Here is a 57,671-nt window from a genome sequence, read left to right as displayed (position 1 = left end):
TTCTTATTGCTAGGGTATAATTTCCTTTTTGCTTGTAAGCATTTACTCTAAATCTATTTCCGTCTTCTAAAGATGCAGAGAAGTCTAACTCTCCTATTTGGTCTAGTAGTTTAAATCTTTCCTCTCCTGCTATTTCAAGTACTATTGGTTTTGTGTGTTCATTAGTTAGGATTGTATCTGATAGTTTTATAAATCTATCCTTTACTCTTGCCATAGGATTTGTACCTACTGTTATATGTATATCTGATGCTCCTAGATTGACACCTTTATTTAGCCATTCATATATATCCACTTTATATGTCTCCTCTTTTTCTAATATTTTACATTATAAACCCAATTTATAGATATTATAATATATCTATTGTTATTTATCTATATTGTAAAATTAATATATATTCATACTAATAGCAGTATTTATTTTTTATTATTCCAATCATTTATATTTAAATATTTTTAACTAAATATAAATATTTTTTATGACGAGGACTATATTAATTATTTATATATAAGCATTCTCAATCAATGATTCCCCTGTGAGTCGTATCAATTATGAAGCTATTAACTTATATAAACTCAATAAAAATTATCAACATGCAAAAAGTGGAGATAAATATCTCCACTTCTAATATATATTAATCTTTAATTAAAGGTACTTTTATGGTTGCTGTCGATCCGTTATTAGGAGTACTTTCTTTTGTAACACCAAGATCTGAAGCTAATTTATCTATTGAAGCATTACTCATATATGATCCTTTTATATCTATTACTAAAGTAACACCTTTAGTTGCTTGTGTTGATCCTGCCGCTAGTGTGTATGTAACTTTATTCGGAACATCTGGATTAGAATCTAAGTATCCACCTACCAATAAATCTGTTGTTGCTGTTCCGCCAGAAGCTGCTGCTATGCTTGTTGGTACCACATCATTGTCTGAATAGAAAACAGTTGTTGCTGATTTTATAGAAGCTACAGTAGCAGATATATCTGCTCCTTTAGACTTATCTATTTGCTTAAATAATGCGGGTACTGCTACTATTGCTAATATACCTATAATTGCTATTACTACTAATAGTTCTACTAATGTAAAACCTTTGTTGTTTTTCTTTTTCTTTAACATAAAAGTTCCCCCTCAATTTTCATTACTATAGACATAAAAAAAGGCCTCAAATATATATAGAAAATCTATATAATTTAGATAGCCGGTTGCACCACTTACTCCATATGTCTCAGGTGCCCATGTACAAGACATACTTCTTAGTATCTATAGTATTTTTATATACTAATTATAGCATGTTTTATCTCTACACGCATTACTTTTATTACATTTTTTACCATATTATTATTTTATAGTATTACTACTTTAGTATATATTCTTTTACTACTTACATTTAATAAATCAATAAAATTAGAAGCTATTTTTATAGCTTCTGATTTTATTATTAAAATAATTCTGGCATCTCTTCACTAATATTTAAAATTGTCGGAATATCCCTATCCATATTAGCTATAGATGAATATTGCCCGTTATCCTGTAGTAATAATGAATAGGCCAATACATAGCTTGTTTTTTTGTTATTAAATCTATTTAAACCCTTAACATCAATAGTTCTTCCTGTAATATATTGTGAACCAATTTTTATTTTTGAATTAGGGTCAACTGTCATATCTTCATTATACCTATATAGATATATGCTATCTTCATCTAGCATGGCATTTTCCGGTATTACTACTTTGAAATTCCCATTATCTTTATTTATATCTACTTTAACTCCCAAGGTATAATATACATTTTTTACACCATTTATAGTACCTTCTTGGACTTTATAATTATTTTTATCAGTAAGTAGTAGTCCATGTGACACTATTTTATTTATACCTTGAAGAATAAAACTACTTTCAGGTAAATTTTGTTCTTTAATTATTTGCTTATTATTCAAAGATACATCATTATAAATAATTTTACCATCTGATTCACTAAATATCACTTTTCCAAGATTCTCACTGCTTATTTCTAGTCTTATCTTCACAGGTTCTGAATAATAAAAATAACCTTCTTTGGCATCTGCTTGAGTGTTTAGTTTATAATTAACAACGCCTTCAATTACACCATTTAATTTATTTGTACTCCCACTATTATAGGCATAGTTGAATGTATGTGTTGATGATCCTATCTGAGATTTTACATCAAATCCATTCGGTAAAATATCTGTTAATTGAATATTGTTTACATATAAACTTTGCACTAACTGAGCATTGTTAAGATCCTGTTTTGTTCGATAAAAATCTGTTACAGGTATATTGTTTGGTGTTAATGTATATTCTAGTACAAAATTATTATTGTAATAGTTTGTTATACTTCTTTGTAGTGTAAATCTTGTATCAACAATAAATGGACCATATTTACCTTGCTTTGTCATTTTAAAATTATCACCTGTTTTCATTCCAGACTCATATAATATATAATATTTGCCTGGTTCTTCAGGTATCTTAACACCACTTTCACCTGTAAATCCACCATCTGATGTTTCACCCGGGGCTTTACTTTTAGAAGGATAAAACCATTCTTTAGGTATATTTTTATAGTCTCGCTCATTTCCACTTTTTGTAGTTGTAGTATACTTAAGATTAAATGCAGCTTCAGCTCCACAGTTAAAATACTCTATAAATATAGGATAGTACTTATTTTTATCTAAGTTAATTTTATTTTGTGGGTTATCCCATTTTGGGCCATGAACTGTAAAATTTTCTACAAGAACTATATTTTCGCCATCTACATTTATAGTTACTTTTATTCCATCGTCTGATTTTGTACCAAATCTATACTCTCCACTTTCAGGTACCTTTATATATCCCCATGTTTTACTTGCTTCTTTATATGTCCCACCTACATTGGAGTACTGAGTAAATACATTTTGTGGTACCCATCTACTTTCTTCTCTTTGAGTTATAGGATTATAATATTTTTCTTCTCTTACATAATCACTCGGATTATTGGTAGTTGTTGTAGACGCAGGTTTATAGCTTGCACCATCTGAGTAAGGATACTTGTATAAATCCTCTCTTTTCTCCCATTGACTTGTTAACCAACCTATGTTTGTACTATCTATACCATATTGCGGAAGAGCTGATACATCATAAGATTGTTGAGTCAAATATCCATTTTTAGATAAATCTATATCCCCATTTATATTTCCATTGTTGCTTGATCCTTCTATAATACTCCAGTTACTATCTATTTCCTCTTGAGTAGTATCTTCCTTTATTACTTGATACTTTAAATGATTTATATCATCACCTTCAAATTTAATATCTGCATAGGATTCTCCAAATAGCTTGTAATCTTGCTTAAATTCATTTTGGATCAATTTAATGTAGTTCATTTGCGCATTGTCACTAGAATCATATCTATCTTTAATTGGTCCTGATGAATCTCTAACATCTATAGTTACCTTTGAATTAAGACCTATATTCAAGGATAATTCTGGTATTTTAACTTCCTGCTTATTTCCAAATATATCGTTATATTCAAATTTACTACCTGGGTTTACTATATTTATATATCCATTTTTATTGCATTTTATTTTGAATATTATTTGTACTGGTTCTGCTCTATACCATCCATTTTCTTCTCTTTTATAAACTATATCTTCATATAAAATATCACTTGCCATAACAACAGTAGGATCTAACTTTAAATCTAGATTTTGATTTTCTATTTTATATTGAGCTATTATGTCATCTGCTATCTTATCAAATATTTTGTCAATAGAATCACTTGTCTTATGGAAGTTATCACTTGTGCCACCCATAGTAGTATGAATATTATTCATTATACGATTACCACTATCTTTTAGACCATATCCAACTGTAAATATATTTGCCTTTCCAAGTTCTCTTTTTATTACTTTGGCTATTTCTATTGCATATTTTTCTCCTCTCGTATAATCATTTCCATTATTTGTATTTGGAGTTTTATTATCTAGTTCAGTATAGTAATCCCACGATCCCCACCATTCCTCAGTATATGTATAGAATGTAGGTTCTCCATCTGACATAAATACTATCGATTTATTAGCACTTGAATTTCCCATATTTTTTAGTATATGACCAGCTTTTCTTAATCCGTCCCCTGTATTTGTTCCTCCGCCAGTTTTAATATTATTTATTGTATTTATTAGGCTATTCTTACCAGTTTTGACATCTGTCAATTCTTTAGCTATATCTGCACTGCTTGAGTATGTTACTATTCCTATTTTTAAATTTTCAATTTCACTCATTTTATTTATAAATGATATACTAGCTTCTTTTAATTGAGTTATCTTCTTTTTATTTGAACCAGTAATTTTATCATTCATACTACCTGAACGATCTAGCACTAACACGATTTCTTTAGGTGTTGATACATTATGTTGAAATGGTTGTGGGTATAGGGTATAAGTAATTTCAACATCTTCTCCTACCTTTGGATTTTCTGGTGATATCTCAGGTGGGTTTCCTACTATTATCGCTGGTTTTGGTGGTGGATTTAATTGACCATTAGCAAAATATACTCCACCTGCTACAATAAACAAGCTAATGATTATACTACTCATTTTCTTTATTTTTTTATCAAACTTCATCCTCTCATCTCCACTATTTACATTAAGCAATGCATTAATAAAAATTATATAAGCCTTACTTGATGTAAAATTATTTATTCCTAAATGTTATTAATGTTGATATTTCATAATTAACTTCACTAAACCCTTTTCTTTTACCTAGCTCAAAATACACATCTACTGTCTTTGACTTAAGTAATATTTCATCACCTGTACCTGATGAATATACTGATTCTATCTTAAAACTATATACATTTTGGGATAAAGTGCTTGTTTGTACTATATTTTCTTCTTCCCCATTCTTATCAATCTTATATAATATAAGACTCTTATTATCATCGCTACTATCTAAAGAATCTTCAACCGAAAATCTATATATATAATCTAACTGATTTTCCTTAAATTTCAAATCAATACTTTTCACTTCATAGTATCCACTAAAGTCTGTGTCATCTATTATTTCAGATGCTACTATATCAGCTATACCGCTTGATTGCATTCCTATATTAGTAAGAGTATTTTGTACATACTGGGCATCAGTTTGTATCATAGCTTTTAGCTCATTCTTTGATATTGTTTTTGTATTAGAAAAATATAATCCATAAATAATACCCATTACCACTGTCATTACTGCCATAGCTATCAGCACTTCTGCAACGGTCATTCCTTTATTGTTCTTTTTCAAAGAATCACCTCTTTATCTTACTATCTTCCAGTCTTTGGACTGTATATATTTTTTAATATCGTATTGATGAGAATATACAGGTATAGTATTTATTGTTTGCTGTAAACTATCTCCTGATTTTGTGTTGAATATATCTTTTAAATACTTTGAGTATTTCGATATTAAGCTATTTATCACTTTTTCATCATACTTCATTGTGATTTTTCCAGTACCTCTAATATCGATATTTTTTGTAGATACTATTGTTCCGTTATATTCGATATTTTCTTTTGCAATAATCTTTACATCTCCATTTGTTAGTATCATCATATTTTTTGTGTCTTTTGCATTAATTACTATATTATTGCTTCTCACTTTGCTATCAATTGCCTCTGGATTATCAGTTACATATATAGTCTTTGATGGATTGTAATTTAATACAAAATCACTTGTTACTTTACCTTCTAATTCTTCTTTTCCTGTAAATCCAAGTATTTCATCTACAGTTTTTTGGTATCCTCCAAGGCGATTATATATCGATTCGTAGTCTTGTGTGTCATCTAATGTTCCCATACAATACACATTTTCCGTATAATCTCTTCTTTTGTCATATATTGGGCTGTTACTATCTAGTGTATAAGTATTTCTTTCAGCTTTTATTCCTTTTTTATCTTTATATAGTATTGCACCTACAGCTTTTGTGTTTTTAGGAAGTATTACCCCACCATCACTTATATTCTCCGTTCTATTTGAGCTATTTACGAACTCCTTAAAATACATACTTTTTTGATCTATATTCAAATTTTGGTCGTCTATACTATCTATTAATTGTAATGGACCATATAAATCAAAATCGTAACTTTCAAAATCATATCCATTGATGCTATCTTGTTTTTTTGTATATGCTATATAGTTTCCTTTTACCGCTAGCGATTCTCCTGTTTTATAGCTTTCTCCATTTTTTTGTGCATCAATATATGCAGTTCCCATTATATATGCACTATTTTTTATATTGATACTTCCGCTACCACCATTGACAATAATACTACTAGACACTCTTTTTTCAGCTTCAAATCTATTGTCATTTTGTGAATAGTCGTATTCATATGTTTTATCATTTATTCCATAAAAATCAGTAATATTTAAATGTGTTCTATTACCTTTCATTGCCAAGTCGTTATCCACTACTACTTCACCATTTATCGTAGTTATATTGTTTTGTGAATATGATCCATCTTTACTTCCTACATATACGTTTCCTGCGTATAAATTTCCATTTATAGTAGTGTTAATTTCACCTGTCTTGTTCCCTATATTAAAGGTTTTTGGTGTCATAACATTTCCTTTTAATGCTAATGTTGTATTCTCATTACTCTTATTATTTAAAGTTATTCCTCCGCTATATTTATCATATATTTTAGAGTTATAACCTGGGTCGGCTTCTTTTTCACCTTTTACAAATACATCACCTTCGATATTAAAATTAATACCGCCAGACACATTCATATTTCCATCTATACCTATGATTTTGTCTACCAATTCTTTTACATTGCTTATTTTGCTATCCATATCTACTTCTACAGCATTTTCATAATCCGGAACTTTTAGTTCATATACTACTTGTACTAGTCTAATATTTTTACCTGTTGATGATTTATTTTCATCACTTTCAAATTCTGATAATACAGTCACTGTATATTTATCATCGTTTTCATTTACATTACATATTAATTTTGGATATTCTTCATTGCTACTATTAAATTCTACTACCTGATATCTTTTATTTTCATCATTTTCTTTATAATTTTTAATATACTTATTACTTTCAATAGATTTTATTATTTCATCTGTTGTTACTACTTCAGTAAATCCTTTTTTAAATTCTTTATTTATTATGTTGGCTTTATCTTTTGTTGTTTCTGCATCTTCAAGTTTTGTAGGGTCAATGGAACCTACACTATCGCTCCCTGACTTTATACCAGCTTCAAAAGTTTTGACAAGTATATTATATGCCACATCCAGTCCTGCATCTGATTCGTATAAGTTTTGTAATCTTTTTCCTTCTTTTACTCTTACTTTGTAGTTTGCATTTATTATCGTAAGCGCTGCACCACCTACGGTTAATAATACTGCAAATAATACAATAGCTAAAATTAGACTGGATCCTTTATTATTATTTTTTTTCATATATCCGCCCCCAAGCACTAATCTTTATATTTTATGTTTTTACTTCCATTGCCTTCAAACAGTATATCGCCTTCTTTACTTACAATGACTGATATACTATATAAATTTCCTATGCTTTTGTCTGAGAGTTCTTTATTATCTCTTATATTATGTATCTTTATATTTGGTTCCTTTTCAACATATATTTTTTCTTCACATTCAAATGATTTTTGTATATAAAATTCTATTTCATCACTTGAGCTACTATTTATACTGATAGTAACACCTTCATTTCGACTATAGTTATTAGTAAAACCAAATAAAATTTGATTATATAAACTATCTATAGAATTATATTCTATACTATTATTTTCACTACCTGTTATCTTTAGCTTATTCCCATCGTATATATAAATATCTAATTTGGGCTCTTTGTTGTCTATCTTTAATTGACTCCATATGCTTTGATAACCTATCCTTACGTAGTCTGATTGTGCATCCGATTCTATCATAAATATATTCTGTGTATTTGGATTGACATTGGTCTCACCAGGATTATCATTGTTGTTATTGCCAGAATCATATTCTATATTTTCATTTTTAGATAGTTTTATCTCTATATCATATTTGTCATTACCATTTATGAAGTCATTTAGGTTATATACAGATTCTTCTTTTTCATTATTGCTTGCACCTACAAAATATTTATCCTGTGATAAAGTTATACTATCACCATTTACTTCTTCTAATATATCTATTTCTTCTAGTACTTGCTGACCTAAAAGTACCGCTTGTTGTCTAACTTCTGATTTTTTGTTCATTTTGATAACAGTATTTACTACCATAGTAATAGGTATTATCATTAATGAAACTATAGCTAAGCTTACTAGTATTTCAACTAATGATATCCCTGTATTGTCTCTAATCTTTTTTTTCAAACACTCCCACCTACTTTTTTGTTACAGTTACTTTACTACTATCCCCTGTTATAGATACTCTTGGATTTGTTTTGTCGTCACCTTTAATTTGAACTTCTACTATTTTATCTGTATTATTAACTACATTTAACTGTAATCCAGATTTATCATCTACATTAATTCGCCCTTCACTACTTATATCTATAATTATACGATCTGATTTTGGTAAATATTCTATTCCTAATCCAGTATAATCACTAGGATAGTGTTTTGACGTATTGTTATACTTATAATAATATTTACCATTTTTCTTTGTAAGTTCAATTTGAGCTTCTTCTACATTGTTATTCACTACACTAATATAAGTATCCTTCGTATTATCATTTGATTTTCCTATCATTACTGTAGGCAAGTCTGATGTAATAGATCTTACTTGCACCGCAAAATCTATATTTGACTGTGTAGTATCTGTTACTCCACTTTCATTAGAGTCTGAATCTGAGCTTCCATTTGAGCTATTGCTACTTGGTGGTTGTACTGTTACTTGTGGATTTTGGATTAAGAATGGTACTTCTTTACCATATGAGCCATCTAGCGTCCACTGCAGGTATTCACTATCTCTTTCCGTAATCTTTGGTATAGCATAAAACTCTAAACTCATAGTTCCAGATAGTTCTCCTCCATATCCTACAGATGTAGTAAGATCTGTAATTACTATTTCTCTGTTACTTGTTTCTATCTTTGATATAAAGCTTTTGATTACATCAAATTTACCTTTAAAGTTTATATTTACTTTCATTATTTCTACTGTTGCATCAGAGTTCTTAACCTCTGTAGACGGTTGTGATACTTGTTCTTGATTTTGTTGGTCATTACCAGCGCTTGTGCCATTATACTCATTAACGATATCTTTAAATGATGTATCTCCCATTTGATTTTTATTTCTTTGTAACAATTCAACTGATGATACAGCTATTTCACTAAATCCAATATCTCCTTTTAGGTTACTTTCTTTTAGAAATGTGTCTATCTCTAATATAAGTTTTTCTTGTATTAATGTTGGATAGAAAGTCTTTGCTTTAAGATTAATTGATGATGTTATAAATCCTATTTCTTCTTGCTTTTCTTCTAGTTTTGCTAGCATTTCTTTAACTTCTTCATATCTAGTTTGTAAATTATTTCTTTTTTCTTCTAATATACTTATTTTATCAATTTGTTTTGTATATGATAATTGATAATAGGAAACACTTACTAATATCGAACCTAATAATACTAATAATATTTTTTCTTTACTACTTAGTTTCATATTATTGGGCACCTCCTCTTAAATAACATTTAACATTAAATGAGTATTCTCCCTGTACAGATTCACTCCCTGATATGCTATCAATATATACATCTTCTATTTGTGGTAAAGTTTTTAAGTTATGTTGTAACTCTGCTATGTACATTCTATTTGTAGTTACTGCTTGTATATTTATTGTGTCATATTTTATATTCATGCTTTTAAAGTCTACATTAGTTGGTACTGTAGAGCTTATTAAGTCTAATAGCGAGTTTGTTACTACATTTCTATCTTCTACTGCTTCTACAACAGAATCTAAGTCTATTTTGTATCTTGTTAGTGAGTCTAGCTGTCTTTTTACTGTTTCTGCTACCTCTATTTTTTCTTTTATATCTTCCCTATTTAATTGTTTTTCATAATTTTCTATTTCTTTATTTAATATAATTATTTTACTTAAATTTATTGAATATGATCCCACAATGATTAGCCCAAGTAACAATCCTGTTATTTGATAATAGTATTTAGTCTCTCCAGATTTATTTTTACTCTTGTAGGGTTTAAAAAAGTTTATATCTCTCATCATAGTGTATCCCCCCTTTTTACAACCTGACTATCGTGCCTATTGCATTTATATATTTGTAAATATCTTTACTTAAATCTTCTTTAGATGAATATTTTATAAATCCTATTTCATTTATTACTTCTGTGTTTATACCTAGTCTTTCTTTCATATATTTATCTATATGCTTTAGCCTAGATCCTTCACCTATCAGATATATATTTTTTATGATACTACCTCTATTTTTATTTTTATAGAATTGGAATATTCTATCTATTTCTTCAATTAGATAGTTAACTCCACTTGTATCTTTATCGTCTAATGAGTATGATTGTACATTTCTATATCCTATTTTTATTATTCTTGTGAAGTCTATTTTACCTTCTTTGTAAATATTGATATCTGTAGATAAACATCCAATATCTATAAACGCATTGATACTATGAATTTCATAGTCTTTCATATTAATATCTTGAGAATAGTTAATTATTTTACTTAAAGAATTAAATTTAACATCTAATGAGTATGGCTTTAAGTTCAATTTTTCTAATATATAAAAGTAACTTCTAGCTAACTTTTCTGGATAACATATAGTATGTAATTTTAATTTTGATACACCATTAATCTCTATTTCATCAAGAACCAAAGTTTGAATAATATAATCATTTAAATTTATAGGAAGATACTGTGATATCTCGTATTCTATAACAGTATCCATCTCATCTTCTTCTACTACTGGTATTATCATTTCTCTATTAATTATTAAAGATGAATTTGTAGTAAAGCTAGCATATTTTGTTTTTATATTATTGGCTTTCAATATACTCTTCAACTCATTTACTATAGCTTCTTCATTTATTATCTTTCCATCTTTAACTGCATTTTGCGGAGTCATAGTCTGTATACACTTACTTATTATTAGTGTTTCTTTATAGTATTTTCCAACTACTACTTCTATAAAATCTTCATCTATATCAAAGCTTACTATCTGTTTGTTTATCTGCTTGTTTTTAGTTTTATTATTCTTACTTTTTTTATTCAATTTCATATGCTTGGTGTCTATACTAATTAAATCTTTTATATCCTTACTCATTAGTTCTTTTAGCTTATTTTTCTTTATTGACTTTTCTTCTTCCATCTCAATCACCTCTCCCAAAGTTTCTTTTAGATACTATCATACATACTAGTCATCGGTAACATGATTGCTAGTACAATAAATCCTATTACCGCACCCATTACCACTACCAATAGTGGCTCTATCATTGCAGCAGTTATTTGTATTTGACTTTCCAATTCGTCATCATAGAAATCAGCAGTTTTGTATAATATATCGTCTAAAGATCCACTTTCTTCCCCTATTTTTATCATAGTTCCTAGCATTTCAGGGAATATATCACTGTTAATTGCAGTCTTATATAGACCTTCCCCTCTAATTACATGGTCTTTCATTGATATTATTTCTATTTCTGCTAGCTTATTTCCTACTATCTCCGATACAAGCTCTAAAGCTTTTATCATTGGGATACCACTAGATAATAGTACCGATAAGGTTCTAGTAAATCGTGAAACGATAATCTTTTGATTAAGTTTATCTATTATTGGTATTTTTAGTTTTAGTACACTTAAAGAATATGTGCCATGTTCTGTTTTAAAATAAAATTTAATTCCAATTATCACCATAATAACTAGTGACCAGATTGCAATTACGTTTTTAGCTATAAATTCACTGGATGATATTAAAATTTTGGTTACTATTGGCAAATTCGTTCCTAAACTATTAAATAAATCCAAAAACTTAGGCATAACAAAAGTCATAAGCACTGCTACTACTAGTACCGCTACTACAGCTAATACCGATGGATAAGTCATAGCAACTTTGACTTTATTATTTATTTTATTTTCTTTTTCGTATTGTTCTGCCATTCTAAGCATAATGCCATCTAAATTACCTGTAACTTCTCCTACTTCTACCATACTAACTAATAGTTTAGGGAATATTCCATCTTGTTTTCTCATAGCTTCAGATAACATTTCTCCTTTGGCTACATCTTCATCGATATGCTTTATAGCCTCTTTCAACTTTTTATTTGTTGTTTGATTAGCTAGTATCGTTAGTGATCTATTAATAGTTACTCCTGCATCTATCATAGTGTAAAATTGTCTACAAAACATACTTATATCTTTTAATGTTACTTTTGAGAATAAATCCATTTTTATTTCTTTACTCTGAACTATCTCCTCTATTTTTAAAGGATAGTAACCATTTACTCTTAACATTGATATTACATCACTTCTTGACTCTGCTTCACACTCTGCTTGCATTCGTTCTCCTGACTGATTCATTGCTCTGTACTTAAATTTTGCCAAGTGATTCACCCCCATCTATTTATTACATATATATCGAAATAAATTCATTTATTGTTGTTATTCCATCTAAAACTAAATTTTTACATTCTTGTGCTAATGTTGTCATTCCTTTTTCTATAGCTATGTCTCTTAGCACATTCGAATCCTTATTTGCACTTATTATATCTTTATGTTCCCTTTCTATCTCCATTATTTCATATACACCGATTCTATCTTGATATCCAGTATCATTACAATATCCACAACCTTTACCTTTAAATAGGATTACTTCTTTATCTAAGCTTTCTCCTAAAATACCTTTTTCATATATATCTGCCTTGTATGATTCTTTACAATTATTACATATTTTTCTAACTAGTCTTTGAGCTATTACTCCTGTTATTGCTGTAGATACTAAGTATGGTTCAACACCCATATCTATTAGTCTTGTTATTGTAGATGGTGCATCATTTGTATGCAGTGTACTCAATACTAAATGACCTGTAATAGCAGCTTTTACCGCTACTTTTGCTGTTTCTTCGTCTCTAATTTCACCTATCATTAGTATATCAGGGTCCTGTCTCAAAATACTTCTTAGTCCACTAGCAAAAGAAACTCCGTTTTTTGCGTTTACATTAACCTGATTTATTCCATTCATAGTGTATTCTACAGGGTCTTCTATTGTAATTATATTAGTTTCTTCTGAATCTAGCTGTTTTAGTATTGTGTATAATGTTGTAGACTTACCACTACCTGTTGGGCCTGTTACTAGGACTATACCCGTTGGTTTTGATATTATTTTATATAACTTCTTTAAAGATTCATCACTCATTGCTAATACTTCTATGCCCATTTTAAATGTACTTCTGTTAAGTATTCTTATAACGATCTTCTCACCACTAACAACTGGAATTATAGATACCCTTAAATCAACATCTTGATTGTTTATCTTTGTTAGTATTCTTCCATCTTGAGGCACCCTTTTTTCTGTTATATTAAGTCCTGACAATATCTTGATTCTTGTAACTAAGGGGCCTAGGCTTTCTTTTTGTAATGTATTTACTATTTGAAGTTTTCCATCTATTCTATATCTTATCCTAACTTCGTCTTCAAAGGGTTCTATATGTATATCCGAAGCTCTCATTTCCACTGAATTTCTAAATAGATATTCGACCATTTTGACAACAGGTGCATTTTTTACATCATCTATTTCATCAGCTTCAATTTCCATAGCCTTATATTCAAGACTCTCTTTAGATAATTCTTCAGCTGCTTTACTCATCTGCTCACTACTATAATATCTCTGTATAAATTTATTAATATCATTTCTATTAGTAATATATGATTCCACTTCAAAACCTGTAGATATAGCCAGATCATCTATAGCATATATATTAAGTGGATCTGATAAAGCAACTTTTAGTTTATTTTCAATTATTCCAAATGGAATCAGTGTATATTTTTCGCATAGACTCTGAGGTACTAACTTTATTACTCTTCTATCAAAAATAGTCTCATTAAGATTTATTTTTTTGATACCAGTTTGCTGTTCTACAGCATCTATAATCTCATCTTCGGTTAAAATATTTAACTCTACTAATACTTCTCCTATTTTTTTACCTAATATTTTTTGTGATTGCAGCGCTTGATTTAGTTGATAATTTGTTAACTTGCCAGCTTCAACTAGTATATCACCCAATCTTTTTTTATTTAAAATGTTCATATTTAATCAAATCCTTCTTTTTGTATTATTCTATGACTTAAATAATGTAATTTTCATTTATTACATAAAAAAGGCTATGTTCTGTAAACACTCATAAATATACAAGCGTTTATAAAATATAGCCGGTTGCACCACTAACTTCATATACTCCAGGTGCCCAAATGCAGAGCATATTTCACAGTTTCAAAATATTATTTATAATAATTATACCATAATATATATCCATTTTTTGTAAATAATATCACTTTTTGATATTATCCATCGATAAAACCACATAAAAAAGACCTAGCACAAAGTGCTAGGTCCTAACCTACTCCCTCAAACCACTAATAATTTAGTAGAGCGCGTTGAAATTTGGGGCGAGGAGAGCAATACACTATTGAACCCATTCGCAAGCCCGAACTTGGCTTGCATGGGTCAATAGTGTATTGCCGACGACCCCCATATTTCAACGATAGCCCACTAAACCTACTAGAATAATATACTTACTGATTCGTTAGAGAATATCTTCTTTATAGCATCCCCAAATAAAGGAGCCACAGTCTTAATTTGTATCTTATCTATCTTCTTATCTTCAGGAAGTTGTATAGTATCAAGTACTATTAACTCAGTTATAGCAGACTCTTCTATTCTGTCTATAGCTGGGCCTGATAACACACCATGTGTACAACAAGCATAAACATCCTTAGCACCAAACTCTCTTAATGCATTAGCTGCGTTACATATTGTACCAGCTGTATCTATCATATCATCTAATAATATAACATTCTTACCTTTAACGTCTCCTATTATATTCATTATTTCAGATACGTTAGCCTTAGGTCTTCTCTTGTCTATTATAGCTAGAGGAACGTCACCTTCTAAAGTATTAGCAAATGCTCTAGATCTTGTAACACTTCCTAAGTCTGGAGATACTACAACTAAATCTTCTATGTTCTTGCTGTTGAAGTAATTAGCTAATATCTTTCCACCTTGTAAGTGGTCTAATGGTATATCGAAGTATCCTTGGATTTGAGTTGCATGTAAATCCATTGTTAATACTCTATCTGCTCCAGCAGCTGTTATTAAGTTAGCAACTAACTTAGCTGTGATTGGATCTCTTGCCTTAGCTTTTCTGTCTTGTCTTGCATATCCGTAGTAAGGAATAACTGCTGTTATTCTACCTGCAGATGCTCTTCTAAGTGCATCTATCATTATTAATAACTCCATTAAGTTATCATTAACTGGACTATTAGTAGATTGAACTACGAAAACATCACAACCTCTTACTGTCTCATTGATGTTAACATTTATTTCACCATCACTAAATGTTCCCACTTGGCAATCAGCTAAAGGTACACCTATGTAATCAGCTATCTTTCCAGCCAATTCTTTTGAAGCATTACCTGCTAGTATTTTAATTTCACTTCCGCTAGTATTCATTTTATCCTCCCGAAATTTAAAACTATGATACATATTATATTAATCATCTTAAGCTAATTTTTAGCTTAAAAGAATCATCAAATTAAGATTATTTGTTACCTTTTTGATTTTTCTTTTCTACCCAACCTTCTTTGTTTACCTGTCTCGCTCTTGCTACTGCTAAAGCTCCTTCAGGTACACTGTCAGTTATAGTAGACCCTGTTGCTACATATCCTTTTTCTTCTACTGTTACAGGAGCAACTAAGTTTGAGTTAGATCCTATAAAAGCATTATCTTTTACTATTGATTTAAATTTATTTTTACCGTCGTAGTTTACAAATACTACTCCGCATCCTATGTTTACATTTTTACCTACGTGAGCATCTCCAATGTATGATAAGTGTGATGCCTTAGAATTATCTTCTATAGTAGCATTTTTAACTTCTACGAAGTCTCCTATTTTTACATTGTTTCCTATATTACTCTTAGGTCTTAAGTATGCATATGGTCCAACATTAGTGTTTTCTCCAACCTTACTATCTACCACTGTAGAATTTATCACCTCTGTACCATTGCCAATTATTGAGTTTGTTATACTAGAATTCATACCTATTATACATTCTGAACCTATTTCAGTATTTCCACTTAACATAACTCCTGGATATATTACAGTGTCATTACCTATTTTTACGTCAGCTTCTATATAAGTAGAATTTGTATCTATTATAGTAACTCCATTTACCATATGAGATTCATTTATTCTTCTTCTCATTATTTCTTCAGCTTTAGATAACTCTACTCTAGAGTTTACTCCCATAAGTTCTTCTATTGTAGAACCTTCATAAGCTCCAACTTTTTGACCTTTATCTCTCATTATTTTAATTGTATCTGTTAAGTAGTACTCACCTTGAGCATTATTATTATCTAATAAGTCTAGTGATTCTCTTAAACTCTTTCCATTAAAACAATAGATTCCTGAGTTTATCTCTTTTGCTTTCTTTTCTTCTTCGCTAGCATCTTTTTGCTCTACTATCTTTAATAAGTCATTATTTGTATCTCTTATTATTCTTCCGTATCCTGTTGGATTTTCTACAACTGTAGTAAGAACCGTGGCATGATAGTTGTTTTCTATATGATAGTCAAATAGTCTCTTAAGAGTTTCTTCCTTTACTAAAGGAGTATCTCCACATAAAACTACTATTGTGTCATTGTCATTTATGTATTCCTTTGCCATCATAACAGCATGTCCAGTACCTAATTGTTCTGTTTGCATTGCTATCATGCTACCTTCAGGTAATCTATCTTTTACAACTTCTGATTCGTGACCAAGTATTACGACTATATCGTTAACACCTGAATTTTTAGAAACACCGATTACGTGGTTAACCATTTCTTTACCACATACTTTGTGTATTACTTTTGGATATTTAGACTTCATTCTTGTTCCTTTGCCAGCGGCAAGGATTATAGCTTTAAAATTCATCTTTGCACTCCATTCAAATAAATTTGTTATTATATATATTATTGTTTATATTTTTATGTATTATGTAAAATATTCGTTTTGTATACAATTCTTTCATTTCCATAAATAAATATAGCACTTTTTGACGAAAAAGTATACAACAAAACGAAATTTTCCATGCAAAAAAGAGTCGAATAGTTCGACTCCAAGCAAAATCTCTTTTATATTCAAAATTATTCAGCCGCAACTTCTAATTGAGCCACTGCTTCTTGATAAGCCTTTAACACAGACTCTTCTAATACTTGTCTCATTTCTGCATTTATTGGATGAGCTATGTCTCTAAAATTGCCTTCCCCTACTTTTCTAGATGGCATAGCTATAAATAATCCATTGTGCCCTTCTATTACTTTTATATCGTGTACAACAAATAGATTATCGAAAGTTAATGAAACTATACATTTCATTTTTCCCTCATCTGTTATTTTTCTTACTCTTACGTCAGTTATCTTCATAACTTAATATCCCCCTTTTGATTTTGACTGTTTTAATAAGTGTAAATATATTTATCTAAATAATTAATTCTATGGAGTTAGAGAATATCCTTTATTATTTTTATTTTTTTTACCATTTCTTGTGAATATTTCTACTCTTCCTCGTCAATTATCTCATTTATCTCATAAACCTCATCAAATTCTTCATTTCTGTACTCGTCTATGAATGTTTTTAAATTTGGCTCAACTGATATTTGTCCCCCATTAACATCAAGTTGTATTAAAGAAATATAATCTTCTACCATTTTCTCTTCTGGTGTAATAGTAGAAATAAATACTCCTGTTCCTATTACTTCTGCTCCAAATTCAGTCATAAGGTCTACCATCCCTTTGATAGTACCTCCGCCTCTCATGAAGTCATCTATTAGTATAACTTTACTATTTGGCTTTATTGCTTTTCTTGGTAAACTCATACTTTCTACTTTAGAGTTGTTTCCACTTACATATGTCATGCTAAGTGTAGGTCCCTCTGATACTTTTATATCTTTTCTTATTATAACTAGTGGAAGATTCATGGCCTTTGCTGTCATAAGTGCCATTGGTATACCTTTAGTTTCCATAGTTACTACACAATCTGCGTCTGTGTAATCTATATTTGATGCAAATATCTTTCCTATCTTAGAGGCGATACTTGGATTGTATATTAAATCTATTAAATATAAAAATCCACCTGACAGTATTCTTGAAGGATCGCTTATTTTTTCACATAATTCTTTTAAGAATTCTTCATTTTCTGCCTTAGATGTTTTTGGTATGTACTTAACCCCACCAGCTGCACCTGAGATTGTGATTACTCTGCCTAATTCCAGTTTCTCAAATACATTTTTCACTACCAATAAATCCTCACTTATTGTAGATTTTGCTGCATTAAATTGGTTAGTGAAATAGCTTAATGTGAATATCTTATTTGGGTTGTCCGATAATATTTTAACTATCGCACCAATTCTTTCCGTTCTTTTAAACTTCATTAAAATCCCTCCTACAATTGCGATTGTTTAACTTCAAACTAAATAATGCATAACACACGGTGTTATGATATAATATTGGTTATGTTTTATTATAATTTCAAATATATTATATATATAGTCTAGTATATGTATATTAAGCATAAAATATTGAACATTGTACTATTATACCACAAAGATAGTTCATATTGTAGGACTTAATTAAAAAGAAAGGTGGTTTTGTTATGAATATACATTTTATAGGAGTTGGCGGTATAAGCATGAGCGCCTTAGCTGAAATATGCCTAAACAAAGGATACAAAGTTTCTGGTTCTGATGCTAACGAATCTTATCTATTAGATAAGCTTAGATCACAAGGTGCCAACATATTCCTTGGACATAAAAAAGAAAACATATCTGACGATGTTGATATGGTAGTTTACACTGCTGCTGTTCATGATGACAATGCTGAACTTGTAGCTGCTAAAGAAAAAAATAAACTTATAATGAATAGAGCTGCTTTCTTAGGGCAAATAATGAGAGAATACAAAAACTCAATAGCAGTTTCTGGAACTCACGGAAAAACATCTACAACTTCTATGTTATCAACAATATTTGAGTACGCTCATTTAGATCCAACTATACTTGTTGGTGGTAACTTAAGTGTTATAGGTGGGAATGTTAAAATAGGTAATTCTGATCATTTCATAACTGAAGCTTGTGAATATGTTGATAGTTTCCTAAACTTTAACCCTAAAATATCTATAGTATTAAATGTAGAAGAAGATCACCTTGATTATTTCTCTGGTCTAGATGAGATAAAAGCATCTTTCAACAAGTTTGGTAAATTACTTCCTAAAGATGGATACTTTATTATAAACGGTGACGATCAAAACACTGATGACATATTACATGAAGTAAAAGCTTCTATAATAAAATACGGTAGAGAAGAATTCAACAATGCAATAATAAAGAATATAGACTTCTCTAGTGAAGGCTACGGATTATTCGAAATAGAATACAACAAGGAAAGCTTAGGAGTATTTGAACTTTCTGTTCCAGGACTACACAACATATACAATGCAACTGCAGCAATACTTACTGCATTTGTTTCAGGTATAGACTTAGAAACAATAAGAGAAAACATAAAAGCTTACAAAGGTGTTGGTAGAAGATTCGAAGTTAAAGGTACTTACAACGGTGCTTTAGTAGTGGATGACTATGCTCACCATCCAACTGAGTTAAAGGCAACTTTATCTGCAGCAAAGAAGATGAAAAAATCTACTTTATGGTGCATATTCCAACCACACACTTACACTAGAACAAAATCTCTTTTAAATGAATTCTCTGAAGCCTTCTATTCAGCTGATAAAGTTATAATAACTGATATCTACGCTGCAAGGGAAGACGACCCAGGCGATATACATTCAAGAAACTTAGTTGAAAAACTATACCAAAATCATGTTGATGCAGTGTATATCAGCAAATTCGAAGATATAACAGATTATCTTCGTGACCATGTAAAAGACAATGATTTAGTTATAACAGCTGGAGCTGGACCTATATATAAGGTTGCCGAAGCTTTGATAGAACAGTAAAATTTAAACAGTTGGTTTCTATAATTTATGGAAATCAGCTGTTTTTTACATTTTGCCTCTAATTTCAAACTTATCTTAACAATTTCGACTTTTATTTCATAGTATATTCTATAAAAGAATTTTAATGTCTTTTTATAAATTATGTAGATATGGAGGTTTTTTTATGCAGTCCAGAAGTTCATCTAACTATAAAGGCATAGATGTAAGCCATTGGGATGGAGTTATAGATTTTGATAAAGTAAAAGATGATGGCATAAAAATTGTTTATATTAAAGCGACGCAAGGAGAATTCTTCGTTGACCCACATTTTGTAACAAATGCTAAAAACGCTAAAAAAAGCGGTCTATTAACAGGATACTATCATTATTTTACTGCTGTATCGGAAGATGGAGCAATTAATGAAGCTATTCACTTCGTAAACACAATTAATCACTACCCTTGGGATTGTCGACTTGCTATAGATATTGAGGAAAGTAACAATCTAGATGGCTATACTTTGAGTAATCTTTGTAGAATTTTCTTAGAAAAAGTTAAATCCCTTACTAAATCAGATGTGGTAATCTACACTTACACATCCTTTATATCAAACTATTTAAAAAATTATTTAGATATATATCCTCTATGGGTAGCAGAATACGGAGTTGATACTCCTCGATCTAATGATATTTGGAATACCTGGATAGGCTTACAATATTCTAGCACTGGTCATATATCTGGCGTAAATTCAGATGTTGACCTAGACGAATTTACTAAAGAAATACTTCTAAATGCTGAGCTAAAAGATAAAACTCATACAATCACTTCTGATAAGCACCATTCTGAACACAAAGATATCCATAGCAATACAAATAAAGATACATCTAAAAATAAATCCATAGGCAAAGCAAAGGCTAGAGATAAAGATAGACCTAAGCCTAAAGCTAAATCCAAAAACAAACACGACGACAACACATGCATAAGATACAAGGTCAAGCCTGGTGATAATCTGACTTATCTTGCTGAAAAATTCGAAACTACAGTTAGTAGTATTGTTAGAACTAACCATATAAAAAATCCTAATATAATTTATGTTGGTCAAGTATTAAAGATTTGTAAATATGATTACACTACCCATGACCACATTGAAAAAGAGAAAATTGTAAAATATCGAGTAAGACCAGGAGATACATTGTCTTATCTTGCTGAAAAATTCAACACAACCGTTGAACATATTGTTGAACTAAATCATATAAGAAATCCTAACATAATTTATGTTGGGCAAATATTGAAAATCTAGTTATTTCATACTTTTAACTATATATCCTAGTTTCATATAAAAAATAACCCTATTTTTAAATAAGCATATATACCTTTAAAAATAGGGTTATTAAAATCTTTTTATTATTCTTTTATTTTAAATACTTCATCTTTTAAATAATCAAATAAACCTGTATGAACTTCATAGTAAGACACTTCCCCTTTAGAAGTTATCTTCACATAATCTTTCCCCATAGTTTCTAGTCTAACTTCATAGCTTTTACCTTTTATATCTATAGCGAAATTATAATCACTTCTTTCCTTGCTCTTTTCTGGTTGAACCTTACCAACCATTCTTTTTGAAGCCATCTTATAAGAAAGGTCATCATACTTCCACTTATGAATTACCTTTGTATCTCCTGTACTACTAGTTATAGTTACCTTATCGTATGTCTTATATTGTTTTACAAAATCAAAAGATGTATATATACTTTTCTTTATGATATTTTCAAACTCTTTCTTAACACCTACAGGAACTTTATAATATTCTTCTTTATTTACAGAATAAACTCTGAAATAGTTTAAATCTGTTGAGAATCTTAAACCATCATCAGAATTTCCTACATATAATGCAGAATAACCCTCTGGTGTTCTTATCTCACTAAATTCTGAGAAGAAATACTTTATTTCCTTCCAATATTCTTCATCTATCTTTATACTAGATAATTCACTATCTGATTCATCGCTTATATATATTTTTTGCTTACCTTTTATTTGAGTTATTAAAGGTCTTGTGTCTTCTGCCTGCTCTTCGTTTTTAGTTTTATTTTTTTCTTCTGGTTTGTCCATATTTTTAAATACTGTAAAAGATATAAAATAAACTACAAAAAATGCTATGATTCCAATTGTTAAAGCAGCACTTTTTTTCATTTTTCTTTTCTTTGCCATTCTATCACCCCTTATTTGCTATAGTCATATAACAATTATATTACTTTTTATGACATTTTTTAAGACATATTTACTTAAAACTATATTTCCAGGGAAATTATTCCAACATCGCACTAAAATATTGCATAATGAATATACTAAAATTATATTTACACATTAATTATAAGTAAATACCTTCATTATATCACCAAAATGATGTATCATTATATAATATTATTTAATATAGGAGAATTAAAATGATTAAAAAAATATTTTCAAACATCATACTTAGTGCATTGTCACTATACTTAGTATCAATAGCAGTAGATAGCATGACTATATTTTCTTTAACTTCATTAATAGAGCTATCTATAGTGTTAGGATTATTAAACGTAACTATAAAACCAATACTAAAGTTTTTCTCGTTTCCAATAACATTCCTTACACTAGGTTTATTTTCACTTATCATAAACGCAGTTGTACTAAAGTTTGCATTTTCAATAGTACCAGGAGTTTACCTACAAGGCTTCACACCAGCGATAGGAGCCTCAGTACTATTATCAATAGTAAACTGGATATTATACAAAATATTCGATGTAGAAAAATAATTGACCAAACTAAAAAAATTGTAATGGGGATTTAGCGTAGGGTAGGATTAATTCGTTTAAATGTCATTCGCAGACCCGCCTTTGGTCTGCATGACATAAAACGAACTAATCTTATCCGGAGCGTCAATCCCTATTACAATTTTCCGTTTGCAAATTTATACTATTATGCTTCTTTGATTATTTCAGTTACCATTATTCCTGAGTTCATTAAGTCTTCTATAGCTATATACTCTTCTAATGTATGAGCATTCTTCATACCTATACCTAAGTTTATAGCTTTTATTCCATTCTTAACTAATATGTTAGTGTCACTTCCTCCACCAGTTGAACCTGGCTTACCTTCTATGTTCATGTTTGCAAATGCTTTCATAGCTAATTTAACTATTTCATCATCTTCACATACATTAAGCGGAGTGTACGCTCTATCAGTTACTATTTCTATTTCAGCTCCAAACTCTTTCGCAGCATTCTTGAAAGTTTCTACCATATGGTTAGTTTGAGCATTTAATTTTTCTTCATTTAAACTTCTAGCTTCTGCTATTATTTCTAGCTCTGGCATAACTATGTTAGTAGCTACTCCACCTTTAACTATACCTATATTAGCAGTAGTTTCTTCATCTATTCTTAATAACTTCATGTTTTCTATTGCTCTAGAAGCTACCATTATAGCACTTATACCGTTTTCCGGTTGAAGTCCTGCATGAGCTGGTCTTCCTGTTATTGTAACTTTTATTGAATCTTGAGCAGGTGCTTTTACTATTATTTCTCCTGGAGATCCACCACTATCTAATACAAATGCGTACTCAGCATCTATCTTAGAGTAATCTAAGTTTTTAGCTCCACGAAGTCCGCCTTCTTCCCATATAGAGAATACTACTTGTATATCACCGTGATCTACATTATTTTCTTTTATTGCTCTTATTCCTTCTAGTATAGCAGCTATACCAGCTTTATCATCAGAACCTAATACTGTAGTTCCATCACTTTTGATTATTCCATTAGCTTCATCTACTATTGGCTTAACACCTATACTTGGGCTAACAGTGTCCATGTGTGAACTGAATAATATTTTCTTTCCTGGTCTAGTTCCTTTTAATGTTGCTATTACATTTCCAGTTTCTGCTCCAGTTAATTCCCCTGCATTGTCTATTACTACTTCACAACCTAAATCTTCAAGCTTCTTAACTAAAACTTTAGCTATAGCCCCTTCCTTTGATGTAGGGCTATCTATTTGTACTAACTCAAGAAATTCATCCATAAGTCTTTGCTTATTTATCATAAGTTGCCTCCAAAATTTTCTATATTTACTTCTTATTTTAGTTGAATTGTAAGATATTATCAATATTATTTTATAATTCTTCTTGATCTAGGATCTATAAAACATAACCAATATCCTAGACTATCATTCCTAGTATCGCAAGCCTGATACACACTAAATCCTGTGTGTCCTCTGTCTGGCTGCTCATCCCTTCTTCCTGGTACTGCATAAATATAATTTTTTCTCTTATTATACTCATCATATTGTACACCAAATAAGTAGTGTCTATACTTATAAGAGTTCATAATAGCATCACTATACATAGTGAAGTTTAATGTATTTACATACCCTAAATAAGGCATTGTATATCCGCATAATGTTGCTGGACTTATTTCTATTTTCCACCATCTTGTGTCTTCTAAGTAATCACAAACAAAAGGTTTAACTTCTCTAAAATATTTTAGTCCTTTTTTTATTTGTCTTGGCATAAGAAGTGTGCCTGATTGCTTATTACTTTGTTCTGGCTCAGGTTGTGCATATGCTTGTTTTTGTGGTTGAGGTCTTGTTGTATGTTGTTTTTGAGTTGGCTGTTTTGGCACTTGCGGTCTTTGATACTTAGATTTTTTAGGTTCTACGTAGTTTCTAGGTCTAGGAGTAAGATATTCTTCATAGTTGTTTATTTCTTCGTATTCCTCATCCTCTTCTTCATATTCATCTTCATCATCAATCTCAATATACTCTATTTCCTCATATTCATACTCATCATCGTTATTGCTATTTTCATATTCGTCATTGTCATTATAATCATATCCGTCATCTAAATCTTCATCATCAACTTCTATATACTCTATTTCTTCATATTCATATTCTTCTCCGTCATCATCTACTTCTATATATTCGTACTCGTCGTCTTCATCCACTTCTACATATTCGTACTCGTCGCCATCATCCACTTCTACATACTCATATTCTTCATCGTCGTCCCCAGTAAATAATATCTCTTCATAGTTATCAATCTTCGCCCCTTTAAATCCTATTAAAGGAACTATTCTCTCATATAATATTGCAATACCTTTTATCTCTACTTCATCATTAACTAAATCTAATACAAATTCTCCCTTACCTTGCTCGCTAACTACTATCTTTCCTAAATCAACAGTTTCATAGTCACTTTGTATGGCAACTACTCTGTAACCATCTTTCATATATTTAATATTTTCTACATACAATGCTACTACCGATTTTTCTTCATTTACTTCAACTTTTGCGAAGGCTTTAGGAAGTACACGTTCTTTATATCTGAAATTGGTATCTTTAGCTTCAAGGATGATGTAATCTCGTTTAAATTTTCTTTTACTAGCCACTCTAATCCCCCCTTAACATAAGTTCTCTAGATAGTATATGACTATCATTTTAAAAAAAGTACAGCATTTTATGTTAAGGATATTAGTTTTCATATTGATTTTATTAACGTAAGTTTGAATAAGCAACCTATTTTCGTAGGAACATATATAAGTTTACCTTTATATAACTCTGCTGTTCTCTTACATATAGCTAGCCCTAAACCTGATTTACCATTATTACCTTTAACAAATGGTTTAAATATATCTTCACTATTTATAATAGACATAGCTTCTCCATCATTAAAGAATAAGATATTTATCTTATCTTCTTCTTGTATTGCTCTTATTATTATCTTTTCCTTAGCATATCTAAGCTGATTGTCTATCATATTTTCAAACATTACATCTACTTCTTCACTATTTCCTAATACCTGAATACTAGGATTAATATTTACAATAATCTCAACATCTTCTCTAAGCTTTTTAACAAACTTAAAATTCTTTATAGTCCTATCTACTGATGTCCTTAAATTAAAAGGATCTAACTCCTTATTACTTCTCTCTTTACTTAGCTTTGAAATAAATAATAAATCTTCCACCTTATTTTGCATTCTATTAGTTTGCTCCACTATTATATCTAGACTCGAATCTAGATCACCTTCTGGATACATATCATCTCTTATGGCTTCAGTATAGCTACTAATAATCATTATTGGTGTTTTTAATTCATGAGATATATATTCAATCATAGATTGCTTAATATTATCTCTTTCTTTTAACTTTTCTCTCATATGTTCAACTGAATCTACCAAACTTATTAATTCTTCACTACTTGTTGATACATCTATTGGCTCATCCCAATCTTTATACGCAATTTTATTTGTGTGATCACTTATTTTGTTTATATCCTTTACCAAGTGTTTGCATATAATCCTAACTATGAAAATAGCAATAACTATTACTATAACCGCAAATATAACTATGCTTATAACTATATTAGGAAGTATTTCTTTGTATATATTTCTAATAACAGAGTATGTATATATTTTTTCTCCATTTTCTTCTGAGATACTAATTCTATACATAAGCTCTTTACCATCAATTTCTTCCTGATACATTTGACTGCTATCTTTTTGCATTTTAGCTGTTTCAAATAAATGTTTGGCTATATTTTCTCCATGGATAGCTTCTACTAAAGTTATACTTTGTGCATTTACGCCAATAATCCATTCGTCTTTGAATTCAAGACCTTGACCTTCATCCATTTTCATTTCTAATATCTTATCCTCAAAATGGTTATCAAAGTTATAATAAAATCCAAAATATATTATTCCTATTATGACTAAACATATAGATATAATTAAAGTTGAAAAATATACACACAGCTTCAAATATAACGATTTCCCATTAAGCTTTTTTATCATATATTACACCTGTATCCATAACCATAAATTGTTTCTATGTTTAGCAAAGGCATCTTTTTTCTTATTTTTTTTATATAACTATCAACTACTCTATCACTTCCAAAATACCCATCTTCCCATATTATATCTATTATATTTTCTCTAGATAAAGCTATAGAGCTATTTTTTATAAAGTATATAACTAGGTCATATTCTCTTGCTGTTAAATTTATTATATTAGTACCTACTGATATTGTTCTTTTCTTAGTATCAATTGCATAATCGTGTATCTTTATAATATTTTTATTAGTGTTATCTTGGTTTATAACTCCTAATAGCTTATTGACTCTAAATACAAGTTCTTTAGGTAAAAATGGTTTGGCTATATAATCATCACATCCCATTTCAAAACCTATTACTCTATCAATACTTTCTCCTCTTGCAGATATTAAAATTATAGGTACATTTTTATCTTTTTCTTTTATTTCCTTTAGTATCTCAAATCCATTTCCATCAGGTAGCATTATATCAATTACCCAAATATCTATATTTTCATTATTTGAATACTTGAATTGAGCTGTATTTTCATAAGATAAAACATTTAATCCCTCTTTTGATAAGTACATCTCTAGTATATTATTTAATGCCTTTTCATCTTCTACTAATCCCACAGTATACATGACTTCCCCCACCTATCATATATTGATTTTACTTATATTGTATAACTTGAGTTACTTAATTTTATAATATTTCCATATTTTTGTACACATTTTGTCATAATTAATACACATTTATTCTTTTAATTATCATAGTACTTCCACATTTAATTAGTAAAATTAAAAAAAAGTCAAATGGAGGAAATATTATGAATGCAGAAGTTAGTGATCAAGAAACAAAACAAACAACTAAAAAATCAAAGTTTGAAATGCCTTCAGCCTTTACTACATTGTTGATACTTACGTGTATAGTGGCAATACTTACACACCTTATTCCAGCTGGTCAGTATCAATATTTAGATGGTGTTCCAATAGAAGGTACTTATACTCCTGTTGATGCAAACCCTCAAGGTTTGTGGGATGTTATGGCTGCACCAATCAAAGGATTTGATAGCGCTTTAGAAGTTGCTTTATTTGTATTAGTTCTTGGTGGATGTTTAGGTATTATCTTTAAAACGCAAGCAATAGATGCTGCTTTAGGAAAAATAGCCACTAACCTTAAAGGTCGAGAAAAGCTAATGATTCCTATATTGATGACAGTTTGTGCCATAGGTGGTGCAAGTTATGGTATGGCAGAGGAAACGATAGCCTTCTATCCTATTGTAATACCAATTTTATTAAGTGCTGGCTATGATGTTGTTACTGGTATTATGGCAATATTTTTAGGTGCTGGTGTAGGTATATTAGGTGGTATCGTAAATCCATTCTCTACTGGAATTGCATCTAGCCTTGCTGGTATTTCTTTAGCAGATGGTATGGTTTATAGATTAGCGCTTCTTATATTATCATTGTTATTTGCCATTACATTTGTTATGAGATACGCAGAAAAAGTAAGAAAAGATCCTAGTAAATCTATAGTTTTTGATATGAAAGATGATGTAGAATCAGTATTCAAAAAAAATGTGGAAGCTTCATTAGAATTAACTAGAGAAAGAAGAAACGTACTTATTGTGTTTGGTTTAACCTTCGTAATAATGATATTAGGTATTATCCCTTGGGAAGCAAAGTTTGGCATAGATATTTTTGCTAACCTAGATGCTTTTATAAAATCCATACCATTTATTGGTCCATTTATTGGTAATATACTGCCCCTGGGAGACTGGTATTTCCAAGATATGACTATATTATTCTTCATATCTAGTATCATAATTGCTAAAGTTTATAAGTTTAAGGAAAAAGAAATTGTAAGTCTATTTGTAGATGGTGCAAGAGACTTATTAGGAGTCGCTCTAATACTTGGTGTTGCTAAAGGTATATCTATCATTATGAATGACGGTATGATAATCGGAACTATATTAAACTTTGGAGAAAACTTGTTATCTAATTTAAGTTCTACAGTGTTTGCAATAGTTGCATATATCATGTATATACCTATGAGTTTCTTTATTCCATCTTCTTCAGGTTTAGCTACTGCTTCTATACCGATAGTTGCACCACTAGCTGATTTTGCAGGTGTTGGAAGAGAGTTAATAGTATTAGCATTCCAAGCTGGAGCAGAAACAATGAACTTATTCTCTCCAACTCAGGTTGTTTTAATAGGTGCTCTTACACTAGCTAACGTTCCGTATACTCGTTGGTTAAAACACATAATACCTTTTGTTTTAGGAATCATGGGGATTACTATAAGTGTTTTAGCTATTGGAGTAATGATGTCATAAATCACTATAAGTTGATTAATATATATTTTGGGGAGGATTTAAATATGAAAAAAGTTAGTATAATAGGTGCTGGTAATGGTGGTTTAACAGCTGCATACCATTTAAGTAAGATAGGAAATTCTGTATGTATATATGATTCACCTGTATTTGATGCACAAATAAAAGCTATAAATGAAAAAGGCGGTATAGAAGCTGTAGAAAAACTATATGATTGCGATATGTCATTTTCTGGATTCGAAAAAATAACAAAAGCAACTACAGATATAAAAGAAGCTGTTGATTTTTCTGATTTACTTATTATGATATGTCCATCTTTTGCACAGGAAATATTATTTAATCAAATGTTACCTCATCTTAGAGATAATCAAACAATAGTTTTACTACCTGGTAATTATGGAGGCTTAGTATTAAATAGAATAAAAAATGAAAGTGATAAAAAAGATTTGGATATAACTTTTGTTGATGCTATAAGTATACCTTGGGCTTGTAGAATTGTAGAACCTGGTACTGTAGCAATTATGGGATTAAAAGACTTTTTACCTATGAGTATTTTCCCATACTCAAAAAAAGATATAGTTAGTGAACAATTAGATAATGTTTTACCTTTAAGAGTTGAATTTTTACCAAATCCAATGGTAGCTGGATTAGAAAACATAAACTTTGGTGGCCATCCTTTATTAACTACTTTAAATATGGGATTATTAGAAAACTTCAATGGTGAATTTAATTATTATAGAGACTGCTGTAGTCCTGCAACTGCAAATGCTGCTGCTAAGATGGACTTAGAACGTTTAGCTGTTGGAGATGCATTTGGATTTAACCTAAAGACTGAATTAGATGCAATGAATGAACTGTATTCTTGTAATTATGAAACTGTTTATGAATTCAATAGAGCATCTTCTACTCATGCTAAAATCAATAGTTCTCCAAATAGTTCTAAGGCTAGATATATAACAGAAGATGTTCCATATTTATTAGTACCTTGCTTTGAGCTTGCAAAACTAGCTGGTTTAAATGTACCTATAGTTGAGTCTTGTATACATATAGCATCTTCATACAATGATGCTGATTACTTTGCAACTGGAAGAACTTTAGAAAAAATGGGGCTAGCTGATATGAGTATCAAAGAAATAGTTTCATATTTAAACCAAGGAGAAGTAGTTTCTGCTCACTAATGTAATTTAACTTTAAACTTTTATATTTTAATATATCTAAGATACATGTAGCAAGTATATTTTGAGTAAAATAGAGGAGCATATCAATTTTTATATAGCTCCTCTATTATTATATAAACTTTATTTATTTCTTTTACAAACAGCGTTAGATAAAGTAGCAAACTCTTCTATTGAAAGAGTTTCTCCTCTTCTTTTTTCATCTATGTTAGCTTCTTGTAAAACTTCTTTTATCTCTTCTTTGGATAAGAATCCTAAAGTACTTAATGCATTAAGAAGAGTTTTTCTTCTTTGACCGAAAGCAGCTTTTACTGTTTTGAAGAATATTTCTTCATTATCTACAGGATATTTTCTTTCTTCTCTTACGTGAAGTCCTATTACTGTAGAATCTACATTTGGTTGTGGTACAAACATATGTCTAGGAGCTTTTGCTACTATTTCAGTGTCACAGTAGTATTGAACCGCTACTGATAATGCACCGTAATCCTTAGTGCTAGGCACTGCATTCATTCTGTCTGCAACTTCTTTTTGAACCATAACAACTATATCTGTTACTGGTATATCTTCTTCTAAGAATTTCATAACTATTGGTGTAGTTATGTAGTATGGAAGGTTAGCTACTAGCTTAACTGGACCTCCATTTAATTTTTCTTTTACTATTTCTTGAACATCTACCTTTAAGATATCTTTGTTTATTACTTCTACATTTTCAAGATCTGATAATGTTTCTTGTAATATAGGTATTAATGTTTTATCTATTTCTATAGCAACAACTTTATCAGCTACCTTACCCATTTCACGAGTAAGTGTACCTATACCAGGTCCAACCTCTATTATGTGGTCTCCTTCTGATAATCTAGCACCAGCTAATATACTATCTATTACATTGTCGTCTATTAAGAAGTTTTGTCCTAATGACTTTGAAAACTTAAAATTATGTTTTGCAACTACTTCTTTGGTCGCTCTGTGTGAAGAAAGTCTGTCCATTTTGTCTCTCCTTTTGTATGTATTTTATATACTTTCTATAGCTTTTTCGAACTCTTCTCTTGAAACTCCATAGTTATTTAATCTATTTAGGAATTGTTTTGCATTTCCGTATCCTATCCCCAATATCTTGCCTACTTCATCTCTTCTTGTTGAAGCGTCTTCGTTTCCTATTAATCCGTTTCTTATTAAATCTACTTGCTTAAATTCTTCTCTTTTTTCTATACTTTCAGTTCTTACTTTTTCAAGAGCTGCTAATATACTTTTAGGCGTTGCATTTTCTATACCTATATCACCATCTTTTTTAGCTTCTTCTCTTGGTAAAAAGGCATGCTTACATCCTGGAACTTCTGCAGCTATTTTTTTCCTTATTTTTTCACCAGCAAAGTCTGGGTCTGTAAATATTATTACTCCACGTCTTTCCTGTGCAGATTTTATACGCTCCATAACTCCCTTTGGAAATCCAAAACCACCTGTAGTGATAAGTTCACAATCCAGTGCTCTTTTTACAGCTGTTACATCGTCTCTTCCTTCTACTACTATTATTTCCTTTATCATTATAAAATCACCTTTTAATTCATTTTAAAAAACTCATATCCTTATATTTTACGTTTTTTACCCAATTTAATCAAGAGAAAAGAAAGCTTTTAAAATTTTAGTCTTAGCGTAATACACCGCTACGGCATAAAAGCCAAGTTCCACTCCATGTAGGCGATAAAGCTGCCTGAAAATGTCGTTCGAACTTGGCTTTCATACCTTCGTTAGTTTTTTCGCTAACTAATATTTAAAACAGCCCGTAGGGCAAAATATATATGAAGAAGGTGACGATAAAGATAAAATATATAAAAAGATATTTTATATAGAATGAACTTCTAATGCTCCTTCTTTTATTATTTCCTTTATTGGTTTTTTAGTTATTTTTTCTGAGATTTTTTCTCTTGAAATTGGTTTATTGTCTTCATAGATTATTTTGTATGTTATTTCTTTTTCTCCATTTTCTCCTTCTCTATCTACTTCTTTTTTGCCTTGGATAAGTGTTTTATCTTTAATAGTTTCAGTAGTATATGGTATTTCTTCTGTGTCTACTACTAGTTCTTCTTTTACTCTAGTTATCTTTATTATTTCATCTTTTTGCACTTTATCTTTTAGGTCTTTGTTTACTATGTCCATGTCTCCAAGAACTATGTTACAACTTTCTAATACTTCTTCCACTGTATCTTGATTAGTTATGTACTCAGCTTGATTTCCGCCATCATCTATATTTATTTTAAATTGATTCACTATTTTAATTTCCATATTATTTTTTATTCTACTATCTAAAGATGGCTCTAATCTGCTTCCTTCTTTTAGATTTATTTTTTTACTACTTAACACTTCTTCAACTGTTCTTGATATTGTATCTATCTTTGAAGTTTGTCCATCAATGTTTATAATGATTTCTTTATTCCAACTAGAATATGTGGCTAGTATTATAGCTGTAATAGATACCATTATAACGGCTGCTCCTTTATAATTATCTTTAAACTTCATTTTAATCCCCCTTCTTTTGAATAGTTATATTTTTTCATTAGTGTATTTACATTTATATATATGTTAGGGGTTGTCTATTTATTACTTTATTAAGCAAAAAAACTACCTTATTTCTAAGGCAGTCTCTTATATTAATTAAAGTTGTATTGTGTAACTATTGGTTCTCTTCCTGTTGATTTATCATTGAAGTATTCGTATAAGCATATTCCTAAGTATCCACCAGCTACGTTGTATACTTCTTCAAATCCATTTTGTTGTAAAACTAATGATGCATTATAGCTTCTTTGTGCACTTCTACAGTGTACATATATTTTTTTATCCTTTGGTATTTCATCCATTCTATCTCTTAATTGACTTAAAGGTATGTTTACTGCACCTTTTATATTTCCATTTTCAAACTCATTTGGTTCTCTAACATCTAGTATATATTCTTCTCTTTCTACTAAATCTCTAACCTCGCCTACATACACTTGTTTAAACGTTCCTTGTAGTAAGTTACTTCCTACATATGCTGCATGATTAACTACATCTTTAGCTGTTGAGAATGATGGTGCATAGCATAATTCTAAATCTTTTAAGTCTTCTAAAGTTCCACCGAATTTTATCATTGTGGCTATTACATCGACTCTCTTATCTGCACTTCCTTTACCTATAGCTTGAGCTCCTAATATCTTTCCTGTTGGAACTTCATATATAAGCTTAAAGTGCATTGGAGATGCATCTGGCATAATTCCTACTCTGTCAGAAGGTATTACTCTTGCTACATCATATTGTATCTTTAACCCAAGAGCCTTTATTAATCCTTCATTTAATCCTGTAGATGCTGCATTGTAATCAAATACCTTTATTACTGATGATCCTATAACTCCAGAATTCTTTACAGGTATTCCATTTATATGATCTGCAACTGCTCTGGCTTGTTTTTGTGCAGGTCCTGCTAAAGCAAGCTTTGTCATAGAGTTTGTAAGTGCGTGGTATACCTCTATAGCATCACCTACTGCATATATATCCTTATCATTTGTCATGTAATTTTGATCTACTTTTATTCCACCTAATGCTCCGATTTCTAATCCACTGTCTTTTGCAAGTGTAGTTTCAGGTGCAACACCTATAGCCATCACTACTGTATCAGCTTCTACTTTTTTTCCAGAACCTAACACTACAGTATTTTCTTCAAAGCTATCTACCTTGTCTCCTACTATTAACTCTACACCATTGTCATCTAATACTTTGTGTAGTATTTGAACCATATCGTAGTCAAAAGGTCTCATTATTTGTTGAGCCGCTTCTATTAGAGTTACATTATACCCTGCTTCTCTTAAGTTTTCAGCTACCTCAACTCCTATGAATCCTCCACCGATTACAGATATATTTTTGCTATCAGACTCTTTTACAAAGTATCCTAGCTTAGCTATATCTACAACATTTCTTACTGTAAACGTGTTTACTTTCTCTATTCCTTTTATTGGAGGAACTATTGGTTTTGCTCCCGGAGATAATATTAATTTATCATAAGTTTCTTTATATTCTTTTCCTGTTATTACATCTAATACTGTTACTTCTTTGTTCGCTCTATCTATAGCCACAACTTCATTGTGAACTCTTGCATCTATTCTATATTGCTTAAAGAACTTCTCTGGGTGCATAAGAACTAAGTCCTCATGATTTTCTATTGCTCCACTTAAGTGGTATGGTAGACAGCAGTTAGAGAAAGAAACGTGCGGCCCCTTTTCAAACATTATTATTCTATCATGTTCACCTAATCTTCTTAATCTTGCAGCTGCTGACGCCCCTCCAGCAACTCCCCCAACTATTAATATCTTTTTGCTCATTATTTTTCTCCTTAAAATCATCTATATTATAATTTTTGTTTCTTCCTTACTTAACTTCTAAATTTATTTTACTATATATATAGTAGCCTGACTAATAAGGAGTTCTTATACTAAGATATTGTTTTCTTATACCCTATATTTCCCCAATAATTTGACTGATTTCTTAAAGTAAAATATAATATCTTTAGATATAATATTTTATTTAGGATGTGGTTACATGAACCTTGATCACCTACGCTCTTTTTATGCTACAGCAAAATACAAAAGCATATCAAAAGCAGCTAAAGAGCTACACTTAACTCAACCAGGACTTAGTATGCAAATACAAAGTATTGAAAATGAAATGGGTGTTAGTCTATTAAAAAGAAGTTATAAAGGAGTCGAACTTACAGAAGAAGGGAAGCTAGTTTTTGAATGCGCCGAGCAAATGTTATCCTTAGAAGATAACCTTTACGCAAACCTTATAAATCTACAAAGGAAAAATCACCCTCTTTTAATAGGTTCTTGTAAAAGTATTGGAGAATATGCATTACCATGCAGTATTTACACCTTTAAAGAAATTCACAACAACATAGAAATTTCCCTAGACTTAGACAACTCAGCTAATATAATGAAAAAACTTGAAAGCGGAGAAGTCAACATAGGAATAATCCAAGAATCAACTGCTAGCGACGACATAGTAACTATACCTATATTAGTAGACAAACTAGTACTAGTGGGTGGATATAATCAGCCAATAAACAATATAAATATTAACGAACTTAAAAACATACAACTAATATTAAGAGAAATCGGCTCTGCCACAAGAAACATACTAGAAAACCACTTAAAATCTAATAAACTAAATATTAAGGATTTTAATATCATATATTCTCTTAATTCTCAAGAGGCTATAAAAAACTCAATATCGTCTCAAAAATGTTTCTCATTCTTACCAGAAGTATCAATCAGGCAAGAAATAAGAAACCTATCACTAAAACAAATACCTGTAACAGGTTTAGATATTGAATTCAAATACTATATAGCCTACAGAAAAAATTATAAATTAAGCAAATACGAACAACTTTTTATAGACTTCATGTCTTCAAAGAAAAGATGCTTCTGTTATTAAATAATAAAGCTATTGACCATAATCAAAAGATTATAGCCAATAGCTATTTTTATATTTCTTACATTTTGTCTTTTCTTTTTATCTTTTATTTTCACTCTCCACATAGAGTTATTGTAGTAAAAAATTTTTAGGTAGATTTAGCGTAGGGTTAGATATAATAGTTCAGATGCCATTTGCAGACACGCTCTTAGTCTGCATGGCATAGAACTATTATATCTAATCCGGAGCGATAATCTCACCTAAAAATTTCCCCCCACTACAAAACCTCAACCAACTCCACCCCTTTGGGAAGTAGCTTTGTTCCACCTCTACCTTTCGATATATATATCAATCCTATACTCTCCAACTTTATAAGTATAGTTCTAACCTCCTGCTCAGATAAATTAAGACCATACTCCTCAGATTTCTCTGAAATTACCTTTCTCCCAATCCCTTTGTTTTGCACTTGGAATTCATAAATAGTCTTTAACACAAATTTAAATATCTCTATCCTATTCCCAGCTATAGCCTTAAGCTCATCATCGTAATTAGTTTGAATCTTACTAACAACAATTTCCTTCTCTAACTCTTCATATGTCTCTTCCTTAAATGAAGATGGTAAATCTTCTTTAGTAATAACCTCATCACCTATATAACTTAAATACTCTACATAGTTTTTCAGCTCTCTAATATTACCATCCCATCTATGCATCTTAAATAACTCAACAACCTCACTTGATAATCTAAACTCTCCACCAAACTCTTTTTTTGCATGTTCCACAAGGAGCAATATATCATCTCCTCTATTTCTAAGTGGAGGTAGCTCTAGTGGAAGAGTACACAATCTATAATACAAGTCTTTTCTAAACTCACCTTTAGATACCAGCTCCATTATTCTCTCATTAGTTGCTGCTATTATTCTAACATCTACCTTTATTAGTTTATCTCCACCAAGTCGCATAACTTCTCTTTCCTGAAGTACACGAAGTAACTTTATTTGAAGCATAGGAGTCATAGCTTCTATTTCATCTAAAAATAAAGTTCCCTTATGAGCAAACTCAAATAACCCTATCTTTCCACCTTTTTTAGCACCTGTAAAAGCTCCTTCTTCATATCCAAATAGCTCACTTTCCAATAAGTTATCTGGTATTGCGCCACAGTTTACCGCTACAAAAGGATTTTCACATCTTAAAGATTCATTATGAATTGCACTTGCAAAAAGCTCTTTTCCTGTACCACTTTCACCAGTTATTATTATTGAAGCATTAGACGTTGCCATCTTTTTTGCAAGAGATTTAGTTCTTTCAATTATTGGAGATTGTCCCAAAATATCATCAAAAGTATATTTTGCATAATGACCTCTCTTCAATAATTGCTCTCTCATTTTATGTTGTTTGTTTTCTACTTCTGAGAATCTTTGTAATGTGGCAAATGCCCCCATATATACTCCCATTCTTATTACAGGTCTTACTGATACTTCTATATCTACATTATTTATTTTTACTAGTTTATTATTTATTTCTTCTAAGGTTTCTCTACATTCTTCAAATGGTATCTCTAAAAAATACTCCTTTGCATATTTACCCATAACCATTTTACTCTCTTTACCTGTTATAGACTGTGCTTTTTTGTTATGTGCATATATTTTATTATTTTTATCGACACCTATTATTCCCATCTCCAGTATCTCAAGTAAAATTGAGAAATTACTTTCCAATGATATTGATTTATTAAAAAGATGATCTAAGCTATAACTTGTTCTAGGTAAGGTTTTCAGATAGTTTTTAAAGTTATCCTTTTCTAGATAATCTCCTAACCCAAGCTTTAGGGCTATCTCAACTATTGTGTTTTTTGATAAAACCCTGCTTCCTATATCTATTACTTCTTTATTTAAACAGTTTGTACATCTAGTCTCTCCTGGAGTTATTACAATATCATAATTTGGCATATACTCAATATTTTCTGGATCATATGGTATGAACTTAATCTGATTTATACCTAAGTTAGCTAAATGAGCAATCGTCTCAATAGCCATCCTTTGTGTTATATTAACAACTAGCGCAGTAGTTCCTGGTTCTATAGATTTTAATTTATCTAAACTATCATTAGATATTGTTCTTTCGATTATTACTACATCTTCTTCCTCTAAAAATCTTGCTTTTTTAAGAGTATCTCCTCCAAAAGAACAAGTGGTAACTATATATAAATCTGCTCCTGTTTTTTCAAAGCATTGTTTTTCTCCGACCCATCTTGTTTCTATATCTATAACCTCTCCAAACAGATTATTAATAATCTGAGCATAAAACATAGAGGCTTCTCTATCATAAGTTACTATACACGCTTTTTTCTTCATAAGATGTCCCCTAACTTTAAAAAGATTACTTTATTATAGCATAAAAAACCTAAGCATGAGGATTGCCCCTACTTAGGTTTATTTTATATGGTTTTATTTACAATTATTCATATTTAACCAATGAGGTGTAAGTGGAGTTAACACTTCGCACCCATCTTTAGTAACTAAAATCATATCCTCTATATTAAATCCACCAAATCCAGATATATAGCATGGAGTTTCTATACAGATTATCATACCTTCTTCTAGCGGTCTCTTTTCACTTAAAGAAACAAATGGCGCATCTGCTGTTTGAGGTCCCATACTTATACTATGACCTAAGTGACCTCTTTCATAGAATTTGAATTCAGCTTTTACATGGTTATATCCTATTTTAAATAATTCATCAAATGTTAGACCTGGCTTTATAGCTTCTATCATCAGTTTTTGAGCTTCACAAAGTCTTTCTTTTAGCTCAAATAATACTGGATGAGCTTCTCCTACTATCCAGCTTCTAGAGAAGTCTGTTGTGTAGAAGTTGGTATCTCCATTTACTCCACCATCAAATTTTACTACATCCCCATTTTTTATCTTTCTGTCTGTTGATCTACACAGTCTTCCTGAGTTTTCGCCTGCACAGAAAGATGACCATCCACTTGGGAAACATATATTAGACTCCATTACTTTATTGCAGTATATATCAAATAATTCTCTTTCTGTTATACCTTCTTTTACAAATTGACTAGTATAATTTAGTGCTTCATCTGCTACTCTAGCAAGTTGTCTGAAATAATCTATTTCATCATCTTCTTTTATAGCTCTAGATTCTAAGAATACTGGAGATATATTTACAAATTTAACTTCTGGTAATTCTTTCCTAAATACTTCATAACAATTAAATGGTAAAAAATCTAACTCTAATCCGATTGTCTTATTTTCTAGCCCTAATTCTTTTACTGTCTCTACTATAACTTCAATAGCAGTTACAAACTTTTTTGTTGAAGGTACTTCTTCATTAGCAAGTACTTCCTCAAAAGTCTTTCCTCCTACCCATGTACTGTATTTCTTAACATCACAGTCCATATAGTCAGAGAATGCTTCTGTTTCAAAGTCCATACCTATTGCTACTGGTCTTGTATTTTCTTTATTGTCTAGAACAACCGTTGCAAAGTTCGGTTGTCTAGACACTGTATGTTGATGTGAAGAATATGCAGTTATATAAGTAAAGTTTTCTGGAGAATTTACTATTGCTCCATCAATCTTATGCTGTCTTAATAATCTCTTTATTTTCTGTGTTTTTGGTTTCATAATAATCTCCTCTTCCTATACTAATAAACTTTTTATATTCTATATTTTAAATTACATTGGATAGAATAATGGTGCTCCTGGCCCTATTGGTAACTTTAATGTAAACCATACTATGAATAATAATGACCATCCTATTAAGAATGCTATTGAGTAAGGTATCATTGTTGTTATTAATGTACCAACTCCCGCTTTCTTGTCGTACTTTTGACAGAATGCAACTATTAATGCAAAGAATGGCATTAATGGTGCTATAACGTTTGTACATGAATCCCCTATTCTAAATACTAACTGAGTAAGTTCTGGAGATAATCCGATTCTCATGAACATTGGTACAAATATCGGAGCCATTAAAACCCACTTAGCAGAGTCAACTGCTATAATTATATTTAATAATGCTGTTAATACTATGAAACATAGTATTAATGGTAATCCTACGAATCCTGTATTTTCTAAGAACTGAGCCCCTGATACAGACATTATTGTTCCTAGTTTTGAATAATCAAACCATTTTATAAATTGTGCTGCAAAGAATACTAGAACTAAGAATCCAGTTATTCCTGCTATTCCTTTTATCATTAACTCTATAACATCTTTATCATTTTTAACTACTCCAGCACCTATTCCGTAGAATAATCCTGGAACTAAGAATACACCACCCATTATTGGTATTATACTACTCATGAATGGAGAAGATAATAATCCACCTGTTTCAGGGTCTCTTAGTATAGCGTTTTCAGGTAAAACTAATATTCCTATAAGTATAACATAAGCAATTATAGATATTATTGCAAATCTCATACCTCTTTTTTCTTCACCTGTTATATCTTCAACTACTGCATCTGTATCTAGCTTATATTCACCTAATCTTGGCTCAACTATCTTTTCAGTTACAAAAGTACCTACAGCTATTATTAAGAATGTTGATGCAACCATGAAGTACCAGTTTGAAGTTGGTTGTACTAAATAGTTTGGATCTAACATGTTAGCTGCTTGAGTAGATATACCTGCAAACATCGGGTCATTTGAACCTATAAGTAAGTTAGCACTCCATCCACCAGAGACCCCTGCAAATGCTGCAGCAAGACCTGCTATTGGATGTCTTCCAAAACTCATAAATATTATAGCACCTAATGGAACTAAAACAACATACCCTGTTGATGATGCTACGTTTGACATTATACCTAAGAAAATTATCATTGCTGTAACTAATCTAGCAGGCGTTACTGCCGCTACTTTTCTTAAACCTGCAGATAAGAATCCAGTTCCTTCTGCAACTCCAACACATAATATTATTACAAATACTGGCCCTAAAGCAAAGAATGATGTAAAGTTAGATATTATGTTTGTAAACATATATCTTATACCATCTGGAGATAATAAACTCTCAGCTGTTACTGTAGTTTCTACTATCGTTCCTGTTGCTTGATCAACCATGTCGTATGATACCGTAAGTCCCATAGAAGCAGCCACTGCTGACGCTACTACTACTATTGCTGATAAAATAATGAAAATTGTTGCTGGATGTGGAAGAGCATTACCTACTCTTTCTACACCATCAAGAGCTCTTAATACAAAACTCTTCTTTTGTTTTGTTGCTTGCGTATTTGTTGCCATAAGATATTTCCTCCCTTGATTGATTTTCCCTAATAATTAATTATTTAAATAGTCTATTGCTACCTGTGATAAACCACTGCTTAATAACTTTAGATTTTCATCTGAAAACTTAAATAGTGGATTATGATGAAGTACTGGTTTGCTTTCATCTTCCGCGATTCCTACAAAGAAGAAACAAGCTGGCACTTCTTGTCCAAAATATGCAAAATCTTCTCCACCCATCATAGGTTCTTTGAATGTATCTACATTTTCTTTTCCTGCAATCTCTCCTAAAGAATTCATAACTATATTAGTCATATCTATATCATTAATTACTGATGGATATTTGGCTTCATAATTAAATTCATAAGTTGCACCCTGACATGTTGTCATTCCCCTAATTATTTCTTCCATCATCTTTGGTATAGCTTCTCTAGTTTCTTTATCAAATGTTCTAATCGTTCCTTCAACTTCTACCTCGTTAGGTATTATGTTGTGTCCATTTCCACCCTGAATTTTACCACATGTAATTACTGCTGGTGTTAGTGGGCTTAGTCTTCTACTTATTATAGTTTGTAAACTACTTACAATTTGGCAAGTAATTACAATCGGATCTATAGATGACTGTGGCACTGCACCATGTCCGCCTACACCTATTACCTTAAAGTTAAAAATATCCGGAGCTGCCATCATAGGACCAGGCATTGTTCTAACCTGTCCTTCTTTTACAGAGCCCAATAAGTGGGCTCCAAATGCAGCATCTACCTTAGGATTATCTAATACTCCTTCATCTATCATTGGTTTAGCTCCACCTTCTACTTCTTCAGCTGGTTGGAAAACCAATTTTATATTCCCTTTTATTTCATCTTTTAATTCATTTAATACCATTGCTGCTCCTAGAAGTCCTGCAACATGGCCATCATGACCACAAGCATGCATCATTCCAGGTATTTTAGATTTATATTCTACATCAGCTTTTTCTTCTACTTTTAAGGCATCCATATCTGCTCTTAATAAAACCGTTTTGCCTTCTTCTTTTCCTCTTATTAATCCAACAACACCCGTCTTAGCTACCTTTGATTGTACTTCTATACCAAGCTTTTCAAGTTCATTAATAATAAGTTCTGATGTTTTAAATTCTTTAAATCCTTCTTCAGGATACATATGAATTAAATGTCTAATATCTCTTACTCTTTCATAATACTTTCCTGATAGTGATATTATCTTATCTTTCATTTTATAACCCCAATATTGTAGATTTTTATTTCTTATAATTTAGAAACTGCTTCTTTTAACTGGTTCATAGCTTTCTCTAATAATAGTCTTGAACAAGCTACGTTAAGTCTCATATGTCCTTCTCCACCTTGTCCAAAGCTTCTTCCATCATTTAATCCAAGTCCTGCTTCTTTTATAAAGAAGTCTACTAATGCATCTCCCTCTAATCCTAAATCCTTACAGTCTAACCACATTAAGTATGTACAATCAGGTCTGTTTGGCTTTACTTGAGGAATATGTTCTTTACAGAAGTTTATAATATATTCTATATTTCCTTCTAAGTATGTTAATAATTGTTCTAGCCACTCTTCTCCATGCTCAAGAGCTGCCATATTAGATACTAAACTGAATGCATTATTTCTCTTAGAATCTAATCTTCCTATTATATCTTCATATTTTTCTTTTAACTCTATGCTCGGGAATACAACTGTTGATACCTGTAATCCAGCTAAGTTGAATGTCTTTGTACAAGATATACAAGTTATTGTGTTCTTTGCAAACTCTTCAGATATTGAAGCCATTGGTATATGCTTATTATCCCAAAGTATTAAATCTGAATGTATTTCATCAGATATTACCATTACATCATTTTCTAAACATATTTGTCCTACTTTTGTTAACTCTTCCTTTGTCCATATTCTACCTACTGGATTATGAGGGTTACATAGTATTAAGTATTTAGCTCCATCTTTAGCCTTCGCTTCTAAATCTTCAAAGTCTATTTTGTAATCTCCATCTACTAATTTAAGAGGATTATATACTAACTCTCCTCCCCAATCTTCTACTGCTGTGAAGAATTCTGAGTATACAGGAGGTTGAACAATAACCTTTTCCCCCTCATTTAAGAATGATCTCATGTATTGGCACATAAAAGGCATAACCCCTGTTGCATGAGACATGTAGCTTGCATCTACATCCCAGTTATTTCTTTTCTTTTGCCATTCTTGTACTAACTCAAAGTATCTATCTGGTCTTGATACATAACCAAAAACTCCTTGGTTTGCTTTGTCTATCATTGCATCTATTATTGGCCTGGCAGTTTTTATATCCATATCTGCTATCCAAAGAGGGATTATATCTTCTCTTCCAAATTTTTTTGCTGCTTCATCATACTTAGCCGAGTTATTATTTGTACGATCTACTATTGTGTCAAAGTTATAAATCATTATTAAATCTCCTTACTATTTTTTATACTTAAAATATAAAGCAATTAGTATGCCAATTTTATAACAATGAAATCATTTTCTCTTTTTTTCGTTTATTTGTATTTTAAGTTTACCATACAAATGTTGAAATTAATTGTTTTATAGCATTTATTTAGTTAACTTGAAATTTATGTAAATTGGTGTTTATTATTGTCGTATATGCATCCTAATAAGCAATAAACCCTATAAATGGTTGATTATAAGGTTATTAATCAACCATTTATAGGGTTTATTGTATTTTATATCAACCTATTTATTTTCGTTAAATTTATATTTTAAATATCATTTTATAAGCTTTCTACTCCAAATATAACCTTTAATGTAACACTTACTACCATCATCGAACTTGTTATTATTTTTTTCATTTTTATAATTCCTTTCATGTATTAAATATATATTTTATAAACTTTTCTAGTTGTTTTGTCTTGTTATTTATACTCTTATTCTATACTAATACATAAAAATCTAATATTGATTTACATTTCACTTAGCTTACAGTTTTGAAATATTCCTATAATATTATTTTTAGTTTATTAATCTAACAATTCTTAGTATGCTGATAATAAATATAAAAAAAGAAGTGATGCTATGCATTTAACATAGTGCCACTTCTCTTTTATTATTAAAGTCTTATGATTATTTTATATTAAAGAATCTTTTTGCATTTTCTTTAGTAGCTTCACATACTTTTTCATATGATATTCCCTTTTCCTGGGCAATTTTATCAGCCACAAATGCAACTAATGAAGGATCATTTCTCTTACCTCTATGTGGCGTAGGAGCCATGTATGGCGAGTCTGTTTCTATCATTAGATATTCTAATGGAATTTCTCTAACTACCTCAACAGTTTTTTTATTATTTTTAAAAGTAACTGTTCCTGGTATAGATATATAACATCCCATCTTTACATATTCTTTAGCTAATTCAACATTCCCACTATAGCAATGAAGAACACATCCTATTTCAGGACTTTTAGTGTTTTTGATTATCTCAAAAGTATCACCGTGTGCATCTCTATCATGAATTATTATAGGAAGCTTTAGCTCATTAGCTAATTCTATTTGTTTTTTAAACCACTCTCTTTGGATTTCTCTAGGATAAGTATCATAATAATAATCTAATCCTATTTCTCCTATGGCTACTACTTTTTCATTTTCTGTAGCTAGCTTTCTAAGAGTATCTATAGCAGTATCATCTAGTTCTCCTACATCATGAGGATGTACTCCAACTGCAGCATATATGAAATCATATTTTTTAGAAAGTTCTATACTACTTATAGAACTTTCTATATCTGCACCTGGATTTACTACTAGTTCTACATGCTTTTCTTTTAAAGACTGTATTAATTCGTCTCTATCTTCATCAAATTTCTCATCATTTAGATGTGCATGTGAGTCAAATAACATAGTTTTGTCTCCTTATCTAACTTCGCTTCCTGATTTAGCACCAGTTGCAACTGGAACTATTAAATCATCTCCGTCATCTCCTGCAGCTAAGATCATACCTTGAGATTCTACTCCTCTTAACTTAACAGGCTTTAAGTTACATACTACTATAACTTCTTTTCCTACCATTTCTTCTGGCTTGTACCATTTAGCTATTCCAGATACTATTTGTCTTGTTTCTGGTCCAACTTCAACTTGAGATACTAATAATCTATCAGCCTTTGGATGCTTTTCACAGCTTAATATCTTACCTACTCTTAATTCAACTTTATCTAATTCTTCTATACCTATAAATTCCTTGTGAGTTAAAGTTTCTTCTTTAACCTCTTCTTGTGCTTCTGTTTTTCCTGAGAATAATTCTTCCAATGCTGCTACCTCCTTCTCGATGTCTAATCTTGGGAATAATGCTTCTCCCTTGAATACTTTAGTGTTTTCTCCTATAAGACCAAATGTCTTTGTGCTTTCCCAGTTAGTTAAAGCTTCTTGACCTTGTATTCCTATTTGGTCATATATTTTATTTGCTGTTGCGTTCATTATTGGGTTTATTAATGTTGCAACTATTCTTATAGATTCACATAAGTTATATAAAACTGTGTCTAATTCATCTTTTTTAGCTTCATCTTTAGCTAAAGCCCATGGCATAGTTTCATCTATATACTTATTAGTTCTTCTTATTAACTTCCAAGCATTTTCTAATGCTTCGTGGAATTGCATCTTATCCATTTCTTTTTCGAAGTTTTCCACAGATAATTTAGCTTGAGCCTTTAACTCTTCATCAAAGTTAGTTTGAGCTTTTGCCATTGGTATTATTCCACCGTTATATTTTTCAACCATTGCTACTGTTCTACTTACTAAGTTTCCTAAGTCATTTGCAAGGTCAGAGTTTGTTCTTGTTATGAAGTTTCTATGAGTGTAACTTCCATCTTGACCAAATGCAAATTCTCTTAATAAGAAATACTTAAGAGCATCTATTCCGTATCTTTCGATCATTGGTTCTGGATATACTATATTTCCTTTTGACTTACTCATCTTGTCATTAGCAAATAATATCCATCCATGTCCGTATACTTGGTTAGGTACTGGTAAATCTAATGCCATTAATAATGCAGGCCATATTATAGTATGGAATCTTACTATTTCTTTACCTACTATTTGAACATTTGCTGGCCAGAATTTCTTAAAATCTGCATCATTTTCGCTCATGTATCCTAATGCAGTTATATAGTTACATAAAGCATCTACCCAAACGTAGATTACGTGTTTTTCATCAAATGGTACTTTTATACCCCAGTCGAAAGTAGTTCTAGTTACACATAAATCTTCTAATCCTTTGTCTAAGAAGTTTGCAACCATTTCATTTTTTCTAGCTGCTGGGTAGCAGAAATCTGGGTTTTGGAATAATTCTTTTAATCTATCTTCGTACTTAGATAATTTGAAGAAGTAAGCTTCTTCTTTAGCATCATAAGTTTCTCTTCCACAGTCAGGACACTTGTTTCCTTCTAATAATTGAGATTCAGTCCAGAAACTTTCACATGGAGTACAGTACTTACCTTCGTAAGCCCCTTTGTATATATCTCCTTGCTCATATAACTTTGTGAATATCTTTTGGATAACTTCTTTATGTCTATCTTCTGTAGTTCTTATGAAATCATCATAAGATATATCCATAGTGTTCCATAAATCCTTTATTCCAGCTATCATTCCATCAAGGTACTCTATTTCTGTTTTCCCTTGAGCTTTAGCAGTTTTTTGTATTTTTTCTCCGTGCTCATCCGTTCCTGTTAAGAACTTTACGTCATATCCACAGAAACGCTTAAATCTTGCGATTGCATCTGCAGCAACAGTTGTATAAGTGTGACCTATGTGTAAGTTACCACTTGGGTAGTATATAGGTGTTGTTACATAAAAGCTTGGCTTTGTCATGTTATTACCTCCTCAAAATTCGCTTCGCTTGAGCGACTACGTCTGCGAACCACTTCATGTCGCCAACGTCAGCTCGGCAAGCTCGCATCCCGTTGCTCAAATTTAAAGCGATTTATATTATAACTTAAAATATAAAAAAACTCGCCTCCTATGAATTACATAGGGGCGAGATTATATACGCGGTACCACCCTAATTTATCTATAATAATATAGACATCTTAGTAGACTATAACGGGTCTAATCGTCTTACCTTAAGGACAAATCGTCGTTCGGATAAAAAGCTCAGAGGCCATCTTCAATAAATCTTTTAACGCTAGCTTTCACCTTACCTAGCTCTCTGTAGGAAAAATCTTTATTTACTCTTCTCTTCACTGCTTCTATAAATATTCTTAACTTATATAGTATCTATTATACACTAGTTTTGTAAATTGTTTACTATTTTTTAATGATAATTCTATACATTTTTCTGATAATTGTCAATGGCTAATCTAAGTAAATATTATGTAACAAATAAAAACGGAAGCAAGTACACCTGCTACATGACTTAACATAGCAGAGGATAATGTATGTCTTGTGTTTTTAATTTTTAAACTTCCGTAGTATATAGCCATAGTATAAAAAATGGTCTCCGATGCTCCAACGATTGTTGCTCCCATTTGCTCAACTATAGACCCTATTCCTACTCTTCCTACAAGCTCAGTATACATTCCTAAAGCTCCACTTCCTGATAACGGCTTTATTACTATTAGTCCTATTAACTCTTTAGGTATACTCATAAGATTTGCTATTGGTGTAAATATGTACTCTAAAACTTCTATTCCTTTTCCTGTTTTAAATATTCCTATGGCTAAAAATATTCCTATTATAGCTGGTGCTATAGACCACGCTGTCTTTAGTCCGTCTACTGCACCTTTTACAAAGCTGTCATATATGTCTACTTTTTTATATTTTCCATAAACGACTATGTAAAGAATAATTAATGGCACAAGTAAATTTGAAAATAGTTCCATAATTATTTAGACCTCCCTCTTAACAACCTACAGCTTGTTATAGCCACTAAAGTAGATACTAAAGTAGCAAACAAGGTTGTGAGTATAATTTCACTAGGATTTTGCGAACCCATATCCATCCTAATTTTTAACATTGTAAAGGGAATTATTTGTACTGAAGATATATTTATTACTAAGAACATTATCATATCATTACTTGCAGTATCTTTTTTAGGGTTTAAAGTTTGAAGCTCAGTCATGGCCTTTAATCCAAAAGCGGTTGCTCCATTACCTGCTCCTAACATATTTAAAGCTATATTCATTACCATATAAGACATTGCCTTGTGACCTGTTGGTACTGATGGAAATAATTTTTTCATTATTGGACTTAGCTTTTGTCCTATTTTTTCTATCAATCCAGAGTCTTTTGCAATATTCATTATACCCATCCAAAGTGCCATAACCCCAGCTATACTTATTGCAAATTCAATACCTCTTGATGCCTCATTTAAAATTACTTTATTTAATTCCCCTAAGTTATTGGAAAAAATACTTCCTATTATACCTAGGGATATCATATAAAACCATATTTTACCCATACTAATCTCCCCCCTCATAAATAATTTTATGATGCAATACCTATACTTTATACTTGAAAGTTGTACAATATTGTGTTTTATTATATGTGTGGGGTTTTTTACAATTTTTTAAATTAAGGAGAAACAAAATGAAAAATTTAACACTTCTTACTGATTTATATCAGCTTACTATGTTAAATGGATATTTTGAAAAAAATGTTCATGAAGATATTGTAGTATTTGATATGTTTTTCAGGAAAAACGCTTGTAACGGCGGATATACTATAGTTTCAGGTATAGATCAGTTTGTTGATTATATAAATAACCTTCATTTTAGTGATGAAGATCTAAATTATTTAAGAAGTTTAGACTTATTTTCTGAAAAATTCTTGGAATTTTTAAAAGATTTTAAGTTTACTGGCGATATATATTCTGTTGCTGAAGGAACAGTAATGTTCCCAAATGAGCCAATAATAACTGTTAAAGCTCCTTTATATCAAGCACAGCTAATAGAAACAGCTTTACTTACTATAGTAAACTTCCAATCATTAATAGCAACAAAAGCTTCAAGAGTATGTTTTGCTGCACAAGGAGATCCTGTATTTGAATTTGGACTTCGTCGTGCTCAAGGTCCTGATGCTGGTACTTATGGTGCTAGAGCTGCTATGATAGGTGGTTGTAAGGCTACTGCAAATGTATTGGCTGGAAAAATGTTTGATATTCCTGTAGTTGGTACTCAGGCTCACAGTTGGGTTCAAAAATTTGATACTGAACTAGAAGCTTTTCAAGCTTATGCAGATGTATATCCAGATAAATGCTTATTACTAGTGGACACTTATAATGTTTTACAAAGTGGTGTTCCTAATGCTATTACAGTGTTTAAAGATTTAGTTTCAAAAGGTCACAAACCTTTAGGAATACGTTTAGACTCTGGTGATTTAAAATATTTATCTGTTCAAGCTAAGAAAATGTTAGATGAAGCTGGATTAACTGATTTATCTATTACAGCTTCAAATGACTTAGATGAGTATACTATTACCGCTTTAAAAACAGAAGGTTCTGCTGTAAACTCTTGGGGTGTTGGTACTAAATTAATAACTTCAGCTGAGTCACCATCTCTTGGTGGTGTTTATAAATTAGCTGCTTCATATGATGGAGATACTTTAATACCTAAAATAAAAATTTCTGAAGATCCAGAAAAAATAAATAACCCAGGATATAAAAAAGTGGTAAGAATATATAATGAAGAAAACAAAGCAGAAGCAGATTTAATAATGCTTAATAATGAGACTATAGATACTTCTAAGCCTCTAGAAATATTCCATCCAACTTATATGTGGAAGAAAATTAAGTTTGAAAACTATACAGTTAGAGAGCTTCATCAACCTCTATTCTTAAATGGAGAGTGCAAACATGTAAAGAAACCTGTTATGGAAATAAGGGATTATGCTCAATCAGAATTAAGTACTTTATGGGATGCATATAGAAGACTTTCTAAGCCAAAAGTTTATAAAGTTGATTTATCTAAAGAATTATGGACTTTAAAATCAAATTTATTAGATTCTAAGAAATTTGATTAATCAAATTATCTCTAAGGGGGACTAACAAATGGATATTACAGATTACAGAATAATAGAAATACTACAAGAAGATGGTAGAGTTTCTATGAAGGATTTAGGAAAAATAGTAGGTTTAACTTCTCCTGCCGTTTCTGAAAGGGTTAAGAGATTAGAAGAAGCAGGAGTTATAGAAGGATACAAAGCTATAGTAAACCCTGATGCTTTAGGTAGGGTTATAAAAGCTTTCATACACATATCTTTAGCTAATAACAAGTATACAGAGTTTTTAGAAACTGCTAAGAAAGATCCAAGAATAGTTGAGTGTCACCATGTAACAGGTGATGACTGCTCTCTATTAAAGGTTATGGTTAAGGATATGTACGAACTAGAGGCAGTTATAGATTCTATAAAGAGAATAGGATCAACTAAAACTTCAGTTATTCTATCAACACCTATACATGCTAAGTCTATATTGTAAATTAATAGGCTATATATTAAAAGAAAAGACGATAGAAGGATTATCCTCGCTATCGTCTTTTGTATCTATAGATATAATTTGTCAAAACATATTCCATATAAGTTTTGATTATACCTTCATCTTCATTTGGATTTAGAAGCTTTCTAGTAGCAACTATATCAACATACCCTAATATAACTACTCCTATTATTTCATCACCTAGTTCATCAAATAAGTTATATAAATCCTTTTTTATCATATTATTAGTTTTATATAATCCTAACAATGTCATATGATATTTTACATATTTATATAGTATATCTATAGCATCTAAGCTTAACCCTAGTTCTTGACCTAGTTTTTTAGCTTGGGCTGATCCTACTAATTCATGACCTTTAAAATGAACTCTTCCATTGTCATCAATTGTTTTACATGCTGGTTTTCCCATATCGTGTAAAAATATTCCCAGCTTTAGTATAGATTTCTTAGTAATATTTTCTTCTAGTCTTATACTAAGATAATCATCAATCATTCCTTCTAGATGGCTAGAAAAGAAATTTTCATCTCTTATTAGGTTTTCAAATTCTTCTAAAGCGTATACTGAATGTTGAAAACAATTAACTATATGATATTTACATTCTCCAACATCTTTCATATCTTTTACTTGAGGAATAATTTTATCTAATAAATTCTCTTCATCCAGTTGGTTTATTATCTTATAAGATTCATCGCAATTTAAGCCATTTAGTAACTTTTTTTGTAGCTCCATTGACATCACTCCAAAATTTAACTTCTATAAATCTAATACTTGCTTATAAACTACATCTTTCTTTAACTTTCTTTCTTTACATACTATTTTAATAGCGTCTTTTTTGTCCATACCTTCTTCAAGTAAAGCTTCTACGTATTCTCTTTCACTAAGATCATCGTAGCTATTTTGAACAGTTTTTTCGCCTTTAAATCCATCTACTATTAAAACAAATTCACCTTTAATTTCTCTTTCATTGAAGATATTTATTACTGTTTCTAAATCTTCTCTTATTATTTCTTGATACTTTTTTGTAAGCTCTCTATTTACAGATATTTTTCTATTTCCTAGTATTTTTAGCATATCCTTTAGAGTTTCTTTTAGTCTATGTGGTGATTCATAGAAGATTATAGTTCTTCTTTCTTCCTTAACTTCTTCTAATTGCTGTCTTCTTACTTTTTTATCTCTATCTAAAAAACCTTCAAAGGCAAATTTATAAGTGTTAAGTCCAGAGCCAACTAATGCTGTTACAAATGCAGTTGCACCTGGTAATACTTCTACTTCTATATTATTTTCTATAGCTTGTCTTACTATAAGCTCACCTGGGTCAGATATTCCTGGCATACCAGCATCACTTATTACAGCTATATTTTCACCTTCTAGTAATTTATTTATTAAATAATCTCCCTTAGTATCTTTGTTGTGGTCATGATAACTAGTTAGAGGTTTTGATATTTCAAAGTGATTTAATAATCTTATACTATGTCTAGTATCTTCAGCTGCAATTAAATCGACTTCATTTAGTACTCTAAGGGTCCTATATGTTATATCTTCCAAGTTTCCTATTGGAGTTGGACAAATATATAATTTTCCGCTCATTTACATCTCTCCTATATCTTCATTTGCATATATATCTCTTATTTCTTGTGTGTAGTTTCCATCTTCTCCATAAACATATAATGGGTCTAATATCTTAAGTTCTGGTCTTCCATCTTTAACAAATTCAACTAATACTAAGTTAGGTGCTTTTCCTGCTCTTGGATGTATAAATTGTATTTGTTTAGGTTCTAAGTTATATTTTCTTCCTAATGTAGATATATCTACAAGCCTAATAGGTCTATGTATCATGAAGAACTTACCTTTAGGCATAGTTAATCTTGATGCTGCTCTTATAACATCTTCTAATGTACATTTAACCTCATGTCTTGATATCATTTTTTTGTCGTTAGGATTTTTTATTCCTCCTTCATGCATATATGGAGGATTAGATGTTACAACATGATATCCATGTACTTCTAACTCTTTATCTATTGTTTTTATATCTGCATTTACTATTCTTACTCTATCTTCTAAGTTGTTTAGCTTCACAGAACGAGTAGCCATCTCATGTACTTCTTCTTGTATCTCTACTCCTACTATATTTTTAGCTTCACTTTTTCCAGCTATAAGTATAGGTATTATACCTGTACCTGTTCCTAAGTCACAAACATTCGCTCCTTTTTTAACCTTTGCAAAGTTTGCTAATAATACAGCATCTATTCCAAAACAAAATCCAGTAGTATCCTGAATTAGTTTTAAGCCTTTCATTTGTAAATCGTCAATTCTTTCCGTTTCTTTTAATTGCACGTCCATAATTGTCTCCTCTCGTATCCCGTTGCTCAAAATTGCATAGCGCCAACGTCCGCTCGGCAAGCTCACGTCCCATTGCTCAAAATTACATGTCGCCAACGTCCGCTCGGCAAGCTCACGTCCCGTTGCTCAAAAAAGGTAGGACAAAAATCCTACCCCCGTTTTAGTCTTCTAATTTCTTTAACTCTCTTAATGTTGCTGCATCTATACCATCATCTTTACTGATTCCACAACATCCTCCGCCACATTTTTTAGGCTCTTGTAATACTTTTACTTCTTCTCTAACATATATTTTTATAGTTTTATCATTATATTCTACTTTTATTTGTTCTAATAATGGATTTATTTCTATTACTTTTCCTTTTCCATCTTCTGTCTTAACTAAAGCTCCTACAACAGGCATTTTATCTATCGCTTCAGCATATACGTCGTGCTCATATTTTAAGCAACAGAATAATCTTCCGCATATTCCTGATATCTTAGTAGGATTAAGTGATAAACTTTGATCCTTAGCCATTTTTATAGATACTGGTTGGAAATCTCCAAGCCATGATGAACAACACAGTCTTCTTCCACATGGTCCTAATCCACCAATAGACTTAGCTTCATCTCTAACACCTATTTGTCTTAACTCTATTCTTGTTTTGAACATCCCCGCTAAGTCTTTTACTAATTCTCTAAAGTCTATTCTTCCTTCTGCTGTAAAATAGAATATTAATTTATTTCTGTCAAATGTGTATTCGCAATCTATTAAAAACATAGTAAGGTCATGTTCTTTAATTTTTTGCTGGCATAATTCAAAAGTTTCTTTTGCTTTTACTTTATTTTCTGCATATATCTTAGTATCTTCTTCTGTCGCTATTCTTATGATTGGTTTTAATGGTGAAACTAACTCTGATTCTTCTATTTCTTTTGGTCCAACTACTATTGTTCCATACTCTAATCCCCTTGCAGTTTCAACTACTACATCCATATTTTTCTCTACTTCAAATTCTACTGGATCGAAGTAATATATTTTACCTGCACTTTTAAATCTTACACCCACTATCTTTATCATTTGATCACCTCATATATATTTAAAGCCATAACTTGTATACTCATATTAAAGTTACAATTGCTTCTAATCTTTTTCTTAGTCTCTTCTATTATATCAATAATCTTAGACACTTGAGAATAGCTAATTTTTCTACTCATATTTTGTAAGAATATAATCTTATCCGCATTTATTATTAAACTCTTATCAACATTTTCCTTAGACATCATAATATCTCTAAAATAATTAATCATCATATCTAATAAATTAACTATGTCCCCTCTATATTTATCAATATCTGCTGGTATATCTAGTATTTCTATTATATTCTTATCTAACATGGTTTGAATATACTTTTGGATATCTTCTCTCATTATTGCAAAATCTGCCGATTGTGATAATTCTAATGCTTTTTCTATGCTTCCTCTTGAAAATGTAGCTAAAACTATAGCTCTTTGTTCATCTATTCCAGTATCCATAAGATACTTTTTTAAATCTATTTGTGAAATAGGTAAAAACTTAATTAATTCACATCTTGATTTTATTGTATCTAATAGGGCTTCTTTGTTACTTGTTACTAAAATCATTATTGCATAATGTGGAGGCTCTTCTAATGTCTTTAAAAGGGCATTTTGAGCTTCTACAGTCATTTTTTCTGCCTGATTTATTATGTATATTTTATATTCTTTGTGAGGTTTTATAACTATGTCTGATTGTAACTTTCTGATTTGTGCTATTTTTATACTACTTCCATCAGGATATATGTTTATGTAATCTGGACTATTGTTTACATTTGAGCTATCAAGTAATATTTTTGATAGCTCCTCTGCAAACTTCTTTTTACCTATTCCATCAATACCTTCAAACATATATGCATGATTAATTTTATCATTCTTTATAGAATTGCTTATATATTTCTTAGCAAATTCCTGTCCTATAATATTTTCAAAATACATATTTACCTCTCCATAGATTCTAGCTTATCTTTAACCAATCTATAAATTTCTTCATGTATGTCATCTATACTTCTTAATGTATCATCTTCTACACAGTCTATCTTGTCCCATTTAAACTTTTCAGCTATATATAGTGAATTATTGTATGATTTTGTTAGATAGTCGATATCACTTTCATGTATATCTTTCTTCGCTTCACCTGTAAATTTGTTTCTTCTATTTTCCATAAGCTTTTTACTGAAGTCTATTGGCACATCTAAAAATACAACACAATCTGGCTTAGGTATCTTATACATATTAAACTCATAATCTACTAACCAATCTAAGTACTTGTCTCTATCTTCAATATCCATTTTAGACGCTTGGTGCACCATATTAGACGTTGTGTATCTATCGGCGATAACTATTCCACCTTGGTTATAAAATTCTTCCCATTCTGTCTTATATGAAGCGTATCTATCTGCAGCAAAGAAAGTTGATGATACGTACGGATCTACATCAGATGCATTTTTTCCAAAATCTCCTCTTAGATACATCTTAACTAAAGCTGATGATTCTGAATCATAATTTGGATATTCAACTTTTCTTATATTATATCCTTCTGATAATAGCCTTTCATATAATTTTCTAGTTTGAGTTGCTTTACCACTTGCATCAGAGCCACTCTCTATAATTATTAACTTACCTTTCATTTTTATATCCTCCGTGAAGTACTAATTAGTCTATTATTTGCATAAACTCTAAATTTGAGTCTTTTATTCCATTTACATCCATACCTTTTTCATTGCATAGAATTATATAATCTATTATTTCTTTTGTAATTATTTCTCCAGGTGACAATAAGCTTATACCTGGTGGATAAGGAATAACATATTCTCCACATATTTTTCCTATACTTTCATATATTTTAACACTTTTCTTCTCTTTATAAAATGCTTCTCTTGGACTTATTGCTTTTATCGGTATTTCTTGAGGATATTCAATATTTTCTATATATAAATTTATACTATCATTTTTTAAAATATCACTTAGCGCACCTTCTAAACATGCAAAATCATCTTCGTCATTTCCTATTGTACATATTAATAGTACACCATAATAATTACTTAATTCTACTTGAATATTATATTTTTCTCTCAAAATACCTGATAATTCATATCCTGTTAAGCCAATATTTTTACATGATATAAATATTTTTGTTTTATCATGTGTTTCACATATATCTATATTTTTATTGTTTGCAAATTTATCTTTTAGATTTTCTATTTTTACTAAAAGTTCTTTCATTAGTTTTTGCCCATGTTTTTCATATACATTTGTAGCTAATTCTAAAGATGATAGTAATATATATGATGGACTAGATGATTCTGTCATCCTTAACATATTTGCCAGTCTATTATTATCTACCCTATTTCCTTGTGTATGTATCATTGATGATTGTGTAAATGCAGGTAAAGTTTTATGAGTACTTTGTATAACTATATCTGCTCCTTGCTCTAAAGCAGACTTTGGTAGTTCATCACTTAATCCTAAGTGCGCTCCATGTGCTTCATCAACAATTACAATAATGTTATTGTCGTGCGCATGCTTACATATTTTTTCTAAGTCATAAGTCATACCATGATATGTAGGATATGTAAGTAAAACAGCCTTAGCATCTAAATTATTATCTATAACCGCTATTGCGTCTTCTATCTTTATACCCTCTAAAAGATTATTAGACCTATTTATTTGAGGATATATATATTCTGGATTTACATCCCCTAATATGCATCCATTTATAACTGATTGGTGACAATCTCTATTTACTATTATTTTATCCTTTGGATTACATGTAGACATTATAGCCGCTTCTATACCACAAGTGCTTCCATTTACTAAGTAATATGTATTTTCACTTTTAAATACTCTTGCAGTTCTTTCCTGAGATAATTTTATTGCTCCTTCTGGGGAGTGTAAATTATCTGTACCTGGAATCTCTGTAGTATCCATTTTGTATAAACTCTCAAGTATATTCTTATATCCTAATTTATCATATATTTTACCTAACTTATGACCTGGCATATGAAACGATATTAACTTTCTTTCAACTATTTCTTTCAACTCATCTATTAATAATTTATCCATTCTTATCTCCTTATATATGAAAACTAAATAAAAGCCGTTGAATATACTATCAACGGCTTTAATCTTAATAATCATAAAATCATTTTTTATACTCAGACACTATCATTGGTATTAAGTATATTCCGGACAAACCTACTACAAAGTATATCATCCTGCTTACAACTTCGTATGTTCCACCAAATACATTGCCTAAAAGATCTGTTCCAAAAGCCCCTATTCCACCCCAATTCAAAGCTCCTATTATAACAAGAATTAGTGCGATTTTTTTCATGAATACCACTCCTTAGAATATATCTCTTCTCTATAGTATTCACTTATTATCTATAAAAAATTCGCTTTGCCCAATCAACTTAGTATATTAACTACTAATTAAATAAGCTTTGCGATTAAATTTTAATTTATGGAAGTTTTGTTTGCTTTTATGTAAATAAAAAAAGATTACGTGGCTACGTCCTACTCTCCCAGGAGGTTGCCCCCCAAGTACCATCGGCGCTAAAGAGCTTAACTTCTGTGTTCGGAATGGGAACAGGTGTATCCTCTTTGC

49 protein-coding genes, 1 rRNA gene, 2 riboswitches and 1 other annotated feature (1 of these 53 running past the window's edge) are annotated in these 57,671 nt (G+C 30.6%); of the genes, 8 read left to right on the top strand and 42 right to left on the bottom strand.

Annotated elements, in window-relative coordinates:
• The 15 genes from ACI48P_RS20755 to purR form a co-directional block, all read right to left on the bottom strand.
• A protein-coding gene (locus tag ACI48P_RS20755) for a type IV pilus twitching motility protein PilT (RefSeq protein WP_475219212.1) crosses the window boundary here: on the bottom strand, positions 1 to 292 show its 5' end (the start). 791 nt of this gene lie to the left of the window's left edge; 292 of the gene's 1,083 nt are visible here — the first part of the coding sequence; it begins with the start codon at positions 290 to 292; its stop codon lies off the left edge, out of view.
• Between the two features lie 340 nt (positions 293 to 632).
• Complete coding sequence (locus ACI48P_RS20750) at positions 633 to 1,115, bottom strand: type II secretion system protein (protein ID WP_475219211.1); 483 nt, start codon at positions 1,113 to 1,115, stop codon at positions 633 to 635.
• 71 nt (positions 1,116 to 1,186) lie between these two features.
• Positions 1,187 to 1,270, bottom strand: a riboswitch (cyclic di-GMP riboswitch).
• Between the two features lie 167 nt (positions 1,271 to 1,437).
• Positions 1,438 to 4,617 (bottom strand): VWA domain-containing protein, encoded by a 3,180-nt coding sequence (locus ACI48P_RS20745; RefSeq protein WP_475219210.1) that lies wholly within the window; start codon positions 4,615 to 4,617, stop codon positions 1,438 to 1,440.
• Between the two features lie 70 nt (positions 4,618 to 4,687).
• Positions 4,688 to 5,281 (bottom strand): PilW family protein, encoded by a 594-nt coding sequence (locus ACI48P_RS20740; protein ID WP_475219209.1) that lies wholly within the window; start codon positions 5,279 to 5,281, stop codon positions 4,688 to 4,690.
• Between the two features lie 12 nt (positions 5,282 to 5,293).
• On the bottom strand, positions 5,294 to 7,447 hold the full coding sequence (locus ACI48P_RS20735; protein ID WP_475219207.1) for a hypothetical protein: 2,154 nt from the start codon (positions 7,445 to 7,447) through the stop codon (positions 5,294 to 5,296).
• 17 nt (positions 7,448 to 7,464) lie between these two features.
• A complete protein-coding gene (locus ACI48P_RS20730; RefSeq protein ID WP_475219205.1) occupies positions 7,465 to 8,364 on the bottom strand; it encodes a type IV pilus modification PilV family protein in 900 nt (299 codons plus the stop codon).
• 10 nt (positions 8,365 to 8,374) lie between these two features.
• Positions 8,375 to 9,649 carry a hypothetical protein gene (locus ACI48P_RS20725; protein ID WP_475219204.1) on the bottom strand — a complete coding sequence of 425 codons (1,275 nt, stop codon included), beginning with the start codon at positions 9,647 to 9,649 and terminating at the stop codon, positions 8,375 to 8,377.
• Between the two features lies 1 nt (position 9,650).
• Positions 9,651 to 10,211 carry a PilN domain-containing protein gene (locus ACI48P_RS20720; protein ID WP_475219202.1) on the bottom strand — a complete coding sequence of 187 codons (561 nt, stop codon included), beginning with the start codon at positions 10,209 to 10,211 and terminating at the stop codon, positions 9,651 to 9,653.
• Positions 10,212 to 10,227: 16 nt separating this feature from the next.
• Positions 10,228 to 11,325 (bottom strand): type IV pilus biogenesis protein PilM, encoded by a 1,098-nt coding sequence (gene pilM, locus ACI48P_RS20715; RefSeq protein WP_475219200.1) that lies wholly within the window; start codon positions 11,323 to 11,325, stop codon positions 10,228 to 10,230.
• A 26-nt stretch (positions 11,326 to 11,351) separates the two neighbouring features.
• Positions 11,352 to 12,554: a type II secretion system F family protein gene (locus ACI48P_RS20710; RefSeq protein WP_475219199.1), complete on the bottom strand. Its 1,203-nt coding sequence runs from the start codon at positions 12,552 to 12,554 to the stop codon at positions 11,352 to 11,354.
• 22 nt (positions 12,555 to 12,576) lie between these two features.
• Positions 12,577 to 14,256, bottom strand: coding sequence for a GspE/PulE family protein (locus ACI48P_RS20705; protein WP_475219198.1), 1,680 nt, complete (start codon positions 14,254 to 14,256; stop codon positions 12,577 to 12,579).
• 111 nt (positions 14,257 to 14,367) lie between these two features.
• Positions 14,368 to 14,451, bottom strand: a riboswitch (cyclic di-GMP riboswitch).
• A 276-nt stretch (positions 14,452 to 14,727) separates the two neighbouring features.
• Positions 14,728 to 15,678 carry a ribose-phosphate diphosphokinase gene (locus ACI48P_RS20700; RefSeq protein ID WP_475219196.1) on the bottom strand — a complete coding sequence of 317 codons (951 nt, stop codon included), beginning with the start codon at positions 15,676 to 15,678 and terminating at the stop codon, positions 14,728 to 14,730.
• Positions 15,679 to 15,766: 88 nt separating this feature from the next.
• A complete protein-coding gene (gene glmU / locus ACI48P_RS20695) occupies positions 15,767 to 17,140 on the bottom strand; it encodes a bifunctional UDP-N-acetylglucosamine diphosphorylase/glucosamine-1-phosphate N-acetyltransferase GlmU (protein ID WP_475219195.1) in 1,374 nt (457 codons plus the stop codon).
• Positions 17,141 to 17,352: 212 nt separating this feature from the next.
• Positions 17,353 to 17,631: a septation regulator SpoVG gene (gene spoVG, locus ACI48P_RS20690; protein WP_475219194.1), complete on the bottom strand. Its 279-nt coding sequence runs from the start codon at positions 17,629 to 17,631 to the stop codon at positions 17,353 to 17,355.
• 131 nt (positions 17,632 to 17,762) lie between these two features.
• Positions 17,763 to 18,638 carry a pur operon repressor gene (purR, locus tag ACI48P_RS20685; protein ID WP_475219192.1) on the bottom strand — a complete coding sequence of 292 codons (876 nt, stop codon included), beginning with the start codon at positions 18,636 to 18,638 and terminating at the stop codon, positions 17,763 to 17,765.
• A 221-nt stretch (positions 18,639 to 18,859) separates the two neighbouring features.
• Between purR and murC the strand changes: the two genes are divergently transcribed.
• Positions 18,860 to 20,212, top strand: a complete 1,353-nt coding sequence (gene murC, locus ACI48P_RS20680; protein WP_475219191.1) for a UDP-N-acetylmuramate--L-alanine ligase — start codon at positions 18,860 to 18,862, stop codon at positions 20,210 to 20,212.
• A gap of 163 nt (positions 20,213 to 20,375) precedes the next feature.
• The gene (locus tag ACI48P_RS20675; RefSeq protein ID WP_475219190.1) at positions 20,376 to 21,488 is read left to right on the top strand and encodes a GH25 family lysozyme; all 1,113 of its coding nucleotides are present in this window, start codon (positions 20,376 to 20,378) and stop codon (positions 21,486 to 21,488) included.
• 104 nt (positions 21,489 to 21,592) lie between these two features.
• Here ACI48P_RS20675 and ACI48P_RS20670 read toward each other — a convergent pair whose 3' ends face one another.
• Complete coding sequence (locus tag ACI48P_RS20670) at positions 21,593 to 22,396, bottom strand: hypothetical protein (RefSeq protein ID WP_475219188.1); 804 nt, start codon at positions 22,394 to 22,396, stop codon at positions 21,593 to 21,595.
• Positions 22,397 to 22,632: 236 nt separating this feature from the next.
• On the opposite strand from ACI48P_RS20670, the gene ACI48P_RS20665 reads away from it, so the two are divergent.
• Entirely contained in the window at positions 22,633 to 22,983 is a 351-nt protein-coding gene (locus tag ACI48P_RS20665) for a phage holin family protein (RefSeq protein WP_475219186.1), read from the top strand.
• Positions 22,984 to 23,146: 163 nt separating this feature from the next.
• Here ACI48P_RS20665 and ACI48P_RS20660 read toward each other — a convergent pair whose 3' ends face one another.
• The 4 genes from ACI48P_RS20660 to ACI48P_RS20645 all read right to left on the bottom strand — a co-directional run bounded on the left by ACI48P_RS20660 (position 23,147) and on the right by ACI48P_RS20645 (position 27,667).
• Positions 23,147 to 24,262, bottom strand: coding sequence for a M20/M25/M40 family metallo-hydrolase (locus ACI48P_RS20660; RefSeq protein ID WP_475219184.1), 1,116 nt, complete (start codon positions 24,260 to 24,262; stop codon positions 23,147 to 23,149).
• Between the two features lie 65 nt (positions 24,263 to 24,327).
• Positions 24,328 to 25,605 (bottom strand): hypothetical protein, encoded by a 1,278-nt coding sequence (locus tag ACI48P_RS20655; RefSeq protein ID WP_475219183.1) that lies wholly within the window; start codon positions 25,603 to 25,605, stop codon positions 24,328 to 24,330.
• Positions 25,606 to 25,694: 89 nt separating this feature from the next.
• Positions 25,695 to 27,008, bottom strand: a complete 1,314-nt coding sequence (locus ACI48P_RS20650; RefSeq protein WP_475219182.1) for a sensor histidine kinase — start codon at positions 27,006 to 27,008, stop codon at positions 25,695 to 25,697.
• The gene (locus ACI48P_RS20645; protein ID WP_475219180.1) at positions 27,005 to 27,667 is read right to left on the bottom strand and encodes a response regulator transcription factor; all 663 of its coding nucleotides are present in this window, start codon (positions 27,665 to 27,667) and stop codon (positions 27,005 to 27,007) included. Before ACI48P_RS20645 ends, ACI48P_RS20650 begins: the two co-directional genes overlap by 4 nt.
• Positions 27,668 to 27,852: 185 nt before the next feature.
• Here ACI48P_RS20645 and ACI48P_RS20640 point away from each other — a divergent pair, with 185 nt between their 5' ends.
• A complete protein-coding gene (locus tag ACI48P_RS20640) occupies positions 27,853 to 29,361 on the top strand; it encodes a YfcC family protein (protein ID WP_475219178.1) in 1,509 nt (502 codons plus the stop codon).
• A gap of 44 nt (positions 29,362 to 29,405) precedes the next feature.
• Positions 29,406 to 30,536 (top strand): NAD/NADP octopine/nopaline dehydrogenase family protein, encoded by a 1,131-nt coding sequence (locus ACI48P_RS20635; protein WP_475219176.1) that lies wholly within the window; start codon positions 29,406 to 29,408, stop codon positions 30,534 to 30,536.
• Between the two features lie 120 nt (positions 30,537 to 30,656).
• Here ACI48P_RS20635 and rsmA read toward each other — a convergent pair whose 3' ends face one another.
• The 4 genes from rsmA to ACI48P_RS20615 form a co-directional block, all read right to left on the bottom strand.
• The gene (gene rsmA / locus ACI48P_RS20630; RefSeq protein WP_475219174.1) at positions 30,657 to 31,520 is read right to left on the bottom strand and encodes a 16S rRNA (adenine(1518)-N(6)/adenine(1519)-N(6))-dimethyltransferase RsmA; all 864 of its coding nucleotides are present in this window, start codon (positions 31,518 to 31,520) and stop codon (positions 30,657 to 30,659) included.
• A gap of 24 nt (positions 31,521 to 31,544) precedes the next feature.
• Positions 31,545 to 32,075, bottom strand: coding sequence for a ribonuclease M5 (gene rnmV, locus ACI48P_RS20625; RefSeq protein ID WP_475219172.1), 531 nt, complete (start codon positions 32,073 to 32,075; stop codon positions 31,545 to 31,547).
• Positions 32,076 to 32,372: 297 nt separating this feature from the next.
• The gene (locus tag ACI48P_RS20620; protein ID WP_475219171.1) at positions 32,373 to 33,047 is read right to left on the bottom strand and encodes a G5 domain-containing protein; all 675 of its coding nucleotides are present in this window, start codon (positions 33,045 to 33,047) and stop codon (positions 32,373 to 32,375) included.
• Positions 33,048 to 33,178: 131 nt separating this feature from the next.
• Complete coding sequence (locus ACI48P_RS20615; RefSeq protein ID WP_475219169.1) at positions 33,179 to 34,879, bottom strand: FAD-dependent oxidoreductase; 1,701 nt, start codon at positions 34,877 to 34,879, stop codon at positions 33,179 to 33,181.
• Between the two features lie 217 nt (positions 34,880 to 35,096).
• On the opposite strand from ACI48P_RS20615, the gene ACI48P_RS20610 reads away from it, so the two are divergent.
• On the top strand, positions 35,097 to 35,990 hold the full coding sequence (locus tag ACI48P_RS20610) for a LysR substrate-binding domain-containing protein (RefSeq protein WP_475219168.1): 894 nt from the start codon (positions 35,097 to 35,099) through the stop codon (positions 35,988 to 35,990).
• 256 nt (positions 35,991 to 36,246) lie between these two features.
• Here the strand turns inward: ACI48P_RS20610 and ACI48P_RS20605 are convergent, their stop codons facing one another.
• The 9 genes from ACI48P_RS20605 to ACI48P_RS20565 all read right to left on the bottom strand — a co-directional run bounded on the left by ACI48P_RS20605 (position 36,247) and on the right by ACI48P_RS20565 (position 48,639).
• A complete protein-coding gene (locus ACI48P_RS20605) occupies positions 36,247 to 38,322 on the bottom strand; it encodes a sigma-54 interaction domain-containing protein (protein WP_475219166.1) in 2,076 nt (691 codons plus the stop codon).
• 93 nt (positions 38,323 to 38,415) lie between these two features.
• Complete coding sequence (locus ACI48P_RS20600; protein ID WP_475219164.1) at positions 38,416 to 39,609, bottom strand: M24 family metallopeptidase; 1,194 nt, start codon at positions 39,607 to 39,609, stop codon at positions 38,416 to 38,418.
• Between the two features lie 51 nt (positions 39,610 to 39,660).
• A complete protein-coding gene (locus ACI48P_RS20595; RefSeq protein WP_475219163.1) occupies positions 39,661 to 41,223 on the bottom strand; it encodes an AbgT family transporter in 1,563 nt (520 codons plus the stop codon).
• A gap of 36 nt (positions 41,224 to 41,259) precedes the next feature.
• The gene (locus ACI48P_RS20590) at positions 41,260 to 42,438 is read right to left on the bottom strand and encodes a M20 metallopeptidase family protein (RefSeq protein WP_475219162.1); all 1,179 of its coding nucleotides are present in this window, start codon (positions 42,436 to 42,438) and stop codon (positions 41,260 to 41,262) included.
• 32 nt (positions 42,439 to 42,470) lie between these two features.
• Entirely contained in the window at positions 42,471 to 43,643 is a 1,173-nt protein-coding gene (locus tag ACI48P_RS20585) for a MalY/PatB family protein (RefSeq protein ID WP_475219161.1), read from the bottom strand.
• Between the two features lie 675 nt (positions 43,644 to 44,318).
• On the bottom strand, positions 44,319 to 45,089 hold the full coding sequence (locus ACI48P_RS20580; protein ID WP_475219159.1) for a TatD family hydrolase: 771 nt from the start codon (positions 45,087 to 45,089) through the stop codon (positions 44,319 to 44,321).
• 12 nt (positions 45,090 to 45,101) lie between these two features.
• Positions 45,102 to 47,051 (bottom strand): methionine--tRNA ligase, encoded by a 1,950-nt coding sequence (metG, locus tag ACI48P_RS20575; protein WP_475219158.1) that lies wholly within the window; start codon positions 47,049 to 47,051, stop codon positions 45,102 to 45,104.
• Between the two features lie 158 nt (positions 47,052 to 47,209).
• Positions 47,210 to 47,432: a binding site (T-box leader), on the bottom strand.
• 107 nt (positions 47,433 to 47,539) lie between these two features.
• The gene (locus ACI48P_RS20570; protein WP_475219156.1) at positions 47,540 to 48,061 is read right to left on the bottom strand and encodes a spore maturation protein; all 522 of its coding nucleotides are present in this window, start codon (positions 48,059 to 48,061) and stop codon (positions 47,540 to 47,542) included.
• 2 nt (positions 48,062 to 48,063) lie between these two features.
• Positions 48,064 to 48,639, bottom strand: a complete 576-nt coding sequence (locus ACI48P_RS20565) for a nucleoside recognition domain-containing protein (protein ID WP_475219154.1) — start codon at positions 48,637 to 48,639, stop codon at positions 48,064 to 48,066.
• Positions 48,640 to 48,767: 128 nt separating this feature from the next.
• Between ACI48P_RS20565 and ACI48P_RS20560 the strand changes: the two genes are divergently transcribed.
• Both ACI48P_RS20560 and ACI48P_RS20555 read left to right on the top strand, forming a co-directional pair.
• Positions 48,768 to 50,198: a nicotinate phosphoribosyltransferase gene (locus ACI48P_RS20560; protein ID WP_475219153.1), complete on the top strand. Its 1,431-nt coding sequence runs from the start codon at positions 48,768 to 48,770 to the stop codon at positions 50,196 to 50,198.
• A 28-nt stretch (positions 50,199 to 50,226) separates the two neighbouring features.
• On the top strand, positions 50,227 to 50,655 hold the full coding sequence (locus ACI48P_RS20555) for an Lrp/AsnC family transcriptional regulator (protein WP_475219151.1): 429 nt from the start codon (positions 50,227 to 50,229) through the stop codon (positions 50,653 to 50,655).
• Between the two features lie 49 nt (positions 50,656 to 50,704).
• Here ACI48P_RS20555 and ACI48P_RS20550 read toward each other — a convergent pair whose 3' ends face one another.
• The 9 genes from ACI48P_RS20550 to rrf all read right to left on the bottom strand — a co-directional run.
• Positions 50,705 to 51,403, bottom strand: a complete 699-nt coding sequence (locus ACI48P_RS20550) for an HD domain-containing protein (protein ID WP_475219149.1) — start codon at positions 51,401 to 51,403, stop codon at positions 50,705 to 50,707.
• A gap of 24 nt (positions 51,404 to 51,427) precedes the next feature.
• Positions 51,428 to 52,261 (bottom strand): 16S rRNA (cytidine(1402)-2'-O)-methyltransferase, encoded by an 834-nt coding sequence (gene rsmI / locus ACI48P_RS20545; protein WP_475219147.1) that lies wholly within the window; start codon positions 52,259 to 52,261, stop codon positions 51,428 to 51,430.
• Entirely contained in the window at positions 52,262 to 53,014 is a 753-nt protein-coding gene (locus tag ACI48P_RS20540; RefSeq protein WP_475219145.1) for a tRNA1(Val) (adenine(37)-N6)-methyltransferase, read from the bottom strand.
• A 160-nt stretch (positions 53,015 to 53,174) separates the two neighbouring features.
• On the bottom strand, positions 53,175 to 54,068 hold the full coding sequence (locus ACI48P_RS20535; RefSeq protein WP_475219143.1) for a PSP1 domain-containing protein: 894 nt from the start codon (positions 54,066 to 54,068) through the stop codon (positions 53,175 to 53,177).
• Positions 54,065 to 55,000, bottom strand: coding sequence for a DNA polymerase III subunit (locus tag ACI48P_RS20530; protein ID WP_475219142.1), 936 nt, complete (start codon positions 54,998 to 55,000; stop codon positions 54,065 to 54,067). The genes ACI48P_RS20535 and ACI48P_RS20530 overlap by 4 nt, the downstream gene beginning before the upstream one ends.
• Before the next feature lie 2 nt (positions 55,001 to 55,002).
• Entirely contained in the window at positions 55,003 to 55,692 is a 690-nt protein-coding gene (locus ACI48P_RS20525) for a dTMP kinase (protein WP_475219140.1), read from the bottom strand.
• Positions 55,693 to 55,717: 25 nt separating this feature from the next.
• A complete protein-coding gene (locus tag ACI48P_RS20520) occupies positions 55,718 to 57,127 on the bottom strand; it encodes an aminotransferase class I/II-fold pyridoxal phosphate-dependent enzyme (protein WP_475219138.1) in 1,410 nt (469 codons plus the stop codon).
• A 79-nt stretch (positions 57,128 to 57,206) separates the two neighbouring features.
• Complete coding sequence (locus ACI48P_RS20515) at positions 57,207 to 57,398, bottom strand: DUF378 domain-containing protein (protein WP_475219136.1); 192 nt, start codon at positions 57,396 to 57,398, stop codon at positions 57,207 to 57,209.
• Between the two features lie 169 nt (positions 57,399 to 57,567).
• A 5S ribosomal RNA gene (rrf, locus tag ACI48P_RS20510) occupies positions 57,568 to 57,671 on the bottom strand; the annotation flags it as partial.

Source organism: Romboutsia sp. LXY-2 (assembly GCF_056171995.1).
Note: the sequence above shows the minus strand (reverse complement) of the source record. Positions and strands in the feature narration are given on the sequence as shown.

Coding starts and splice junctions, on each gene's coding strand:
- metG (WP_475219158.1), bottom strand. CDS start 47,051: ATGACAAAGCCAAGCTTTTATGTAACAACACCTATATACTACCCAAGT.
- ACI48P_RS20650 (WP_475219182.1), bottom strand. CDS start 27,008: ATGATAAAAAAGCTTAATGGGAAATCGTTATATTTGAAGCTGTGTGTA.
- ACI48P_RS20700 (WP_475219196.1), bottom strand. CDS start 15,678: ATGAATACTAGCGGAAGTGAAATTAAAATACTAGCAGGTAATGCTTCA.
- ACI48P_RS20535 (WP_475219143.1), bottom strand. CDS start 54,068: ATGATAAAGATAGTGGGTGTAAGATTTAAAAGTGCAGGTAAAATATAT.
- ACI48P_RS20600 (WP_475219164.1), bottom strand. CDS start 39,609: ATGAAACCAAAAACACAGAAAATAAAGAGATTATTAAGACAGCATAAG.
- ACI48P_RS20565 (WP_475219154.1), bottom strand. CDS start 48,639: ATGGGTAAAATATGGTTTTATATGATATCCCTAGGTATAATAGGAAGT.
- ACI48P_RS20570 (WP_475219156.1), bottom strand. CDS start 48,061: ATGGAACTATTTTCAAATTTACTTGTGCCATTAATTATTCTTTACATA.
- spoVG (WP_475219194.1), bottom strand. CDS start 17,631: ATGAAGATAACTGACGTAAGAGTAAGAAAAATAACAGATGAGGGAAAA.
- murC (WP_475219191.1), top strand. CDS start 18,860: ATGAATATACATTTTATAGGAGTTGGCGGTATAAGCATGAGCGCCTTA.
- ACI48P_RS20540 (WP_475219145.1), bottom strand. CDS start 53,014: ATGGACGTGCAATTAAAAGAAACGGAAAGAATTGACGATTTACAAATG.
- ACI48P_RS20745 (WP_475219210.1), bottom strand. CDS start 4,617: ATGAAGTTTGATAAAAAAATAAAGAAAATGAGTAGTATAATCATTAGC.
- ACI48P_RS20750 (WP_475219211.1), bottom strand. CDS start 1,115: ATGTTAAAGAAAAAGAAAAACAACAAAGGTTTTACATTAGTAGAACTA.
- ACI48P_RS20610 (WP_475219168.1), top strand. CDS start 35,097: ATGAACCTTGATCACCTACGCTCTTTTTATGCTACAGCAAAATACAAA.
- ACI48P_RS20580 (WP_475219159.1), bottom strand. CDS start 45,089: ATGTTATTTGACTCACATGCACATCTAAATGATGAGAAATTTGATGAA.
- ACI48P_RS20560 (WP_475219153.1), top strand. CDS start 48,768: ATGAAAAATTTAACACTTCTTACTGATTTATATCAGCTTACTATGTTA.
- ACI48P_RS20585 (WP_475219161.1), bottom strand. CDS start 43,643: ATGATTTATAACTTTGACACAATAGTAGATCGTACAAATAATAACTCG.
- ACI48P_RS20670 (WP_475219188.1), bottom strand. CDS start 22,396: ATGGCAAAGAAAAGAAAAATGAAAAAAAGTGCTGCTTTAACAATTGGA.
- ACI48P_RS20675 (WP_475219190.1), top strand. CDS start 20,376: ATGCAGTCCAGAAGTTCATCTAACTATAAAGGCATAGATGTAAGCCAT.
- rsmA (WP_475219174.1), bottom strand. CDS start 31,520: ATGGACAGACTTTCTTCACACAGAGCGACCAAAGAAGTAGTTGCAAAA.
- ACI48P_RS20620 (WP_475219171.1), bottom strand. CDS start 33,047: ATGAAGTTTAAAGATAATTATAAAGGAGCAGCCGTTATAATGGTATCT.
- ACI48P_RS20555 (WP_475219151.1), top strand. CDS start 50,227: ATGGATATTACAGATTACAGAATAATAGAAATACTACAAGAAGATGGT.
- pilM (WP_475219200.1), bottom strand. CDS start 11,325: ATGGAAGAAGAAAAGTCAATAAAGAAAAATAAGCTAAAAGAACTAATG.
- ACI48P_RS20615 (WP_475219169.1), bottom strand. CDS start 34,879: ATGAGCAAAAAGATATTAATAGTTGGGGGAGTTGCTGGAGGGGCGTCA.
- ACI48P_RS20515 (WP_475219136.1), bottom strand. CDS start 57,398: ATGAAAAAAATCGCACTAATTCTTGTTATAATAGGAGCTTTGAATTGG.
- ACI48P_RS20645 (WP_475219180.1), bottom strand. CDS start 27,667: ATGTATACTGTGGGATTAGTAGAAGATGAAAAGGCATTAAATAATATA.
- ACI48P_RS20735 (WP_475219207.1), bottom strand. CDS start 7,447: ATGAAAAAAAATAATAATAAAGGATCCAGTCTAATTTTAGCTATTGTA.
- ACI48P_RS20550 (WP_475219149.1), bottom strand. CDS start 51,403: ATGGAGCTACAAAAAAAGTTACTAAATGGCTTAAATTGCGATGAATCT.
- ACI48P_RS20720 (WP_475219202.1), bottom strand. CDS start 10,211: ATGATGAGAGATATAAACTTTTTTAAACCCTACAAGAGTAAAAATAAA.
- glmU (WP_475219195.1), bottom strand. CDS start 17,140: ATGAATTTTAAAGCTATAATCCTTGCCGCTGGCAAAGGAACAAGAATG.
- ACI48P_RS20660 (WP_475219184.1), bottom strand. CDS start 24,262: ATGATAAATAAGCAAAGACTTATGGATGAATTTCTTGAGTTAGTACAA.
- ACI48P_RS20520 (WP_475219138.1), bottom strand. CDS start 57,127: ATGGATAAATTATTAATAGATGAGTTGAAAGAAATAGTTGAAAGAAAG.
- rsmI (WP_475219147.1), bottom strand. CDS start 52,261: ATGAGCGGAAAATTATATATTTGTCCAACTCCAATAGGAAACTTGGAA.
- ACI48P_RS20635 (WP_475219176.1), top strand. CDS start 29,406: ATGAAAAAAGTTAGTATAATAGGTGCTGGTAATGGTGGTTTAACAGCT.
- purR (WP_475219192.1), bottom strand. CDS start 18,638: ATGAAGTTTAAAAGAACGGAAAGAATTGGTGCGATAGTTAAAATATTA.
- ACI48P_RS20590 (WP_475219162.1), bottom strand. CDS start 42,438: ATGAAAGATAAGATAATATCACTATCAGGAAAGTATTATGAAAGAGTA.
- ACI48P_RS20725 (WP_475219204.1), bottom strand. CDS start 9,649: ATGAAACTAAGTAGTAAAGAAAAAATATTATTAGTATTATTAGGTTCG.
- ACI48P_RS20525 (WP_475219140.1), bottom strand. CDS start 55,692: ATGAAAGGTAAGTTAATAATTATAGAGAGTGGCTCTGATGCAAGTGGT.
- ACI48P_RS20530 (WP_475219142.1), bottom strand. CDS start 55,000: ATGTATTTTGAAAATATTATAGGACAGGAATTTGCTAAGAAATATATA.
- rnmV (WP_475219172.1), bottom strand. CDS start 32,075: ATGATAAAGGAAATAATAGTAGTAGAAGGAAGAGACGATGTAACAGCT.
- ACI48P_RS20665 (WP_475219186.1), top strand. CDS start 22,633: ATGATTAAAAAAATATTTTCAAACATCATACTTAGTGCATTGTCACTA.
- ACI48P_RS20605 (WP_475219166.1), bottom strand. CDS start 38,322: ATGAAGAAAAAAGCGTGTATAGTAACTTATGATAGAGAAGCCTCTATG.
- ACI48P_RS20705 (WP_475219198.1), bottom strand. CDS start 14,256: ATGAACATTTTAAATAAAAAAAGATTGGGTGATATACTAGTTGAAGCT.
- ACI48P_RS20595 (WP_475219163.1), bottom strand. CDS start 41,223: ATGGCAACAAATACGCAAGCAACAAAACAAAAGAAGAGTTTTGTATTA.
- ACI48P_RS20640 (WP_475219178.1), top strand. CDS start 27,853: ATGAATGCAGAAGTTAGTGATCAAGAAACAAAACAAACAACTAAAAAA.